We start from the raw sequence: 57,671 nt of genomic DNA, 5'->3' as shown, positions 1-57,671 counted from the left end.
TTCGGTATGGGGTTAATCCGGTTTCCACTCCGCTCTCTACAGCTAGTATGTACAGCTAACGGCAATCCAACTAGTAATGTGTTTAAAAATTAGTTACAATGTATTATATAAATCATATCAATATACGGGAAGGTGAATTGGTTGTCCCAGGAAACTCCCAGTTACGGCGGCCAAGCCGTAATCGAAGGCGTCATGTTCGGCGGCAAGCATGTCAACGTAACAGCCGTAAGACGAAAGAATCAGGAGATTACATTTTTGGAGGTGCCGAAGAGCGATAAGAGCTGGGTCCTTAAACTGCGCAAGATTCCGCTGCTTCGCGGCATTGTCAGTATTATAGATTCCAGCGCCAAAGGCTCGAAGCACTTGAACTATTCGGCAGAATCCTATGCCGAGGATGAGACAGAGCCGGAAGAGCTTGCCAAGCAGCAAGCGAAGAACAAGAAGAAGGACGAAGGCTGGAGCCTCGGAATGATCTTCGGCGTAGCTATAATGGGGATTCTTTCTTTCCTGTTCGGCAAGCTGATTTTCACGCTGGTCCCGGTATTCGTAGAAGATTTTTTGTTCAAAAATGTATTTGACAACTATATTCTGCACAACCTTGTGGAAGGCGGCATCAAGCTGATTCTCCTGCTCGTCTATCTCTGGGCGATCTCGCAGACGCCAGTGATCAAGCGGCTCTTCCAATATCACGGAGCTGAGCACAAGGTCATCAGCGCCTTTGAAGCTGGTGAAGAGCTGACCGTAGCGAACGTACAGAAATACAGCCGTCTGCATTACCGCTGCGGAAGCAGCTTCATGATGCTGACGATTATCCTCGGTGTAATTATCTACTCGGTCGTCCCGTGGAATTCCCTGATGGAACGGGTACTGCAGCGTATCGTTCTTTTGCCGGTGGTCATCGGAATCTCGTTCGAGGTACTGAAGGGCACGAATGCGGTAAGAGATATTCCCGGCCTTAAGTATCTGGGGTACCCGGGCCTGTGGCTGCAGCTGCTGACTACCAAGGAACCGAAGGACGATATGGTAGAGGTGTCGATCGCTTCCTTCAACCGTATGCGGGAGCTGGACGCTGCAATTGAAGCAAAAGGATATTCGGAGGCAAGTGTGTCAGGCGGCATTTTGGATCCTGCGAAAGGATGATTAGCCAATGATCAGACATGCTTTGATATTTTGGATTACGACAGCTCTTGCCGTATGGGGCCTGATGGTAGATATTATGGCACGCGGCCTGATGGCCTTGTCCATCTTCATCTTACCCCTGATTCTGCTGGGACTGTTGTATTACGCCTACAAAGTGGCCCCCGGCAGAATGGGAGGCGGACCCGGTCGTCCGCGCACCAAGGTTAAGCCTTCAGCCAAAACGATGTCCAAGGTTGCCGGCATCCGCAAGACCACTGGCTCACCCGGTAAGCGCAAAAGCTATCCCTTCCAGGTCATCGAAGGCAGCAAGGGGAAGAATGATGATCAGCTGCCCAAATATCACTGAATACTGAATGTAACGAAGCAGAGCTGCAAAAGGCATCCCCACTTGAGGAAATCACGTGGGGAAGCCTTTTTTCTGGAAAGATAAGAATTTATATGTTTTGGTTTAGTTACCGCCTTGGAGCAGCGGGATGAAGGGTTGCCCTCCAGGTATAGGAAGGCGGTGCCGGACGATAGTTAGCAAAGAACTCTTCTCCGGCTGCGATGCCCGCCGTATACAAGGCGTCAGTCTGTGCCTGCGTGATATGAAACTCGGTGGTGGAGATGCCCAGCGTAGGGATTTTGACCGTACGAACGAATTTATCCGTCTCAATATACCGTTCATCATGCGCGGAGAGCATCGTCTCCACCATCGCCTCCAGCATGCTGAACGGCCCCGTAATATGATGCGGCTGCGGAGCCGTCTTCCCGATCAGCTGGTAGCCTATGGTTGGTGTTCTGCGCCCGGGGGACTGGAAGCCGTCCTTCTTCTCATCGAACAGCCAGAGCGGGAAATTACTCAGCACCCCGCCGTCCACCATATAGACCAGCTGCCCGCTGAACGGCTTCCCCCTTGCCGCCTCTCCGGCCAGCCGCAGGATCACCGGATCGAAGAAATACGGAATGCTGCAGCTCATCCGCACCGCCTTGGCGACTTCGAAGCTGTCAGGCTCTATCCCGTACAGCACCAGATCGTCGGGCAGCACCACAATCCGCCCGTTGGTGATGTCTGATGTAATTACCCGCAGCTTGCCGCGCGGCAGATCCTGGAATCTTACTACACCCTTATCCAGCAGCAGGCCGCGAATCCACGCTTCCAGCGCCTGGCCCGAGTACAGCCCCTTCTTGAGGAGCACGCGCAAGGCCGGTCCAATGTAGGCAGTATTGTATAACGCTCCCCGTTTCAGGAACGCGGTGAACGGCGTATGCCGGATAATCCGGCTCATCGCCTCCCCGCTGTACCCCGCTGCCAGCAGTGAGGCAATGATCGAACCGGAAGACGTCCCTGCCACCCTACCGAAGGTGCGGCCTGCGCGTTCCGTCGCCTCCACCGCACCTGCCAGGGCAATCCCTTTGACTCCCCCGCCTTCAAATACTGCGTTAATCTCCATACATGGCAAACCCCCGTTCCATAGAATGTATTGTTATCTATGAGCACGGGGGACTATTCATGACTTAACTCTTGAAATAGAAGCTGAGCAGGCTGGCCAGCCCATACGGGTCACGGACGACAATATCATTCGCCCGGAACAGGATGCTGCCTCCCACCTCATCGTACTTCTCATTATATTTGAGCTGGTTGATAATCTGATCCCCGCTCTGCCATTCCGCTGTCTGCTTGGTATCCCCTACCTTGTAGGAGGCCAGGCCGATGTACAGCTTAACCTTCGTTCCCTTAACCTCGTTCACCCACCAGTCCACCAGCTTGTCATAACGGGCGGCGCTGAAGGAGAGGCTCCAATAGACCTGCGGGGCAACATAATCGATCCAGCCGCTCTGAATCCAGGTGCGCACATCTGCATACATGTCATCATAGGCTGACACCCCTGCTGTAGTATCTGAGCCGGTGCTATCCGCTTTTTTGTTGCGCCATACCCCGAACGGGCTGACCCCGTAAGAAACGGACGGCTTCGCGGCATGAATCTCCTGCCCCAGCTGACGGATGAACTGGTTGATATTATCCCGCCGCCAGTTGCCTTTGCTGCTAATTCCTTGTGTATTGAAGGTCTTGAAGGCCGTATCATCGGCAAAAGCTACATTTGAAGGATAAAAGTAATCATCCAGATGTACTCCGTCGATATCATACCCTCTGACCACCTCCATCACCGTGTCAATGATATGCTGCCGCGCATCCGGAATCCCCGGATTTATGTACAGCTTGTTCTCGGCCTTGACGATCCAGTCCGGATGAAGCTTGGCGACATGGTTAGGGGCTAGACTGCTGGTAGATGCGTCTGTCGTAGCCCGGAACGGATTGAACCAGGCGTGCAGCTGCATTCCCCGGCTGTGGGCACTGCTAACCATATAGGCCAGCGGGTCGTAGCCGGGCTCCTTCCCCTGAGTTCCGCTAAGCACCTTGGACCAGGGCACGATCTGTGAAGGATAAAGTGCATCCCCAGACGGTCTGACCTGGACGAATACACTATTGAATCCGGCCGCCTTCAGCTTGTCCAGCAGGCTGTCGAACTCTTTCTTCTGCTTGTCGGGATTGCCTGCCGAAGACGTCGAGGGCCAATCCAGATTATACACAGTGGATACCCAGGCGCCCTTCATCGCCTTACTGGTCTTGGCACCAGGAATAGAAGGTACGGTTGGTGACGGTACCGTTGGTATTGGCACAGACGGCGTAGGTGGTACAGTTGGTGTAGGCACTGACGGAACTGACGGCACCGCAGGCGTTGAAGGCGCGCCGATCTCCTTGCCGGAATATAAGGAAATATGCTTCGTCGCCTGATCCCAGAGTACCTGAAGCCCAAGCTGCTCGCTTACAAACCGCAGCGGAACCATGACCCGGCCCTGCGTGATCTGCACAGAAGTATCCAGACGGACAGACGCCCCGTTAACGATGGCGCTTGTTTTGCCGCTGGTCAGCTGCAGTATATTATTATCCTTGCTGATGGTTGCTGTCTTACTGGCCTGATCCCATTTCACACCGGCCCCCAGTCCCTGGCTAATCACACCGGCAGGCACCATCGTAACGTTGGTACGTGTAATATACGGCGGCACATCCGGATTCAGCGTCTCCCCATCCAGTTCAATGGTAATTTGCACAGAAGCTGCGCGCAGACCCGGCGTCCACACGGGCAGACATAACATTACGACGAGCAGTCCTACGATCCATTTACGGTAATTCATAATTCCTCCCAGGTCTTGAAGTTGTATATATAAAAAATGACCCTCTCATCCTTAAGTAAGGGAGAAGGCCGCTCTTTGGTGTAAACGGAATCCTTCCTGAAGTGAAAAAGGAACGGTACCCGTTTTGACGTAAAAAAACTGGAAAGGTTGCGCTAATCAAACAAAAAAAGCCACGTTTATGAATCGCTGGCCATCTCATGGTGAATATCATACAAGGTCTGCACACGCGCTTCATCCCGGCGGAAATACTCCACCAGCGTTTCGATCCGGGTGATGGAATCCCAGCTCAAGTGATGCTCAATGCCTTCAACATCCTTATAAATATGCTCTTGCTGCACCCCAATAATCCCGAGGAACTCCTCCAGCAGCTGATGGCGGTCCACAAGACGTTTCCCCACTTTTTTTCCTTTGCTTGTTAGGACAAGCCCACGATATTTCTCATAGATGAGATATTCGTCCTTATCCAGTTTTTGGATCATCTTGGTCACAGAGGAGGGATGGACTTCCAGCCCCTCGGCAATATCCGAGACCCGCGCATAACCCTTCTCGTCGATGAGCTTATATATGCGCTCCAAATAATCCTCCATGCTGGGTGTTGGCATTCTAGCTTACCTCTTTTCTATAATGAGCGTAACGGTGGGACCGGGCCTTGCTCTAACAATGATACATGCTTCTGCCGCTCCTTGGCAAGTCCTGCCGGTCATCCGCTTCCCCGGTTAGTGATGTTTACCATGATTCCATTCGCCTGCGGATTGGCACAATAACGGTATCCTCATCCCGAAGGAGCGTGAAATAATGACCTTAATCACACCCGAACGCCCTCCTGCCAAAAGACAGCGCAAGCCCACCGGACTGTTCATCCCGGAGCTGGTTTTCTTCGAGCCCGATGCGCTCAATTATCCCAAAGGGGAGCGGATTATGGAATGGGTCAAGTCCCGGAATATTCCCTACCGTATGACCACCTCGCATAACCGGATTACCAACCTGCCCGGCGAGACTGAAATCGAGCAATACAAAATCGCCAAACGGACGCTTGTGGTCGGCTTGCGCAAAACGCTAACTTTTGACCAGTCGAAGCCGTCTGCCGATTATGCGATTCCGATTGCCACCGGGTGCATGGGCCACTGCCATTATTGTTACCTGCAGACTACGCTGGGAGCGAAGCCCTACATCCGCGTCTATGTTAATACCGGGGACATCATCGATGCAGCCAAAAAATATATCACCGAGCGTTCCCCGGAAATTACGACGTTCGAAGCGGCCTGTACCTCAGACCCGCTCGGCCTTGAGCATATTACCGGCTCGCTGACGGAACTGATCGAATTCATGGCGGGGGAGCCGCTCGGGCGGCTGCGCTTCGTAACCAAATACCAGCATGTCGAGCCGCTGCTTAAGCTGAAGCATAACGGCCATACCCGTGTACGCTTCAGCGTGAACGCCGACTATGTAATTAAAAACTTCGAGCCGGCCACCTCACGCTTCGAGGAACGCATTGAGGCCGCCGGACAGATCGCCCGTGCCGGGTATCCGCTGGGCTTCATCATTGCCCCTATTATCTGGCATGACGGCTGGGAAGACGGCTACAGCGAGCTATTGGAGAAGCTGGCGCATGCCCTGCCGCCGGGGATTGGCCAAGGGCTGACCTTCGAGATGATCCAGCACCGCTTCACCAAGACGGCCAAGACCGTCATCGAGAAGCGTTATCCCAAGTCGAAGCTGGAGATGGACATCGAGAAGCGCAAGAAGAAATGGGGCAAATGGGGACAGAATAAATATGTCTACCCGGACGAACAGCAAACCGCCCTGCGCGAATTCATCACAGAGCGGATTTTTGAGCATTTTCCGGAAGCGGGCATTGATTACTTCACTTAAAGCTTCATTTAGAAAATCAGCCAGCGCGGCGTAATGCCCTGCAGCCAGATCGTAATGCGGAACATCTGATCGGTGAACAGCAGGATGCCCATGAATACCATCAGCCCGCCGCCCAGCTTCATCAGCAGGTTGGAGTATTTCAGGATCTTGCGCGCCCCGCCCAGGAAAAAGGCCAGTCCGAAGAACGGCAGTGCAAAGCCGATACTGTATGCCGTAATCATCGTAAACCACGTTCCCGGATCACTGGCCGATAGCGCGATAATGGCTGTTAGAATCGGTCCGATACACGGTGACCAGCCTGCCGAGAACCCGATGCCAAAGATGAAGGAGCCCAGGTACCCGGCAGGCTTCCATCTCAGCTCCAGCTTGCGTTCACGCAGCAGGAACTGCGGCTGGAACACGCCCAGCAGGAAGAGCCCCATGACAATAATAAGGATCGCCGATAATTGACGGATCAGATCCCGCTGGCCGTTGAAGAATTCACCGAACAAGCCGGCTCCGAAGCCGAGGGTATAGAACACTGCCGAGAAGCCCAGAATGAACGCCAGCGTATGCGAGAGGGTCCGGAGACGGACCTCTTTGCTGTTGCTGCCGCTCTTCAGCTCCTGCACCGATAAGCCGGTAATATAAGATAGATAAGAAGGATAGAGCGGCAGGCAGCAAGGCGATATGAATGACGCCACTCCGGCGGCAAAAGCGATTCCTGCATTCAGGTTGGACACGGGCGCATCTCCTTCCATAGTCGGGGTCACTCGGGTCACTTCATGTAGCAGCAGTACAGATACAATTATGTAGGTGGTGCTGAGGGCGGCCGGTTATATGCTTATTTGTTAAGTAGGCAGCCCTTTTTTCCCGATCAGGGTTAGGGTCAAAAGTGCAATTAACAGCAGAACAATCGTTGCTCCAGGAGCCAGATTCCATACTCCAGCAATGACCAGTCCGCCAATAACGGCAATCTCGGCAATCGCCACGGACAGAATAACCGAAGACTTGAAGCTCCGTGACAGCAGCAGACTAATGGCTACAGGAATGGTCAGCAGTGCAGAGACCAGCAACGAGCCGACAATCTTGATCGCCGTACTGATTACCAGAGCCGTTAACACCGTAATCAGCATATTGAGCAGCTTTACCGGAAGTCCGCTGACACTGGCCGCGTCCTCTTCGAAGCTGAGCAGGAAGAATTCCTTGAAGAATAAGGTTACGACGACCACAACGGCAATCGTTACGATTCCCACCACGATAAGATCCGTAGTATTGAGCGTATAGATGCTGCCGAACAAATAGCTCATTACATCTGCATTATACCCTTTGCCCAGGGTGAAAAAAAGGGAGGCCAGCGCTACACCGCCCGACATGATGATGGCAATGGACAGCTCGGCGTAGCTTTTGTAGGCTTTGCGCAGCTTCTCAATCGCAAATGAGGCCACAACCGCGAAGATTAGCCCCGCACCCAGCGGATAAAAGCCTGTCAGAAAGCCCAGCGCGACCCCGGCAATCGTAACATGCGCCAGCGTATCTCCGATCATGGACAGACGCCGCAGCACCAGAAAAACGCCGATCAGCGGCGCGGTAATACCAATCATCAGCCCGCCGGCCAGCGCCCGCTGGAAAAAATCACTAAACAGGATTTCCAAGATGATGTTCTCCTACCTTTCAAATATAAACCTTTCATTGCAAAAGCTTTTAGCCATCCCTCCCAAACCCTCCCTTCCCGAAGGGAGGGCCCCAAGGGCTCTGCCCTCTGGACACCCGTGAAGTGCAATTGGCGTGGGAGGAGGGGTTGTCGCAGCTTAGGGACGTTGGTGAAAAGAGCGCTTTGCCTCCCTGCGGGATACGCTTCACTGGAGACGGGATCTACATACGTCACAAGATTAAGATCGAAAGACTAAGATCAAAAAATTAAGATCAAAAGATTAAGGGATCGTCCTATGTTGTACAATGGACGATCCGAAAACTGACTTGAGCGTTCTATGTTGCACAATGGACGATCCAACTGATGAGATCCTGACAACATCTCATCCTCTTATTGCAGAACGTACAACAGAATCTTAACTTTTGAGCGGTTAATCGGGTTCTGTTGTATTTCGTACAATGGATATTGGCAGAAGGGCTGGAAAACGGCCGATATCAAAAAATCTAATGTACAAACTGCAACAGAACAGCAAAAAGGGCAGAAATTCGGGCAATCTACTGTACAAAATACAAAAGGCTGCATTTCGAGCAATTGGACCGTTTAATAATCAGGGTAACTATTCTCTTGTCAGCCAATGTCAACGATCAGGACAACGTATGCTGCAAATTATCAACAGCACAGTCCTGCACATCATGCGAGTGGCGGCAGTAGAAGTTGATTTTACCGTTCTTCTGGACGGGCTCGCTGCCCAGGTAATTCTTCATCATGTCGATATCATGCGAGACCATCAGGAAGGTCATATGGTGATGGGCATGCATGTGCATGATCAGCTCGAAGAATCCGGCCTGGGTCTCGGCGTCAATGCCGACGGTAGGCTCATCCAGAATCAGCAGATCCGGGTGGTTGATCAGCGCCCGGGCCAGGAAGACACGCTGCTGCTGGCCGCCGGACAGCTGGCCGACTCGTTTCTCGGCAATATCCTGAATCCGCATGACTTCAAGCGCATCCTCACACTGCCGGTGCTGGGCCTTGGATACGCGGCGGATCAGATTCTTGTTGTTGTACAGGCCGGACAATACGACCTCACGGACGGTTGCCGGAAACAGCGGGTTGAACGCATTCTTCTGCGGCACATAGCCGATCCGCTCCCAGTCCTTGAACCTCCGCACCGGCTGGCCGAATAATTTGATTTCCCCGCTGGTGGCAGGCAGCAGGCCGACGATCATTTTAAGCAGTGTCGTCTTGCCTGCGCCGTTAGAACCGAGGATACCGAGGAAATCACGTTCTTTTACCGTATAATTCAGATTCGAGATCACCTTCTGTTCCCCGTAGGAGAAGGACAAATCCTGTATTTCGATCATATGCTGATGGCAGTCCAGGGATACCGGTTGCATGTGAAGTACCGCCTTTCACTTATACTTTCCTTATTATTGTAAGGCCAGAATGAGATTTTGCAAATTTTTCTCCATTAAGGTGAAATAGTTGTCCCCGTTCTTCTGCTGGGCCTCAGTCAGCCCTTCTACCGGATTCAGCACCATCGTGGATACCCCGGTCTCACTTGCCAGGGTCTTAGCCAGCTTATCGGATACAAGCTCCTCGAAGAAAATATAACGGATGCCCTCTGCCTTAACCAGCGCCGCCAGCTTCACCAGATCCTGCCCGCGCGGCTCAGCATCCGGCGATAGCCCCATGATAGCATGCTGGGACAGGCCGTAGTCACGCGCCAGATACGAGAAGGCCTGATGAGATACGACTATCTCCTTATTAGGCAGCTTGCCCAGCTCTTCGGTGAACTTCAGATCCAGCGCGCTCAGGCGGTCGGCCAGCTTCTGGTAGCGCTCCTCATAGCCTTCAGTATGCGCAGGATCAACGGATTGGAGACTATCCTTGATATTCTTGGCCATCACAAGCGCCGACTTCGGGCTTACCCAGGTATGCGGGTCGGTGTGCAGGCTGTCGCCATGCCCGTCTGCTTCCGCTTCTTCACCTTCATGCTCATGGCCGTGATCATGCCCGTCTTCTTCATCCGTAGTAATCAGCTTCACCCCTTGGCTAACCTCTACAGCCTTGGTCTTACTGTCACTATCGAGGCTCTTGAGGAAATTGGGTACCCAGCCCTCCAGCCCGGCTCCGTTATACAGGAACAGCTGCGCCTTGGAGGTAGCGATGATATCCTGGCTGCGCGGGGTCCAGTCATGCGGCTCTACCCCTACAGGAAGCAGGTTGATAACATTGGCATCTCCGCCGCCGATTTCGGCAGTGAATTCATATATTGGATAAAAAGTAGTTATAACGTTCACTTTTCCTTGGGCAATGCTTCCGTTGCTCTTCGGTCCGCATGCGGCCAGTGACAGCGTAAGCAGCAAGACAGCGGCGAGCAGCAGCCCTTTTTGCAAGCTTTTTGTAACCATTTCTCTATCGACCCCTTAAATCGTAAAATTTACTATCAGAATTATAATAGTAATCGTTACGATAAGTCAACTCCGATCTGCATTTCGTAGTCTGCAAGCTGTCTTCTACCCGGTTATCTTGGAGCAAAAAGAAGCAATCCCCGCTGCCTGTGGCCTGCGGAGATTGCTGTACGGTCATTATGCGGATGCTCTTGGCAGCCTTATTTCACAATCGCTCCGTTCGGCATGCTGTCCGGCACGGTAGCAATGGTTAGCTGATCGCCCTTGGAGGCGGCCAGGATCATGCCCTGCGACAGCTCACCGCGCAGCTTCACCGGCTTCAGGTTCACAATGCAGATCACCTTGCGCCCCACCAGCTCCTCCGGTGTGTAGAACTTCGCAATGCCGGATACCACCTGGCGCTGCTCATAACCAAGATCCAGCTGCAGCTTCAGCAGCTTATCCGCCTTCTTCACCGGCTCGCAGGCGATGACCTGGGCTACGCGCAGCTCTGCCTTGGCGAAATCGTCGATGCCGATTTCTTCCTTATGTTCCTCTTCCTCCGGATCAGCAGCCGCCGCCTCCGGAGTCACAGCAGCCCCTGCAGGCGCAGCTTCAGCAGCTGCTTCTGCAGGCTTCCCGGCTCCCATCGCTTCGGCGATGTACGCGACCTCCTGCGCCACATCCAGGCGCGGGAAGATCGGGTCGCCCTTCACCAGCCGGGTACCCGCTGGAATCAGGCCGAAGGATCTGCCGCTCTCCCAGGTGGTCAGCTCGCCCGGCTGAATGCCCAGCTGCTCCCAGATCTTCGCCGGAGCGCCGGTCAGGAACGGCTGGAGCAGAATGGACGCGGTGCGCAGTCCCTCGACCAGATGTCTCATCACCGAAGCCAGCTCCCCGCTGCGGCTCTCGTCCTTGGCGAGCACCCAAGGCTGGGTCTCGTCGATATACTTGTTCGTCCGGCTGATCAGCGCGCCGATGGCAGTCAGGGCTACGGAGAATTCCATCTTCTCCATCGCCTCTTCTACCTTAGCGTAAGTGCTCTGCACCATCGCCTCAAGCTCACCATCAAATGCGGTAACCTGCCCGGCATAAGCCGGAAGCTCGCCGCCGAAATATTTCTCCACCATCGCGCCGGTCCGGTTCAGCAGGTTGCCAAGGTCATTGGCCAAATCATAGTTAATCCGGTCCACGAAGCTCTCCGGCGTGAAGGTTCCATCCGAGCCGAAGGGAACCTCGCGCAGCAGATAATAGCGCAGGGCATCCAGGCCGTAGCGGTCAATCAGTGTCACCGGGTCAACCACATTGCCCTTGGATTTGGACATCTTTCCGTCCTTCATCAACAGCCAGCCATGTGCGAAGACCTTCTTCGGCAGCGGTTCGCCGAGCGCCATCAGAATGATCGGCCAGTAGATGGTATGGAAGCGGACAATTTCCTTCCCGACGATGTGCACATCCGCAGGCCAGTACTTGTCATACAGGCTGCGGTCCTCCGAGCCATAGCCGAGAGCCGTAATGTAGTTGGTAAGCGCATCGATCCACACATACACTACATGCTTCTCGTCGCCTTTTACCTTAACGCCCCAGTCAAAAGTCGTACGGGATACAGCCAGATCCTCCAGACCCGGCTTGATGAAGTTGTTAATCATCTCATTCTTGCGGGATTCCGGCAGGATAAACTCCGGGTTCTCCTCGTAGAACTTCAGCAGGCGGTCAGCATACTTGCTCATGCGGAAGAAGTAGCTCTCCTCTTTGACCAGCTCCACCGGATGTCCGCTGTCCGGACTTTTTCCTCCGGTAATCTTGCCGTCAGCATCACGTTCAATATCCACCAGCTGGGTCTCGGTGTAGAAGGTCTCATCCGAAATACAGTACCAGCCTTCGTACTCCCCTTTGTAGATATCCCCCTGCTTCAGCAGGCGGTCAAAAATATCCGCAACCACCTTCTTATGGCGCTCCTCCGTGGTACGGATGAAATCATCATTCGAGATGTCCAGCTTCTTCCACAGATCCTTAATGCCGACTACAATCCCGTCCACGAACTCCTGAGGGGTCTTCCCGGCCTTCCCGGCCTTCTCTTCAATCTTCTGCCCATGCTCGTCCGTTCCGGTCAGATAGCGCACCTCATAGCCGCGCAGCCGCTTGTAGCGGGCCATCGCATCACCGGCTACCGTAGAATACGCATGCCCGATATGCAGCTTGTCACTCGGATAATAGATCGGCGTTGTCAGATAAAAGGTTTTGTTCTCACTCATTACTTCATCATCCCTTCGTTATCCCTAATCGTCCATTTCACACAAAAAACTCCCGCCCCTCTATGGGGCGAGAGTAAACTCACGCGATACCACCCAACATTCCCCGGCTCCTCACAGAGCGCAGGCTTCGTCAGTTCCTTAACGGAACTGTCCATTAACGCTGGAACACGCCGTGTGCTTACGCAGACCCCGGCTTCAGGCCTTCCGCTCGAACACAGTTCCTCCCGGACCATATTCAATCTGGCATCCCATACCGGCTCCCAGCAGTCCCGGCTCTCTGTAATGGTGTCCACATCTACTTATCCGTTCCTCGGAATATCACTTATTATTCAAAATATACCCATCCCGGCGGCCCGTGTCAAGTCGTATGCAGCGGCTTGTCCCCGGATGGCTGCTCTTTGCGCGGCGGCACCGGGTCAAGTCCTCCCGGATGGAAGGGATGGCAGCGGGCAATCCGCCGGGCAGCCAGCCATGAGCCCTTGAGCGGTCCATGGACCTCAATGGCCTCCAGTGCATAAGCCGAACAAGTCGGGTAGAACCGGCAGGTAGCGGGCTTGAGCGGCGAAATGAACTTGCGGTAGACCCGGATAGGGGCCTGTACCGTTCTTCGTAAGCTAGCCATACTCAGCGTCCCTCTTTGCTGCGCACGGCCCCGGACGGCTCTTCTTCTCTTCCCTGCTCACAATCCTTGCAGTAGCCGAACACCTCGAATTTATGCTTGACCACCCGGAACTGATCCGGCGGATCGGTTAGATTCATCGGGCAGAATTGAATCGGGTACGTCTTCATGCACTGCAGGCAAATCATATGGTGATGATGGTGATCCTGACTGCAGCTTGCCTTGAATTTGACGCCTTCTTCAAATACAATCTGCTCCAGTACCCCCAGCTCCTCCATAACGCGCAGGTTACGGTAGACGGTATCGAAGCTCAGTCCGCTATACTTGCGGCCCATATGCTCATATACATCCTTCGCAGACAAATATCCCGTATTCTCGCCGAATAATTTGGCAAGCGTCTTGCGCTGATCGGTGATTCGCAGCCCCTGCCCCGACATGGCTTCCAGGATTTGATCTGTCGACAGCATTCGCTCATCTCCCATAACATTAGATCGTTTGTGTTGCACTCTCTTTATAATGCCCCAAAAGCACTGCCCCGTCAATAAAAGTGCCCGTTGCCTCCCCGCATCCAGATACTTGCGGCAGATTACAAAACGGCAGCCGCCCCATCAGGAGCGCTGCCGTTTTGTATTGTAGAAGAAATTATTTTTTCGCCGGAAGCGGCGTGAAGACAAAGTTCACAGGCAGGTTACTGCCTGAGGCGACGGAGAACACAATCTCCACACGCCCTTCATATTCTCCGGTGCGGTAGATGACAGCATTCGTGTCTGAGGATAAGCCTAATACGCCCTTATTGGGCAGGTTCACCATTGAACCGTTTACGATCAACGGCCCCAGATAAGGACCCCCGCGCGGATTGAAGGTGATCAGCGTGTTTGCTGCAACACGATCCAATACGATTTTGTACAGTACCCCGAAGTTACCGGCGTTAGAAACATATGTTCCATTCATTGGATCAAGGCCGTCCAGGTTTTTGTCCATTTTATTGTCGCCCAGAAGCAGCTTGCTTTGCGTGGTACCTACCAGCTCGGTCACGTTCATGACGCGGGTAGAATCGGGGAATGTTCCCCGGGTATGCACGCCGTCAATGTCAAGAACCGGCAGATAAGGCAGCTCGGCGACAGGATCTTTGCTCTGCTCCACCATAACTACGTTATACTGAATCGGCAGATCACTGAACAGGTCTGCGCTCAGCGACATTACGTCTTTGGGCTTCATAGCGATTTTGTTCAGGTCTGTCATAATCGGAAGACTTTGCCCAGGCTGCAGGGTAATTTGCGATTGCGCCAAGCCGGTAACCATCGAATTGAAGTATTTCTCCATCGATACTTTTCCAGTATATTCCGGTGAGGTCACCGGTCCGGCAATTCCTAGATATTGGATGTTAATGGTTGTCGGATACAGGTTGTTATTGGTTGCAATCACATAGAGCTTCTGTCTGGTAGCCATATTGTTCATATGATGCACCAGGAAGCGCGTATTGCCCACTGAACTCTCCCGGTACAGTACACCTTCCGTCTGAACGGTCTCCGGGCTGTTACTGCGGATCAGGGTGTAGCCTTCGGACGACAGCGTATACGGCAGGTTAGGGAGCGCCGGGATCATCCCGCCGTCCATACTGATGATATCCCCCGGAATGGTGAACAGCTTCGTTACTTCATCCTGTGTATACAGTTGTTCATTGGTGATTGTAATCATCTTCTCAAAAGTACTGCTAAGACCGTGCTTGTCCGTAACCGTCAGCTGAATGGACAGCGGTCCCGGGGTGAAGTACGCCAGGGAACGATTGTTCCAGGTTGCGGTCAGCTCTTCATTCTCAGGATCATAGCTGGTATCGGTCAGGACTACCGGCTCACCCATTTTGTATTCTTCTTTATCTGTTGTGAATTGGGCTACTGGCGGCTGATTAGGCTGCAGTACCTGAATGGTTACCGGATAAGGGTCACTCCACATGTTATTGGCATCGCGTACCGAATACATAACTGTATAGAAGCCCGGCTGATCATAGATATCCAGCTTGTTGTCGCTCCAGCGTTCTTCAACAATCGGCGTACCGTTCGGGGAAGAGCTGTAGGTTACATAATTCACAGTAGTCTCACCAGCATAGATTTCTTTGGGCTGAACTGTGAAGGAGGCAGTCGGCTTTGTATTCAGCGTAAGAATAACCCGCTTCTGCACATTGTCTACGGTATAAGGAATATTAAGTGCATAGGTAATGGACGTTAACGGAATCATGAAGGTGCCTTTGAACTGGTAAGCCGGTCCCTTCATAGTGAACTTGGTGCCATTGACGGTATAGATTTTGCTGTCGGTCTTGAACCGCATAATGCTGGTACCCTTGGTCACAATGACCTCTTTGGTTTTGGCGTCATAGGTGAAAGCAACGCCGACCATTTCCACCATTGCGCGGATCGATACGTAGGAGACACCGTTCTTGACTGCCATCGGCTGATTGGCGGTGTAAGGCGTTCCGTTTCTGAACATCTTGTTGCTGTTCATCATCAGAATAAGCTGGCCTGCCCCTGCAGCAGAGGTGGTAGTCATGCTTGGGGTTACAGGCGTATCCGTTAACGGAGTAGGCGTTGGCATAACGGCATCCGCCGGCACAGGAGCAGCTGTTGCGCCTGGAACCTCAGTAGCGGCCGGAGCGGGAGTCTCTGTTACTGCCGGAATACCTTGAACCGGTGATGCTGTAGGTACCGGTGTTGGTGTGGGTACCACTGTACCTGCAGGCGGTTCAGTCATTAACGGAGGCAACGGGTCTGTTGACTCAGGCTGAAGCTGTGTTTCAGAAGTATCCACCGCTGCGGCAACATGGCCTGTCACGGTCTGTGTGCTGACTGGAGCTGCAAAAGCCGGAACGGCTGCTGCTAATTGCGATACAGCTAATACTGTTACCAAGAACATTTTCCTAAAATTCATTGTACGACTCCTTCTGCTCCCATTGTAGTGTATAAGGCAGTATATTCAATGCTTTCTGTCCACCTTATAATCCCCGCAAAAACGCAACCGCCCTCTTCAGGACGTCAGCATATTTTGCCACGTTCATTTTACAAAACATAGTATTAGACGCAAGCAACGGAGAAAAGTTTCATTCTGTGTAAAGAAAGATCTATATAAATCCAATTAGCTCCATTATTGATCGGGTGCCCCCACCTGTCACCAGGAGAGTATAATAGTAGCAGACTTCATGTGAAAGGAGTATTTAAGCTGAAATGAATCCATCTGAAGGGTTATACAAACTTATCGACGCCCGCTGTGTTAAACCGGCTGGATCTGAATCTGAAATACATAAGTCAGACAGGCATACCCTCCTCATAGGAATTAAAGGCTGCGGCGAAGTTGAAGCTAAAGGCTATTGCTCTGAATTTGGTTCTTGCGATGTACTGCTGCTGCTCCCTGATACACCGTGGTGCTTGTTAGTGAAGGAGAAGAACTCTCTGGAATACTGCTGTTTTACCTTTGATGTGTATACTATGGACGGACAGCATACGCTTCAGCGCGGAGAACTGGAGGCCGATATTTTCCCGCCTGCCCATTGGTCTGAAGCGTTAGCTAAGACTGACCTGATCTGCTCTTGCTGGCAGGGCAGCAGCTGGGAAAGAATGGAGTCATCTATCCTTTTTCAAGAATTGCTGCTCCAGTTATGGAGACCAGACAGTTCGGAGACTAAGCATCGCACTCCCTCAACTGCAATGATTGACCAGTCCAAAGCCTATATAGACAGTCATTTCGGGCAGCCCATGACCAGAGAAAAGCTTGCCGAAATGACAGGAATGAGCGTCGCCCATTATTCCCGGCTGTTCAAAAAACAGGTCGGCCGGAGCCCGATGGAATATCTGAATTCTGTCCGCATTCGTCATGCGGGTGATTTGTTGCTCCGCTCTGAAATGACGCTCCGTGACACAGCGCACCGTGTAGGCTATCAGGATGAGTTCTATTTCAGCCGTAAATTCAAATCAGCCATTGGCATTTCACCATCTGTATATGTTAAAAAACACCGTATGTCCACTCGTATTGCCTCCATGGCCCATCCCTACACCTCTCATTTACTGGCATTAGGTTTAACACCTTATGCGGCATTAATTAATAATTCACGGGGATCTGCCTATAGCTTGAATAACGTTATCAGCTTGGGGCATGATCAGCCCGACCTCGGCAGACTGGCAAGTGCCCGGCCGGAGCTGATTATCAGCTTCGAACATTCAGATTATGCGGAACCGGACAAAGCAGGCTTGTTCCCCCATTTTGCCCCAACGTGTACCGTGCCATTTGAAGGGGATTGGCGTGAGCATCTCCGGATAATTGCGAGAGCGGTGAACCGTCTGGAGATCGCCCGGCAGTGGCTTGAGGCGTACGAAGAGCTGGCTGAGAGTCTTCGGCTCAGTGTCAGAGAAAAGCTGGAGGACGAAAAAGTTGCTGTGGCGCAATATGAGAACGGGTGCTTCCGCCTGTTCGGCAACCGTAACTTGGGTACCGTGCTGTATAAAGATCTGCAGCTTGAGAGACCCCGGCAATTACTGAATGTTGAGCATTCCATTCTTCTTACTCCAGATCAGCTTTCGGAATGCAGCATTGACCATCTGATTCTGTTTACATCGGGTAACTCCGCACAGCGTGATTTAATCCATCGTACGCTAGCTTCACAAGAAGCATGGAGGGAGTTAAATGCCGTACGAAAAGGAAACGTCTACGAGGCCGCTGATTCAAGTCTCTATTCCTGTTACACCTCAATGGCCCACGATTTATTTCTGCGCCGTTCAAGCAATTTGCTCCTGAGCCGTATGTCCAGGCGATGAGCATTTTTGTCCATGGCACCCACCTATGCCACTCCTTATAATTAAGTTGTGATAATGATTATCAAAATCAACTACGAAAGGTGTGTGGCTTGTGTTTCCTTATACTCGAAAGTTCAAACACAAATTTAGCCGTGGAGTCATCGGCCTGCTTGGAGTAATAATGCTGGGGCTAGTCGTTGGATGCAGCAACAGCGGGAATAATGGAGGTTCGTCGGCTGCCGGTTCCACTTCTCCAGTACCTGCCAAGACGGCTGAAAATACGGATACCCGTATCATCTCAACCATTAAGGGAGATATAGAAATTCCGGCACATCCGAAAAAGGTTGCGGGCATGCTTTATGTTTTTGCTGACCATCTGCTGGCACTTGGTATTGAACCTCATGCAATGGTTACATACAACGATCTGGGATTCCCCCAATACCTGTCAGACCAAATGAAGGATACTATCGTTATTGGCTCAGGGGAAGCACCTAACTTGGAAGCACTGCTCGAAGCGGAGCCGGATCTCATTCTTGCTTCTAAGACACTGAATGAAGCGAACTATGAGCAGCTATCAAGGATTGCGCCAACGATACTTTTCGACAATGAAAATGAAGATGATTGGACCCGCTTCCGGCAAACGGCAGAAATTTTCGGAAAAGAAAATGTGGCTGATCAGGTCCACGCCGATTATGAATCAAAGATAGCTGCGGTCAGGAACGAATTGGCTGCCACTGCTGCCACTGAGACTGTCGCCTATATGCGGATACAGGACAAGCAATTGCAGCTGATTCAACCGGGAGATAATTTTACGCTCTTCGGCCCTCTGGGACTAACCCCCGCTTCCACAGAAGGTATAGATTTCAAGGACTCATGGAATGTAGCCATCTCCGAAGAAGTACTTCCCGAGCTGAATCCTGACCGTATGTTCATCATTCTTCGCCCAGGTGACAGTAATCAGACGGCTCTGGATAATATTATGAGCACTTCAATCTGGGCCAACCTTACAGCTGTCAAGAACAAACATGTGTATATCGGTGATGCAAATCTGTGGTTTGCCGGCTATGGCCCAATCGGACTAAGCAAGGTGATCGATGAAATCTCGAATGCCTACCTGCCGGAATCGTGAGGGACGAGCCATGACTCCCACTCCTGACAGCCTGCTCATACGAACGATACGCGACAGAAGAACCATACAGGAATTTAATGGAATGCCCATTGCCCGGAGCACACTGCTCAACTTACTGGACAATGCGGTATGGGCACCTTTTCATTCCAAAAAAGAGCCTTGGCGATTCATCCTGTACACAGGGGAGGGCCGGACAATATTTGCCGTCGCTATTCTGAAGACACGCCCGGAAGCATTCGTTCAACAATTCGGTGCACAGATACATGATACGTATTGCAGAAGACAAGCCTGCTCCAAAACCGCGTACTGCTGCTGTAGACTTGCTGACAGTTATAGAAGGCAATCATTCGGATAATTGTTGACAAGAGATCGTGGTCGGTTCCTGCTTTAAAAAAACAGAGGGCTGTCCCGCAAAGCCATTTCACGGCTTTGCGGGACAGCCCTAATTACTGGAAAGGCAGACTTACTGTGCTTCAGCCGTCCCGAACCTGCTGCGGTATTCCTTGGGTGTCATTCCCGTCTGCTTCTGGAACACCTTGGTGAAATAACGGCGTTCCTGATAGCCGACGCCCAAGCTGATGGCCGTGATGCTCTTATCGCTGCTGGCGAGCATGAATTTGGCAGCATCAATCCGCTGCTGCGTGACATATTCCACGAAGGTCACCCCGAAGCGGTTCTTGAACAGCAGGCAGAAATAACTGCTGCTGATGCCAATCGTATTCGCCACCTCATCAATGCCCAGATCCGCATGGAGGCGCTCCGTAATGAACTGAGCGGCCTGATTCATCAGCTGCTCCGGTGTTTTTTTGACAGGATCGTCAGCCATAGGCACTTCCTGAAACAACGGGATGCTGTTGTACAACTTATCCTTATACTGCCTGCTGCGTATCCGGGACCCGATCTCCCGCACCTTGTCGCCAAGCTCCCCATAATGAATCGGCTTGCAGATATATTCCTTCACACCCAGCCGGATCGCTTCACGCGCATAATCGAATTCCTGGTAGCCGCTGAGCAGCAGCACTTCGCTCTCCAGCCCCATCTCGCGCAGCTTGCCGATGAACGTCAGTCCGTCCATTACCGGCATACGGATGTCACATAGCACCAGATCGGGCGGCTGCTCCTCAGCAAGGCGCAGTGCCTCCATCCCGCTGCGGGCCATCCCCGCAACCTCCATCCCCATGTCCTGCCAGGGCAGCACAGTATTGAGATTGCTCAGAATAGGCGCTTCATCGTCAACCAATAATACTTTTAGCATAATGGCCTTCCCCCTGCCCGTATTTCGGAATGACGCACTGGATGATCGTTCCTTCCCCAGGACTTGCACATATGAAAATCCCATATCTGTCACCGTATTCGATCCGTATCCGGTCTGCGACACTGCGTACACCCAGCCCCCGCCGCTCCAGATGAATGCCCTGCCCGGGCTTGCCTGCCGGCTGCTGCTCTGCCGGATCATTCACCATGTATTGAAACATCGATAGCTGAGACGGGGTCATCCCGATTCCGTTATCCGTTATCCGCAGTATCAGATTGCCTTGGTTCTCCCACACCTTGACACTCACCAGACCCTTATACCCGATCCCCTCAAAACCATGCTGAATGCTGTTCTCCACCAGCGGCTGGAGCGTAAGCTTCAGAATTCCGCAGCCCAGCAGCTCTGGCGGAATCTCAAGCTCATAATCGAACAGGTCCTCGAACCGGAACTTCTGGATATCCAGATAATTGCGCAGATGCTTAACCTCTTCCTCCAGCGTAATCTCATCCCTGTCCTGAATGCTGATCCGCAGAATACTCGCCAGCCGGTAGACCATCTCACTGACCTTGCGTCCTTCATTCTGCACCGCCAGCACATTGATCGATTCCAGCGTATTGAACAGAAAATGCGGCTTGATCTGGGCTTGCAGCACACGCATTTCCGCCTGATTCTTGCGCTGCTGCTCCACATGAACCCGGCTGAACAGCGTGTTGATTTTGTCCATAAGATCATTGAAGCCTCTAGCCAGCAGCGTCATCTCATCGTTGCCCTTCTCCTCGACGCGGGTAGTGAGGTCTCCGTCCTCCACCCGGCGCATGAAGCGCACAATCACAGCAATCCCGCCTGTAATCCGGTTCATGAAGAACAGATTGAAGATGACAGCACCTAGAAGGCATAGGAACATCACTACGACGAACCAGCGGGCGAACACCGTCACCTCATGAGACAAAGTATCCCAGGAAGTGATGGAGACCAGACTCCAGGGATACTCCTTGAGATGGTAGACCGACAGAATGCTTTTCTCGCCGCCGAACTGTGTCTTGAAGCTCTGAAAGCCGGGCTTAAACATAATCTCCTTCGTGGTGAAGCCGCGGAAATCCTGCCCGTCCAGCTGCCTGTCCGGGTCGAGCAGAATTATCCCGTCATCGTTAACCAGCATGAAAGACACCTTCTGGTCGGTGCCGCCAATCTTAAGATTGCGGAAAATCGACTCGAACTCCCAGTTCTTGATCTGCACCACCAGAATGCCGATATTCTGAAAGAAGCTAAGCTCCTTAACCAGCCGGATTTGCGTAAATACAGCCTCCGTCCCGGTCAGCTCAGGGTACTCATGCGGGGCCAGCCATTTCGGAACCCCGTTCAGCTTCATGACCTCCTGGTACAGCTCGCTGCCTTTGAACTTATCATAGGGCAGGGTGCGGAAGTTCTCCTTGTTGAAGACCGAGACGATCTCCGAGCTGCCTTTCCCGTTGAAATTATACAGGAAGGCATAGCTGATCGACGGATGATTATAGAGCAGACTGCGGAAATTACGCTGGCTGGCATTCAGGCTGAGCTGCTCGGCATCGGTTAAATCCTGCTTGGAGGGATCATCCGCGCTGAGCGCCATATGAAAGACCGAGGTGGCAATTCCGTTGTCAGTCACATTGTCCATATCCTTGAACACATTAGAAATGCTGTAGCTGATCGCTTTGAGCGAATATTCGGATTGCTGGCTGTACTTCTTCTCAATGGAATTATAAGTCACGAAGAACATAATCATGCCAAGAATGAACAGCGGAATGATAATCAGGCCTAAGAATGCCGTAAACAATTTGTAGCGCAGATTCATCGGCTGTTGCTCCTGACATGATTGATATTATCCTTTTACACTGCCTGCGGTGACGCCTTCAATAATCTTCTCTTGCAGAACCGCATAAATCACGATGACCGGAACCACACTGTAGACAATTCCCGCAGACATCTGTGCGTAATTCATCTGATACTGATCGCGGAACTGGACCATCCCCACCGGGAGCGTACGCAGCTCGTCATTGGAGAGAAAATAGTTGGCCAGCAGGAACTCATTCCAATTTCCCAGGAAATTAACAATGAATACAGTAACCATCGCCGGAACTGTCAAAGGTACAATAATTCTAGCAAATATACCCGGGGCGTTCAAGCCATCCATGACCGCCGCTTCTTCGATTTCACTGGGCAGCGAACGCATGAAGGCCGCCAGAATAATGATCGTGAACGGGATCGCATTGGCAATGTAAGGAATAATCAGCGCCCAGTGGGTATTGAGGATTTGCAGCTTGCGGACAATCGTATAGATGGGCAGCATCAGCGCATTGTTCGGAATCAGCATCCCGATCAGAACCAGCGAGAAGAGAATGGTGTTCCACTTCCCCTGGCGCATCCGCGTGACTGCGAAGGCGAACATAGACGCGAGCAGAATAGACACTACAGAGGCCAGAACCGAAATATATAAGCTGTTGAAAAAATAAGTGCTGATCTTGGCATTCACCCAGGCTTCCACGTAGTTGGACCATTCGAAGCTCTTTGGAATGCCGAAGGGGTTGAGGGCAATCGCATTATTATCCTTCTTCACCGAAGAGAAAAGGACGAAGAGAAACGGAAACAGCACAATCACCAGATACCCCAGCAGAGCGATGTGCGGCAGACTTTTCTTCAGCGGGCGCGGCATCAGTATTCAATCCTTTCCGTACGGCGGGCAAACACCAGCTGGTAGAGGGCGGTTACCACGAGCGTGAACAAGAAGATCAGAACGGCGATCGTATTGCCGTACCCGTATTTGAAGTTGGTAATCGCATACTTAATCATATAGGTGGCCATCACCTCGGTTGAACCCGCCGGTCCCCCCTTAGTCATTACAATGACGATATCGGCAGCCTTCATCGCTCCGGCAATGGAGAGCATAATCACCACCGAGATGATCGGTACGATCAGCGGCAGTGTAATGCGTGTAGCCCGCTGGAACCCCGTAGCGCCGTCGATAGCCGCTGCTTCATCTAATTCACCGGGAATGGAGAGAATGGCCGCCAGCACCATGACAATATAGAATCCGGTCCACTGCCAGGCATTCGTGATCAGAATCGACAGCATGGCGAACCGTTCGTCCGACAGCCAGTAGACCGGCTCAATGCCGACCAGACCCAGTACTTTATTGAACAATCCAATGTTCGGCTCGTAGATGAAGCCCCAGAGAATCCCGATAACCGCTGTAGACATAATGGATGGCATGAATACCGCCGTCTTGTACAGTCCCTTCAGCTTCTTCACATTCGCAATCAGTAAGGAGAAGAACACAATCAGCGGCACCTGTATGCCTACGGAGAACAGAATGAACCAGCCGTTATTTTTCACGGAAATCCAGAAGCGTTCATCTCCCAGAGCTTTCTTGAAGTTATCCACTCCGGCGTATTTGACCGTCTCGGATACACCGTTCCAGCTGGTGAAGCTATAGTAGATCGAACTGAAGATCGGATAGATGAAGAACATAATGAACAGCACCAGTGCCGGAATAACGAACAGAATGAACACCAGAGGATTTCTCAGTGCCTTATTCATAGCTACCTCCATATTGCTTTTCTTTTGAAAAATGCACCCTGGAGCAAGCACCAGGGCACATGTAGTTTACCGCTTCTTCTTATTCCACTGCCGCGTTGGCCTCTTCCTGAATCTTCTGGAGTGCTTCGCCCATCTTCTCAGGAGTCGTCTGCCCGCCGATCAGGCTCTGAATCTGGATATTACTGATTTCAGTGGTGACATCCGCCTGAACCAGCGAGTCAAAGGCCGGGAAGGACGACTTGGAGCTGTTCAATACGGCAACAATCTCACTCATTAGATCATCCGTAATGTTCTTGTTCAGCACAGCCTGATCAATCTTCATGGCAGGCAGGACTCCGTCCTCTACCAGACCGCGCAGCTGCATCTCTTCATTGAACATATTCTTAATGAAGGATTTCACTGCTGCAAGCTGCCGCTCATCTTCACCCGCCGAAGCCGAGAAGCCATAACCATTGTTCACATCGCGCATCAGCGCCGTCTGATCCCCCACTCCGCCTTCAACCGCCGGAATATTGAAGAAGCCTACCTTGCCGATTAGACCTTCGCCGGATTGGCCGGCTTTGAACACGGAAGACTTCCAGGTCCCGTCATACATCAGGATGGCTTCACCGCTGGTGAACTGGGTAGTATATTCAGCATATTCGAAGCCCAGCTCTCCCTTCTTGAAGTAGCCTTTATCCACCCATTCCTTATATTTCGCCAAGCCCTTGATAACATTCGGATCATTCCACTTCGCTTCACCGGTAGCGAACTTCGCGGTCACATCCGGTCCGGCATAACGGGACCAGAGATGGTTAGCCAGCATCAGCGGTACCCACCCTGCTTTGGAGGCACCGGCCATCGGCACTTTACCATCCGCTTTAATATCGGCCAGCTGCTTCTCCAGTTCGGCGAAGGTCGTTGGAGCCTTCCAGCCCTTACCGGTATAGTATTCTTTATTATAGAAGAAGCCTTCTCCAGATCCGCCGATCGGCAGGCCGTAGATTTTGCCTTCATAGGTGAACGGGTCCAGATTGGAGAACTTGTCTTTGATCCCTAATTCATCAAGGATCGGGGTCAGGTCCAGCAGCTTGCCTTCTTTGGCATAGATCTTGGAGTCCGGGCTGCCGAACAGGTCGAAGATCTCCGGAGGGTTACCGGCCGCCATTTCACCGCGCAGCTTCTCCTTACGGTTCACATCCGAATCTACTCCATCAAGCTTGAAGGTCAGTCCAGGCACATCCGCCTGCACCTTGCCCACCACATCCTCCAGAATAGCCAGTCGTTTCTGTTTGTCCGCTCCAACCTGGGTATGACGGATCGTCATTTCAAAAGGCTCAGCATTAGCCGGTTCTTCCGTTGCGGCAGCATTGGTAGCAGCAGCCTCTTCCGTCGCAGCAGGCTCTGTCGTCGGAGACGCATTATTCTTGTTACCTCCACAGCCAGCCAGCAGCGCCGAGCTGACGAACATCAGGGACAACAGCAGTGTTAGACTTTTTCTCATTACGGGTGACCCTCCCTATTTAATGATTTCCCTTACAACTCTTATTATAGAAAACCAGATTTGTTACCGTAAGGTTAAGATTCATCTTCAATAGGGATAAAATCCTCTACTGGAAGCGGATTCAGTCAGATTTCCTGACATACAAAAAAGCGAAACTCCTCAAAATAGAAGCTCCGCTTTCGAAATTATTATATGCAATTAGACCAATGCAGACTCTTTACGGCCCTCTTCGATCAGCCGGTACGCACGCTGCACTTCTTCATCCGAAGGGGACTCCACCCCTTCAAGCTCATAGGGACGGCCGAGTTCTTTCCATTTGTAGATCCCCATTACGTGATAAGGCAAGATTTCGAACTTCTCCACACCATTTAAGGTGCCAATGAACCGTCCGAGATTCTGTAAATCCTCTTCCTTGTTGTGAATGCCGGGAACATAGACATGGCGAATCCACATTTTACGGTTATTATCAGATAACCAGCGGGCCAGCTTCAAGGTACGGTCATTGGATTTGCCGGTCAGCTTGATATGCGCTTCATCATCAATATGCTTCAGATCCAAGAGCACCAAGTCAGTAACATCCAGCAGATCGCTGATTTTCGATCCATCATTATAGCCGTTGGTATCAAGCGTGGTATGCAGATTCCAGCGTTTCTTCACCTCGGTGAACAGCTGCTTCACGAAATGCGCCTGGAGGGTTGGTTCACCGCCGGATACGGTCAGACCGCCACCGGACGTTTTATAATAATTCAGGTAAGGCTCAATTTCCGCCAGCACTTGCTCGACGGTCATTTCCTTGCCTTCATTCAATTCCCATGTATCCGGGTTGTGGCAATACTGACACTTGAGCAGGCAGCCCTGCATAAAAAGCACGAAGCGGATACCCGGGCCATCCACCGTTCCAAACGTCTCCAAAGAGTGGATATGTCCTTTAAGCATGAGATGTCATCCTTTCGAAAAAAAACTTAAAATTTTAACCACTTTCAGACAAGAGTGTACCGCCCTCTTGCAAGGGCGGCAGCTCTTTGATTGATTTCAGTTCTTGTAGAACAAGAATGCTTCTTACATGGAATCGTGGAATGTACGGTTGATAACATCCATCTGTTGTTCACGGGTCAGCTTGATGAAGTTAACAGCATAGCCGGATACACGAATGGTCAACTGTGGATAGTTCTCAGGGTGATCCATAGCGTCGAGCAGCTGTTCACGGTTAAATACGTTAACGTTCAAGTGCTGAGCGTTATTGTGGAAATATCCGTCCATCATGAAGACCAGGTTGGACTTACGGGAATCTTCGTCTTTACCCAGCGCCTTAGGAACGATGGAGAAGGTATTCGAGATACCATCCTGTGCATCGGAGTAAGGAAGTTTGGCAACAGAGTTCAGGGATGCCAGGGCGCCCTTCTTGTCGCGTCCGTGCATTGGGTTAGCACCTGGAGCGAATGGTTCGCCTTTTTTACGTCCGTCAGGAGTAGTACCAGTCTTTTTACCATATACAACGTTTGAAGTGATAGTCAGTACCGATTGAGTCGGCACAGCATCACGATACGTTTTGTTTTTGCGGATCATCGACATGAAGGTTTCAACCAGTTCAACAGCAATGCCGTCAACAGCGTCGTCGTTGTTACCGTAGCAAGGGAATTCACCCTCAGTTTCAAAGTCGATAGCAATGCCTTCTTCGTTGCGGATTGGCTTAACCTTAGCGTATTTGATTGCGCTCAGGGAGTCAGCAGCAACGGACAGTCCGGCAATACCGCAAGCCATTGTACGCAGAATGTCGCGGTCATGTAGCGCCATTTCGATACGTTCGTAGGAATATTTGTCATGCATATAGTGAATGATGTTCAGCGTATTGACATAAGTCTTAGCCAGCCATTCCATCATTGGTTTGAAGCGTTTCATTACTTCATCGTAATCCAGGTATTCAGAAGTGATCGCAGGATATTCAGGACCTACCTGAGCACCGGATTTCTCATCTTTACCGCCATTGATCGCATACAGCAGAGCCTTAGCCAGGTTGGCACGGGCACCGAAGAACTGCATTTGCTTACCGATACGCATTGGGGATACGCAGCAGGCAATTGCATAATCTTCACCCCAGTATGGACGCATTACATCATCGTTCTCATATTGGATAGCGCTGGTCTCAATAGATACCTTGGCACAATATTTCTTGAAGCCTTCAGGCAGCTTCTCGGACCACAGTACAGTCAGGTTCGGTTCTGGAGCCGGTCCCAGATTGTACAGGGTATGCAGGAAGCGGAAGCTGTTCTTGGTTACGCGGGTTGTGCCGTCTTCAGCCATACCACCGATGGATTCTGTTACCCAAGTAGGGTCACCGGAGAACAGGTCGTTATAGTCAGGCGTACGCAGGAACTTCACGATACGCAGCTTCATTACGAAATGGTCAACGATTTCTTGAGCTTGCTCTTCAGTCAGAGTACCTTCTTCAACGTCACGTTGAACATAGATATCAAGGAAGGAAGATACGCGTCCCAGAGACATTGCCGCACCATTCTGTTCTTTAACAGCTGCCAGATATCCGAAGTATACCCATTGTGTAGCTTCTTTGAAGTTCATTGCCGGCTTGGAAATATCCATGCCATGAGCTGCGGCCATTTGTTTCAGTTCGCCCAGAGCACGCATTTGCTCGGACAGCTCTTCACGCAGACGGATAACATCTTCTGTCATGGAGTCTACTTCAAGCTCAGCCAGTTGCTGCTTCTTGTCTTTAATCAGGAAATCAATACCATACAGAGCAATACGGCGATAGTCGCCGATGATACGTCCGCGGCCATAAGCATCAGGAAGGCCTGTGATTACGCCGGATTTACGCACAGCTCTCATATCTGGTGTATATGCATCAAATACGCCCTGGTTATGCGTTTTGCGGATGTTCGTGAACATGTCAACGATATTCTGCGGAAGCTCGAAGCCGTAAGCCTTAGTAGCATCGATCATCATCTTGATACCGCCGAACGGTTGGATGGAACGTCTGAAAGGCGCATCAGTCTGAACGCCGACAATCTGTTCCTTGTCCTTGTCAATGTAACCAGGAGCATGGGAAGTGATAGTGGAGACAGTATCGAGGGAAACGTCCCATACGCCGCCTCTTTCTCTTTCTTCCTTACTCAGCTGGGAGATAATCTTCCACAGTTCAGTTGTGTTGCTGGTAGGACCTACAAGGAAATCTTCAGTTCCTTCATAAGGCTTGATGTTCTTGGCAATAAAGTTATTAACGTCAACTTTCTTGGACCATGTACCCTTTGTGAAATTTCTCCAGCCAGACTTAACCTCTTGTACTTCTTTTTCAATCACCGACATGCTAAATCCCTCCATTTATATTTAGTATATTTGTAGAGATCGCGGGCTTGAAGGTTAATCCCGTGTCTCGTGATCCCGTAGCTGACAGTTGTTATAAAATTCACAATCACATCTTTATATCAGGGATCGTTGTCTATATAAACATTTTAGTTTATTTTCTGAAAAAGGACTGTGACAAATATCACTCTTTCGGTGATATTTGTCACTTCCATCCAGTCCCATATTAACCTTTAACCTTATTCTTTGCCAGGCAACCGTTAATTAGTTATCGAATTTGCCGTAGAATGCGTTGCGGTATACATCAGCAAGCTCGGATACCAGCGGCATTTTAGGGTTGGCAGTTGTACATTGGTCTTCAAATGCACGGTCAGCCAGATAGTCTACACGGGATTCGAAGTCCTTAGGATCGAAACCAAGCGCCGAGAAGGATTCTTCGATGCCGAGTTTTTTGTTCATGTCGCGGATCGCATTGATCAGGCTCGTTACGCCTTCTTCGGTAGTGCGTGCTGGCAATCCCAGAATACGGGCGATTTCAGCATACCGTTCGTCTGCTACAAAGTGCGAATATTTAGGGAACGAAGCGAACTTCGTAGGCTTCTTGGCATTGTAGCGAATAACATGCGGCATCAGGATCGCATTAGTGCGGCCATGTGCGGTGTGATACTGTCCGCCCCATTTGTGCGCCAAGCTATGGTTAATTCCCAGGAATGCATTAGCAAAGGCCATACCGGCAAGTGTCGAAGCGTTGTGCATTTTCTCACGGGCCAGCTTGTCGCCTTGCAGTGCGGATTTCTCCAGCCACTGGAATACCAGCTGAATGGCTTTGATTGCCAGACCATCGGTATAGTCACTGGCCATTACGGATACATAAGCTTCGATTGCATGTGTCAATACGTCCATCCCTGTATCGGCAACTGCAGTTCTTGGCAAGCTGTATACAAACTCAGGATCGATAATAGCTACGTCTGGAGTCAGCTCATAGTCGGCCAGCGGATATTTAGTATTATTACCCGTAGTCTTATCTGTGATAACTGCGAACGAGGTTACTTCGGAACCTGTACCGGAAGTTGTAGGAATCGCAACGAATTTCGCTTTGTTGCCGAGCTTAGGGAATTTGTATACCCGCTTGCGGATATCCATGAACTTCTGCTTCAGACCGTTGAAGTCAGCATCCGGATGTTCGTAGAACAGCCACATGCCCTTGGCAGCATCCATTGGGGAACCGCCGCCGAGTGCGATAATGCAGTCCGGCTGGAATCTGTTCATCATTGCCGCGCCTTTTTCTACAGTAGTTGTCGATGGATCCGGTTCAACTTCCGAGAACACTTCAATGGCTACAGGAGTCTGACGTTGACGCAGATAGTGCTCCACTCTTTCAACATATCCCAGTTTCACCATCATAGGGTCAGTGATAATGGCTACACGTGTAATGTCAGGCATTTTGGCCAGATACTGAGTGGCTCCCTTTTCGAAGTAAATCTTGTCAGGTACTTTAAACCATTGCATATTCACGGTACGGCGGTTCACCCTTTTCACGTTGATCAGATTGATGGCAGTCACGTTCTGCGATACCGAGTTGCGTCCGTAAGATCCGCAGCCCAGTGTCAATGAAGGGATATTAGTGTTGTAAATATCGCCGATTGCGCCGTGTGTGGATGGCGAGTTGACGAGAATACGTCCGGTCTGCAGACGGTTGGAGAACTTCATGATTACTTCTTCGTTGTTGGAATGGATAGCCGAGCTGTGGCCCATGCCGCCAAATTCAACGATTTGAGCTGCGCGTTCGATACCCTGGTCAGCATTCTTCACTTTGTAGCAAGCCAGAACCGGGCTCAGCTTCTCAGCGGACAATGGATATTTAGTACCTACACCTTCAAGCTCAGCTACCAGGATCTTCGTTCCGGCAGGAACCTGAATGCCGCACATTTCAGCGATCTTCACAGCGGATTGGCCAACGATAGCCGGGTTAACTGCACATTTCTCTACGTTCATTGCGCCGCTGGTCAGCTTAGCTGCTTCTTCTTTGTTCACAAAGTAACAGCCGTTCGCAATCATTTTCTTTTTCACTTGATCGAAGATGGCTTCTTCAATGATAACTGCCTGCTCGGAAGCACAGATCATACCATTATCAAAAGTCTTCGACAGGATAAGGTCAGTTACAGCCTGATCAATATCAGCACTCTTCTCAATGAAGGCAGGCACGTTACCAGGACCTACGCCGAGTGCTGGTTTGCCGCAGCTGTAAGCTGCCTTGACCATTGCCGATCCGCCGGTTGCCAGAATCAGTGCAACGTCCGGATTGTTCATCAGTGCGTTTGTTTTGTCCATCGTAGGAAGCTCAATCCATTGGATGAAGTTCTCAGGTGCGCCTGCTGCTACGCCTGCATCATGCAGAATTTTGGCTGCTGCCGCACTGCACTCTTGCGCTGACGGGTGGAAACCGAATATAATAGGGTTACGTGTCTTAGCGGAAATCAAAGCCTTAAACATCGTGGTGGATGTTGGATTGGTTACCGGTGTGATACCCATAATGATTCCGACTGGTTCAGCAATCTTCTGGAAGCTGTCATAAGCGTTATCCTCAATAACGCCTACAGTCTTGTCGTACTTAATACCGTGCCAGATATATTCAGTGGAGAAGATGTTCTTTGTAATTTTGTCTTCGTATACTCCGCGTCCTGTTTCTTCAACAGCCAGTTTTGCCAGGTACATATGCTTGTCGAGTCCGGCCAGCGCCATTGCATGAACGATTGTGTTTGTCTGCTCTTGATCCAGGCCCATGAACGCTTCGTGGGCTTTCTTTGCTTTATCCACCAAAACCTGAATGTACTCTTCAGCGGTGGTTTGTTTCACTTGGGCGGCGACTTCGTTTTTAACTGCCATCTCCCTCGTCCTCCTGTCAATTTTTAGGTTGTTTCTTTCTATACATTTATCTTAGCACATCCTTTTCACCTTGTATAGTGAAATCTTTCACAAAGTTTAAAGTTTTTTTTGAGTTGTTTTCAAAGCGCTTTCATTCGATCATATACTAGCGTTTCTTCCATATTATATGTAATATTTAATTGATATTTGTCTATTCTGCGAACGCAATACGGCAGGTTACAGTGTTGATGGCCCACTTTGCCTTGCGATGCCGGGCGGGACTCAGGAATTCTGCTCATGAATGCCAAGCCGTCACCTCGGTTCATCCATGGCTCTTCTATAGACTCACTCTGACGGTGAATATAAATATAAATCTCTGCTTACAAGTGGAAACGGCTTTGTCGCCCTTTTAAAGGACGGTACCGTTTCAGCGAGAATGATCAGGATGCTGTATAGCGCGAAGCACATAAATTCTTATCTTTGAACAAAATTACCCTGCGGGTGAACAATGCTAATGCCTCTCTCACCGGCCGCTTTTAAGGAGCAGTAATGTTGCAGTTTTTGCAGGATTTCTCTATACCTTTTACGGGTTGCAAGTACAATGTTGCATTATTTGCACAAATTTCGGTGTTTAGAGCACGTTAGCGCTGAATTTGTTGCAGTTCGTGCAGGATTTCAGCATTGACCGCTTCTTTGGGGCAGTAATGTTGCCCTTTTGGCAGGATTCCTCTTAAAATGTTACTGGCATAATTTCCTGAAAGGAAAAAAAGGAGACAGCTTCTCCGCTGTCCCCCCTTATTCATCTCTTCCCCCAAGTCTAGAAAGAGACATCCCAGGCTACTCTACCTTAATCGTATCGAAGAATTTCTTCTGTACGGTTGCGGCTGCTGCATCGAGTTGGGCCTTGGAGTCCGTGCCTTCCTTGGCAAACAGCTCCTGGATGACATTGGACATGGTTGCATAGTAGTCCTGGGTATTGTACTGCGCCTCAGGTTTGCCGTCGAGCAGAGCCATAATATCTGTATTGTATTGATATACGATATCAGAGTATTTGTCATACACTGCTTTGGTTTTCTTGCCGAACTCGGAATCAGCGGCATAGTAATCAAGAAGCGGCGGAATGAAGTATTTGCCGTCCGCCTTGCGCTGCTGCAAAATGGCATCGAGCGCTTCCAGGCCTTTATCCGAGAAATAGTCGAAGGTAATATAACGGAAGGCCATCTCCTGCTCATCCTTGCTGGCATTCGGGTTAATGACCAGATAGTCGCCGCCGAGCACGCCGGTATGCTTGCCGCCCTTCTCAGCCGCAGGCATTGGATAGGTCAGCACATCCTCAGGCTTGAACCCGCCCTGGTTAAGCGCCTGTTCTATGACTCCGTCTGATCCGGCCATTACCATCGCGGTACGGCCCTGCTGGAAGGCACCTACCGCATCGCCCCAGCCGAGCGCCCAATCCTGGGGAACGGCCCCAGCTTCCCATCTCAGCTTCTTATAGAAGTCCAGTGCTTTGATCCCGGCTTCGGAATTGAAGGTTGCCACCACCTTGCCGCCTTCAATCTTCTGAATCTCTCCGCCTGCTTCAAACAGGAAGTTGGTCCAGTTCCAGCCTGCTTCGTTGCCCTTGCCCATTGGCGCAATCCCGGAGATGCCTTTCTTGGGATCGGCGACTCCTTTGGCTGTGTTCAGCATGTCGTCCCAGGTCCAATCCATTGGAGGTACGGCTACACCTTTGTCATCCAGCATCTTCTTGTTGATCATTGTTGTAGTGACGTAACCCTTCTGGGTAACCCCATACACCTTGCCGTCGATGATGAACTGGCTCTGCAGCACAGGGTTGATCTGATCCTTGAACTCATAGTTGTTCCACAGATCGGTGATGTCGGCTACCCAGCCCTTCTCAATCAGGAATTTGGCTTCGGTGGCATACGTGTTGAAGAAGGTCGGCGCTTCATTCGCTGCCATCTTCACCCCGATCTCGCTTACATTATACTGCCAGTCGTCCTTGACGATCTCCACGTTCGGATAGACTTCCTGGAACCGCTTGATTTTGTCATCCTCCTGCGCTCTCACCTCGGTCAGGTCCGGCGTTGGATAGTGGATTTTGATTGTTACCTTTCTCTGGGTGATATCGTCAGCCGGTGCTGCAGACGGAGTGGCTGACTCTTCGGCCGCCTGGGTTGCTGCTGGTGCAGGTGTCGCTTCTCCCCCGTCAGCCGCCGGCTTGTTGCCGTTATTATTGCCGCCGCAAGCAGACAATAACGTCCCCGTGACCAGGAGGCAGGCGAATACGCTGGAAACTTTACGCATGGTAACTCCCCTTTTCCATATCATAATGAGCTTACAAGTTCATCTTAAAAGAGAAACCGTTTACAAACGAGGTGTATTTATATCCCCTTCATGTGCAGGTTTACGATCTCAACCGGACCTCTTCCTTCCTGCTTAGCCTTTGACCGCAGACAATGAAACTCCGCGCATAATGAACTTCTGGAAGACCAGGAACACGAGGATCGGCGGCAGAGAGACGATGAACAGAATTGCGAATTTGATGTTCGTGTTCAGTGCTTTTACATTAATAACGTACTTATAGATGGCGGTAGCGAGCGTATACTTCTCCTCACTGTGCATGACCAGCGACGGCCAGAACCAGTCATTCCAGGCTGTGGAGAAGATGAAGATCGCCAGTGTTGCAAAAATCGGAACCGACAGCGGCACCGCGATGGTGAAGAAGCTTCTCGGCTCCGAAGCCCCGTCCATCCGTGCGGCTTCCAGAATCTCGGGATGAATCCCGTCGAAAAAATTCTTAAGCAGCAGGAAGAAGAACGTGTTCGCGCCTGCCGGCAGCCAGAAGGCCGCATATTGATTGAGCAGGCCCAGCTCCTTCAGATTGACAAAGTTCGGAATCATATAGCTCGTGGCCGGAATGAACAGCGTCATCAGGAAGAAGAAATAGAAGGCCTTGCGGTAAGGCACATTCATCCGTGAGATACTGAAGGACGCGAGTCCCAGTACAATTAAGGTTGCAACCATATTCCCTGCAAAAATATAAAGGGTGTTCCGCAGAAACATGGCCAGATCGATATAATCCAGCGCATCCTTCAGATTGCCGAAATGCCATTCCTGCGGAAAAAAATGCGGCGGAAAGGAATTGACCTCGATATTCGACTTTAGCCCGTTGAACATCGTCATGAGGATGGGGTACAGCATGCTGAATATCATCAGGACAATGAACAGCACCATAATTCCGTAGACCACCCTGTTGCTGGTCTTTTTCAGGTCATGCTCCGAGAGAATACCTCTGTCTGCGCTCTTCATCCTAGTTGTCCTCCTTGTTAAGCTTGAACTGAAGAATGCCCAAACCGCCCAGAACAACAAACATCAGCATCCCCAGCGCAGTCGCCGTACCATAATCCAGTCTAGTAAAAGCATACTTCACAATAAGCAGCGCATACGTCAGGGTAGCATTGTTCGGCCCCCCGTCCAGCAAGGCCATCTGTGACTGGTAGCCCTGAGAGGTGGCGATGACCTGAAGAATCAGCATCAGCAGAATCAGATTGCGCAGCGAAGGCAGTGTGATGTGGCAGATACGCGCCCAGACTCCGGCTCCGTCAATCTCGGCGGCTTCATACCAGTCCCTGGGAATACTAAGCACCGCAGCAAGATAGATCAGCATCCCCGAGCCGAACTGCTGCCAGGTCTCCATGAAGACCAGCGAGATCATCGACCACCGGGTATCGGTCAGGAAGGCGATCTGCTCCACTCCGGTGCTGCCGATTACCGCATTTATCGGTCCAACGGGATCATACAGCCAACGCCACAGCCCGTATAGGACTACAGCAGGCATGACGTATGGCAAATACGCAGCAACGCGCACGAATCCGCCGAATTTCCGCAACTCGGAGATGGCAATGGCAAAGGCAATCGGAACCCAGAAGCCGATCACCAGGCAGAGCAGCATATAGTACAAGGTGTTTTTGACAGCAATCAGCACATCGGGGTCAGTAAGTGCCCTGGCATAATTGTCCAGGCCGACGAAGGTATTCCCTTTGACGAAATCAACGGTGTAGAAGCTGTACAGGAACCCTTTGAAGATAGGCACCCACATAAACATAATGAAGATAATCAATGCGGGGACAAGAAACATCACGCCCCAATAATTCTTTTTCCAGCGGTTCTGCTTGTACGGCTTGCTCTCCAGCTCCGCTGGAAGGTGATCATGTAACGCAGCAGACTGATTCATTCCGGCTCCCTCATTCCTGTCGTCTTTCAGCACTTTTCGGGAAAGCGCCTCCTGTCTTCATTGTAGGAAATGAGGGAGAGACTTAACATGTCTATATCTATGGCAATCGTAAGCGTTCTTACTTCTTCAGTTCGCTGGGGCTGAGCCCGTAGTATTTTTTGAAAATTTTGCTGAAATGCTCCGGCGACTCGTATCCTACCCGCTCCGCAATCTCATACCGCCGCAGATCGGTGTTCAGAATCATCTCCCGGCTGTCCTCCATCCGCAGCTTAATGACATATTCCCACAGGTTATAGCCTGTATTCTTCTTGAACAGATAGCTCAGATAATTAGGGCTGACATGATTCTTCTTGGCTACTTCATGGATCGTCAGACCCTTCTGGGCGTAATTCCCGTCAATGTATTCCTTTGCCTTCTGCACGATCAGATTGCTGTGCGTGTGCAGTTCCTCGGGTGACGGATCAGCAGCATAGTTGTTCCAGTTGAAATCCCCATAATAGAACACATAATGATCGGCATGCTCGTTGTTCCAGAGGATCGCCTTCGAGGCTTGCCGGTTCAGCACATCCATGAAGCTCAGCCCCTTCAGAATCTGGCTGATGCCGATGACAGCCCGGAGCTGCAAATAGCGGTTAATATTGTAGTGGAGGCTGCGACCCAGCACCTCCAGCCGGTTCAGCTGGCCGGTGGATGGCTCCTCGTAGCTCTGCTCATCCCACTGAATCAACACGGTAATCTCACCGTCCGGCGAATAGAACGCGGTAGAATTCCACTCCTGGTCCAGCAGCTCCTTGGCAATATTCAAGGCGGCGTAACGCAGCAGGCTATGATCGCGGGTAGTGTACCTCTGCTCAGGCCGGTCTTGCGGCAGGGGAAGCTTGATTTTGATCACCGCAAAATACGGCCCCTGCAGCCTCAGCTCATCCAGCTTGCGCCGCTTCTCCTCTGCCCCCAGTACCGCCGCAGTCTCCGTAAGCAGACTGTTCAGCAGCTCACTGTACTCGGGAAGCGGCTCCTCCAGGCGGAAGCGGTCTCCATTCCCATCCATGTAAGTGGCCAGCTCCGGCGACGGTCTATTCATCTTCAGGACGACACTGCGCACCGAATCCAGGAACTGCTCACTGTTCAGCGGCTTGATCAGATAGTCTCTCGCCCCCAGCCGGACGGCCATCTGGGCATACTGAAAGGTCTCATGCGCAGAGATGACGATCGTCTGCATCCAGGGCCTGGTCATTTTGGCATGCTGCATCAGTTCGATCCCGCTCATCGCCCCCATCTGGATATCGGTCACAAGCAGATCGATCTCCTCCATACGGATACAATCCAGTGCCTCATACCCGCTGCCGGCCGTATAGATATGGTCAATATCCAGCCCGGAAGCAGCCAGCAGACTGGTCAGTCCTTTGCAAATGAGCGGCTCATCATCAACAACCAGTATATTGAACACCGTATTCTCTCCTCTACTCTATAGTCTCTGACTTCGGAAGGATCACACTTACTATCGTGCCTCCGCGCTCGCGCGCTCTATAGCTGATCCCGTAATCCCCGCCGAAGTGCAGCTGCACACGCTGATGGATATTGCGGATACCGTAGCCGTTAACCGGGTTCGGGCTGTCATCATTGAGTATCTGTTCGATAGCCTTATAATCGACCTGCTTATAGCCGTTATCCTCAATGGTAATCCGAATCCGGCCATCCTCCAGCACAGAGGTAATAATGATTTCGCCGTCCTCCTCCATATGCTTAACCCCGTGGATAATGGCATTCTCGATCAGGGGCTGTAGAGTGATCTTGGGAATCAGATTCCTGGTCGTCCCGGGAGCGATATTCCAGATAACGGCGAACACATAATCATGCCGGTGCTGCTGGAGCTTGATGTAGGCACCGGCATGTTCCAGCTCCTCTTCGAGCGTGATCAGCTCCCGGCCCCGGCTTAAGCTGATCTTCATCAGCTTGGATAATTCCTTGATCATTTCCGCGGATTCCACGTTGCCTTCGAGCGAGCTTTTCCAATAAATACTCTCCAGAGTGTTGTACAGCAGATGCGGGTTGATCTGCTGATAGAGCAGCTGCAGCTGCGATTCCTTCTGCTTCAGCTCCATCTGGTATTTGTACATGATCAGGCTGTTGAGCCTGCGGGCCATATCATATGTGGCGTTAATCAGCACACTGACCTCATCGTTGCTTCCTCTGCGGGGAGTCTCGGGCACACGGTTGCCCGGCTCATACTTGCGCACAAAAAAAGCCAGCTTCTGCAAAGGGGTCATCAGCGAACGCCAGAAGTAGGTAATGATGATCAGTCCGAAGAGCGCGTAAGCCACCGTTATGTATTGAATGACGCGTTTCATTTCGTTCTGCTGCTGGAGCAGGGATTTGACGGGTACCTTGTAGACCAGCTTTTGCTCAAAGGCATGATTGTTGTTCACCACATAGATGAAGTCATCAGTGATAATATCCTCGGTTCCCTCAGGATCTCCCCCCTCCGAGCCGTCCGGCAGGACGATCACTTCTCCGGTTGAATTCGTGGTAGAGGCCAGTACACGGTTGCTCATATCCGTCAGATAGATTTCTCCGTCCGGCAGAGAGATGGATCTCAGCGATTCACCGATCTTCGATTCCATCTTGGTCACCACCAGCACGCCGAGCGTCCCTTCTCCACGGTAGATATTATTGACAGCCCTGACATAAGTAAGTGTCTTCAGATCTTCGGCTTGCGGACTCAGCTTCTCTACGAACATCAGGTAGCCGCGCCCCCGCTGCTGCACCACTTGATCGAACCAGAACGGCCTCTCCTCCTTGGAGAAAAAATAAACCCCCGCCTTCTTCACCTGCGGAAAATTGGGAGCGAAAAAGTAGTAGTTATCGGGATCATATACATACAGCGAGTAGTAAATCCCGTCACCCCGCTCCGCTCCCTGCGAATAGCTGCCGAGCAGCTTCTCTATCGTCTCATAGCGCTTCACGCGCTCCATCACCGTGTCGTCCCCGCGCATATTGAGCTGCTGGAGGACCGGATTCTGGATGACGGTGGTCGTGATTTTGTTCACCGTATCGATGTCCCTGTTAATAATGGCGAAATTCTGCTTGTTCAGCTCCACGTAGGCATTGGTCACATGACGCTTCAGAATCTCCTCTGCCTTGTAGTTGCCGTAGCTGTTCAGAATCAGAATAGGCGTAATCATGATCAGGAACAGCAGAATCAACTGCTGCTTCACACTGAGCCGGACAATGGGTTTTACAAGCGTGGACAACATCTGGATTCACCTCCAGTTCCAATAATACAAGTGGAAACGGCGTTGCCGTCCTTTTAAAGGACGGTACCGTTTCAGCGAGAAATAAAAGGATAAGTTATCATGTGAAACAAATGAGTTCTTATATTTTAACAAACCTACAAGCGCTTACACAGGTTTATTTCAAAGTTGTTTATGTCTATTTGTATGGAGTTTTTCAGCCAAGTGAAAACCAGCCCACACACGAACACCCCGTGTTGGACTGGTTTTATAGTGTTTCATCCTGAGCACATTGAGCCGGACGGCTTATGCTAGCTGTAATTCTTCCTTTACTGTTCTCAAAAAAGCAAGCACAGCAGCAATCATCTGCTCCAGCCCCGGTTGTTCAATCGGAAAATGACCTGCACCCTCTAGAATCACAGATTCTTTCCTGCCTTTAAGATGGTCATAAAATGGTCTGCTGAAACGGTAAGGCGTCATAGGATCTAATTGAGGATGAACGAGTAATACCGGACAAAGGTCAAACTGCTGAGGTTTCAGGACCGGTTTCATATTTAGAAAGGTTCTTAATAAGCGTAAAGGGATTTTTGTTCCTGCCGCATGAGGATCATTCATAATGAGTCTGGTCAGTTCAGCGTTGTTCGTGATCCATTTCATCCGGGATACTTTATTCACAGAGATATGCAAGGAATCTAACACCAAAGGGAATTTGCTCATTAAAAATCCCCCTAACCGGCTAATGAGTTTGTTGGGAGCTAGCTGATCACGAACCTTCACCTCACTCGTATCCACAAATGTCGTTGCAATCAACCCTTTGACCTGCTTACTTTGTACTGCGGTGTGATAAGCCAACATGCCGCCAATACTGGAGCCCAGCAGAATAACAGGCTTGCCGTCCCGTTTCAGCTCCTGTTCGATTAGTTCATTCAGGATGTCAATCCAGAGTTGATAATCCAATGATCCCCCTGAATCGGTATAGCTTAGACCATAGGGAGGCAGATCCGGAGAGACGACTTCATAACCATAGGTTTGCAGCATGCGCGCATAAGGCGCGAGCAATCTTCCATTGCCTCCAGCGCCATGAATGAAAATAATTTTTAATGGTGCATCTGGAGCAGGCATACGGTCCAGATGAATATGGGCATTATTCCAGATCATCCATTCCTCTGTCGGCAGATATCCTGCATGGACCTGCATTTCTTCAGGGAAAAATCTTTGGTATTGTTTCCAATAAGTCACCGATTGGTTATAGGATGAATCCTTGTTCATGAATAAGCTGTTCCTCTCTCAGGGGACCGGGATTTCTTTTTCCATAATGTAATCATCCATGACGAATCCGTTCCCGATATCTGCCACTTGTTCCCTAAGGGTCCGAAAGCCCTTTCTTGTATAGACCGCAATACTTGATTCATTATCACGATTGACCGTTAGCCAAATATGAGTCAGGTTCCGCTCCTGACACAGCTTCTCCAGGAAGACCAACGCCTGGCTGGCATAGCTGCGCCCCCTGTACTCCTTGCCTATATAGAACTTGCTCAGGAAGAGCTTCCCTTCCACTTGTCTGGCCGACATATACCCCACCGTGGAGCCATCCCCGCTATGGATTAAGTAATATTCGTAACCCTGCTCATGGATCTGCTGCGTAATCGCTGGAACCGACTGGTACTTGCCAAGCATATACTCGATCTGCTCGGAAGTAATAAGGGTGATATAATATTCGCGCCATATCTCTGCTGCCAACCGGGCAACCTCAGCAGTTTCTTCCGCTGTATTCACTTGTGAAAATCTAAGCTCCATAATATGTACCTGCCTTCCCTGAGTCTCTCGTATCACCCTATCCTTGGACACGGACATTGAAGCAGAAGTTCACGCTCTCGTATATCCGTTTAATTGCAGCCACGAGGCACAGGCATCCGTCCATGTCTTGGTGTGCGGCTCTTCAGGGGCTAAGCCCAGACCGTGTACACCGTGCGCATAGATATGCAGATCGAACGGAACCTTATGACGGCTAAGACCTGCGGCGAACAGCAGGCTGTTCTCCACCGGAACATAATCATCATCAGAGGTATGCCAGAGGAACGTTGGCGGCGTGTCCGGGGTCACCTGGAACTCGCTGCTGAGCTTAAGTGACAGCTCTGCATCGGGAACGGCTCCCAGCAGATTCTCCTTCGAGCCCTGATGTGTCACCCCTTCGGTCATCGAGATAACCGGGTAGCATAGAATGAGGCGGTCAGGACGGCTGGACAGCCGCTCCAATGGCTCCGGGTGATCAGGATTGCCCGGAGCATAAGATACCCCGGCGGTAGAAGCGAGATGTCCGCCCGCCGAGAAGCCCAGAATACCGAGACGGTCCGGGTCGATGCCGAATTCGTCCGCCCGGAAGCGAATTGTGCGCAGCGCTCTCTGAGCATCCAGCAGCGCACTCGGGTATTGGTAAGGCGCAACACGGTAGCGCAGCACGAAGGCGGAGATGCCCAGCGTATTCAGCCACTCCGCAACCGGACCGCCTTCATGGTCGGCACGCATCGCATACCCGCCTCCCGGACAGACCAGAACAGCGGCATTCCCCTTGCCTTCAACTAAATAAGGTGTAATCGCAGGCTGATCCTCTTCACTGGCTCCCAGCGCTCCAGGCGCACTTTCAGGCCATAGCAACAACGTTTCCATCATCATCCCTCAAGCTTTCCTTCTATAATAGAATAGATAATAGAGGAAAAAGTTCCTCAAGGGCCATTCTATCAAGGTCTTACAATTCATGCAATCCGGATATCACCAGATCCGCTGCCTTCAGCACTTCAGGCTTCCCGATGCCGACCACCTGCATTCCTGCAGCCTTGCCGGCGGCTACTCCGGCCTCGGCATCCTCGAACACCACGCAGTCCTGCGCCTGCAGCCCCAGCTCCCGGCAGGCGGTCAGGAACACCTCAGGGTCCGGCTTCGCCCGAGAGACCTTATTGCCGTCTACCACCACATCGAACAGCCCCGTGATATTCAGCTTATCCAGTATGAATTCAGCATTCTTACTCGCAGAGCCAAGGGCAATAGCCACGCCGCGTGCTCTGAGCGCACTTAGATAGGCTCTGACACCGGGCAGCAGCTCTGATTCATCCAGGCCTGAGATATATTCTACATAGAGGCGGTTCTTCTTCTCCGCCATCGCCAGCTTCTCTGCTTCGCCGAAGCTCAGACCGCCGATCTGAAGCAGAATATCCAGCGACCGCATCCGGCTGACGCCCTTCAGCCGCTCATTGTCCTCTTCGGTGAACGGGAAGCCCAGCTCCCCGGCGAGCGAACGCCAGGCCAGATAGTGATATTTAGCCGTGTCTACAATCACGCCATCCAGATCGAAAATAGCACCCTTCATATGCTCCAGCATCATGTCATAATCCTCTCTGATTGGACTCAGACGCTAACTCCAGGATTGCACCGGGCGGGCACGGCACAGACTCACCGCCGAATCCGGCGAAGCTTACCGCTTCGCGGTTGCCGGGCGCTGCCGTAACCGTGATCTCTTCGCGGCCGATCCGCAGCCGGAAGCTGCCTCCGCGCAGAATCACCGGCAGCTCAATGGAACTCCAGGTCTCCGGCAGAGACGGCTTAAGGGTAACGGTCTGTCCATCAAAGCGCACACCCGCGAAGCCAAGAACCACAGCCATCCATGCGCCTCCATTCGCCGCCGGATGCGTCCCGCCAATATAGAGATCGCCGACATACTGCTTCGACTCCCCGGTAAGATCTACGGTGGCAGTGCGCATGAAATAAGGATATCCCCAGTCCGGCAAGCCGATATCCGCTGCAGCCAGTGCGTAGATACATGCACTGAGGCTGGAACCATGCTCGGTTCGCGGCTCATAGAATTCCCAGTTGGCCTGCTTCACTTTCCTGCTGTATCTGTCCCGGAACAGGTGCAACATCAGCACCACATCGGCCTGCTTCAGGATTCTTGTGGTAGCAGCCAGCCCATTGCCTCCGCCCCAGTACTCATTCGGGTGAATGACCCGTGCCCTCAGCTCAGCCAGAGACACATCCTCCAGTTGCAGATAACGGTCGAATTGTTCAATCACCAGCGTATCCGGGTCCGGCTGCGGAACATAGAGCTGTGCCAGCATGGCTCTGAATTCATCCAGGAACGGCCCGTCTGCGTAAGATTCAGCAAGACCGTTATACACGGCCGGATATTTGTCCTGCAATCTTTCTGCTGTCTGCAAGGCAATCTTCAGTGTCTCCTGAACCATAGCGCTCGTAAATGCGTTATTATTCACGCGCTCGTGATATTCATCCGGGCCGGTAACATCCAGCAGCTCATACCGCTGCTTCACGGGATTATAATAAGCATAGGAATAGAAGAAACGCGCACATTCCCAGATGACCTCCGCCCCGCCGTCCGCCAGGATGCTGTCATCTCCTGTGAAGGTCACGTATTGCCAGAGGCCGTGCACGACATCTGCACTGATATGAATCTGCTTATCGCGGAAATAGGTCCTCATGGGTCGCCCGGTAAATACATCGTTCACATTGAACAGGGTACAGGCATCATCCCCTGTATCCTGACTCTCCCAAGCATAAAAAGCCCCCAAATATCCATACTCCGCCGCCTTCCGCCGCGCACCGTCCAGCGTGTGGATGCGGTACATCATCAGGTTACGGGCGGTGCCCGGGTCGCTGTGCAGGAAAAAGGGCAGCATGAACATTTCTGTATCCCAGAATACCGCGCCCTTATAGACCTGGCCCGACAGCCCGCGTGCCGGAATGGATACTCTCGCAGACAGCGTAGGTGCAATGATCAGCAGCTGATACATACTGTACCGCAGCGCGAACTGCGCCTCCTCATCGCCTTCAATGACACAATCACTGCGTGACCATCGCTGCGCCCACTTCCGGCTGTGAGCCTCCAGCAGTCCGGCATACCCTGTCTCAGCGGCGGCCTGGACGGTCTGCACCGCCCGCTCATCAGGTCCATCTTCTGCAGGATCGCCTTCGCCATCCAGACCGGTGAACACGGCTGCATATTTGCACCATGTATAAGTCTCACCTGCCTTAGCTTCTATAGAAATATGGCGCAGTGCGGTTCCTCCATCCAGCCCGATAACACCGTCAACCCGCTTCGCCTGTTCAGCCGTACCGAACGTTATAAGCTCCGCCACCGCCACCTGCTGCCCCAGCTCCCCGGTAACTGCTGTTGACAGTAGCACCCCGCCGGCAGAGCTGCTCTGCTGCTCGAACAGATGGGGACCGTTAATATCCCACACCGCGCCATCGATTCCTGTAGTAATCTCTATCCGGCAATCGGCGTTGCAGTGAAGAGTCCATTTGGCTGCCAGCAGGTGGAGCTGATCCATACTAACGAACCGCTCTGCGGTCAGGGTCAGCTTCCCGCCGCTGCGGATAGTGAACACCGTCTCCCTCGAGTGGACTGCTGAGCGGAGGTTCAGGCTCTGTGTATGAGCCAGCGGTTCCGACTCCAGTACGCTTAGCACTTCCCCTTCACAGCTTACTACCGTATACAGTCCGTTCGGGGCGTTCACCGGCTCGCGCCATTTGTCGCCCGCCCGGTCATATACTCCGGCCAATGTAACCGCCGCAAGCTGCTCCTTCCCGAACTCCTCAAGGACTCCCCGGAAGCCCATATAGCCATTGCCGGTCATATATTTGTTGCCGTTCGCCGTAATCCGCCCGGGTCCGAAGCTGCGCTCACTTACCGTCCAGTCCATTACACAGCCATCCCTTCAGCGAGAGGAAGCTCGATTCCTGCTTCATCTACGGTCACCTGCTGATCATAGATCAGCACCTCTGTGCTTCCGCCATTGACTGCTCTGAAGGAAACCGACTCTGCATTTACCGTAATGCCCAGCAGTACGCCCCTGCACATCACCTGGAAGCTGTAAGCGGTCCACTTCTGCGGCAGCACCGGCCGGAAGGACAGACAATCTCCATCCGAGCGCATTCCGCCGAAGCCGTAGACGATGTTCATCCACGCTGCGGCGATCGATGTGGTGTGCAGCCCTTCCCGGGTATTGCGGTTATAGTTGTCCAGATCTAGTCGCGTGGCGAACTCGAAGAACCGGTACGCTTCCTCCGATTTGCCCAGCTCACTGGCCAGAATCGAGTGAATGGACGGCGAGAGCGAGGACTCATGAATACATCTCGGTTCATAATAATCATAATTAGCCAGCTTGGTCTCGCGGGAGAACTGCCCGTTGTAGAGGAACAGGAACATCAGCACATCCGGCTGCTTGATCATATCGTAACGGTACAGGCGGTCATACGACCAATTCGAGTACAGCGGGAATTCCGTAACCGGAATCGAATGAATGTCGATATGCGGCATATCAAAAAATCCGTCATGCTCCTCGTAGATGCCGCTGCCGGGATCGAACGGGATTTTCATATGGGCACGCTTGTGGTCCCAGTCGGCCAATTCCTCCTCGCGGAGCGCAGTAACCACTATAACCGCCGTATATGCTTCAGGCGCCTCCGCCTTCATGAGGGCTACTGTTTCGAGCGTATATTCGAATAACTTCTGGGCCATCAGATTGATGTAGCAGTTATTGTTAACCATAAGCTGGAATTCATCCGGCCCCATCACGCCGAAATATCCGTATTCCCCGGTGCGTTGACCCCACTGGCCGCGGGATGCGTAGAAACGGCTGATCTGAATCAGCATCTCGGCGCCTTTGCTGTAGAGGAATTCCAGGTCGCCGGTGTTCTTCACATAATGCCAGATGCCGTAGGCGACCGCCGTCCCGACATGAAGCTGCAGATTGGAATGCTGCCACAGGTCACAGCTCTCTGTCCCGTCAATCGTGGCAATCGGATAGAATGCGCCAGCGCAATCTACATCCTTCCCGCGCTGGAGCGCCTGAGGCAGCGTCTTGTAGCGGAATTCCAGCAGACTGCGGGCCGCCTTCGGGTTATTGAACAGATAGAACGGCAGACAGTAGGACTCGGTATCCCAGAAGGCCAGCCCCCGGTAAGCCTCGCCGGTTAACCCTTTGGCACCGATGTTGTACCCGGGATGGTCCCCGTGATACGTCTGATACAGCTGAAAAATACAAAAACGGATGCCCTGCTGATTCTCCGGGTCGCCCTCAATCCGGATATCGCTGGTTGCCCAGATGCTGCTCCAATAGGAGGCCTGGTCAGCAACCACCTCTTCCTCCACCAGCCGGTCCGCCGCTGCTGCAAGCTCCATGCCTTTTGTCCAGAGACGTTCTGTAGCTGGGGCAGCATCCGTGCCTGTCACATTGACCACAAGCTTCGTGAAGGAAGCAGGCTCCCCTTCAGCCAGCATAAGCGGGAATTGCCGCCCGATATACCGGTCATCTTCCACAAGCTCCGTATGCAGCGACTGCGAAGATTTCAGGACAAAGCCCGAGAACAGCTGATTTCCGGTTGTCAGCGTACGGGCCATAATGGCAGTTATTGCTCCTTCCCCGCCGCGCTGCTGCTCTTTCCACATACTCTGGCCGTGTTCCTCATGAACCATGCCGAAGTCAAGGCCAGTACAAATATCCACCTTCCCCATGAAATTAAGCGCGGTGAAGCTAATCTGCTGCAGTCCCAGATGGGACAGAGTCATGCTGATCAGGCGTGTGAAGCAGAGCTTCAGCTTTTTCCCGTCTGCCAGCAGCCAGATGAACTCCCGTGTATAGGTTCCCGCCTGGAAATCCAGTCTGCGCGTATAAGCCTCAATGCGGGAGTGCGCCAGATCCAGAGTTTCACCGTCCACCGAGATCCGGGTATGCAGCCAGTCCACGGCATTGACCATGTAGCGCAGCGACCGGATAATCCCCTTATAATGATTGCCAACCTCCATCTGCTCATTCAGCCCGTTGAAATAGCTGCCCGGCAAGGAATCGCCGCTGTAGCCCTCGTCCGCATACCCCCGTACCCCCATATACTCATTGCCCAGTGAAAAAATCGATTCCGAAGTCCGGTTGCGTTCCGGATCAAAGCCTTCCTCAATAATTGCCCAGGGATTGACCTTCAGATAGGGATCTGCTACTTTTGCCATAATCGAAACTCTCCTTCGCTAAGTGAGGCTTGGTCCGCGCCTCCGCTCACAGCGGAAACAACGGACACTTTAGTTCCAGAGTATCGCTAAGCCCGCCCGTGACCAAGGTCCGCCTGTAAGCGAGTTATGTGCATTTGTACGGATCATATGGAATGCGGACGACAAACGCAAAAAAGCCGCTCCCCCTCTGCATCTATCCAGAACAGGTGGCAACTGATATAATATCGTGTGAAACATATAAGTTCTTATATTTTAAAAAAGCCTATCATGCGCCCAAAAACATAACCTTGCTCACACAATTGAAGTGAAATTTATCACAATGTTAAAAATTCGACACTTTTATACGAAAATACTTACCCATAAAGAGGAATTTCAAGGTATAATTAATTTAAAATTTACTGAAAAACTGAGGGAATAAAGGGGATGTCGATTATGATAAAGGAACATTATAATGTTATCGAAGCCCGCGGCAATACAAACTGTTTCTCCGAACAGAATTTTAACCGCCTGTTGGTCACCATGAAGGAACGTGTAGTCCCTGAAGGATCACACCTGTTCTGGGAAGGCGATTTCTCGGATAAACTGTTTTATATCAAGCGTGGACGTGTGAAATTGACCAAATCTACAGACGAAGGCAAGGAACTGATTCTGTATATGTATCAGGCCGGCGATATGGTAGGTCAGGCTGATCCGTTCTTCAGCACGAAGCACAGCTTCACGGCCGAAGTGATTGAAGAGAGTGAAGTAGGCGTGATCGAGCAGAAGGATCTGGAGATTCTGATCTGCCAGCACTGCGACTTCGCCATCGACTTCATGAAATGGATGGGCATTCATCACCGTCTCACCCAGACGAAATTCCGCGATCTGATGATGTACGGCAAACCGGGCGCACTCTGCTCCACACTAATCCGTCTTGGCAATACCTATGGTGAGAAGACTGGCGACAGCATTCTGATCAACAAAAAAATCACGCATACAGATCTGTCCAACATGATCGGCGCTACCCGTGAGAGCGTTAACCGCATGCTAAGTGATCTGCGCAAAAAAGATGCAGTGGAGTATGAGAATGGCATGATTGTCATCAAGGATCTGGCGATGCTTCAGGAAATCTGCCACTGCGAATTATGTCCCAATGAAATTTGCCGAATTTAATTTCCTATCAATAATACCCTCTATTCACCTCATTGAAACATATCTGACCCAAAAAATTTAATAGAGTGGTCATGACGCCCTGACCGGCGTCTTTTTTTCTGCTCACTTCCCCTTATCAGTAAGCTATACCCACACGGGCTCTTATGAAATCGCTAGCATCAATTTGACTATAAGTGAATTCCGCTGTATCTGCTACAGATATTTCAGTACCGCCTTGGGGCAGAATGTCTTGTCTCACACGATAGGTTCCCAAGCGTTCGCCGTTCTGCAGAGCGGTTGGGCACACAATGGTCCATTTAAGGTTCGACCGCTCCAGCAAGCGATAGGCTTGCTCATGTTCTTCTGCGGCACGGGTGGACCTGCGTTTAGATTCGCTGGATTGGTAACGCAGGAGTTCAGGTGAAAGCTCACTTTTGAGAATACCCGCAGTTCCTACGGTAATAATGCGCTCTATCCCTTCCTGATACATGGCTTCAATGATAAAAGGCGTACTGTCTGTAAGCGTGGTTGTCCCATCAGTGTTCAATGCACTAATAACTACATCATTTCCCTGCACTGCCCGGGCAACATCTTCTTGATTAAGAACATTACCTTCGATGATCGTCAGGTTGGTATGGATCGGCTGAACCTTCTCCGGCTTACGGACCAACACTGTCACGTAATGTCCATCCTGAAGAGCATAGGTAACAATGTGGCTCCCCACCCGGCCGGTGGCACCAAGAATCAATATATTCATATGAAAATAACCTCCTGGTAAGAATTATCCCTATTATAGCAGGGATAGAGCGACAAAAAAGCCCCGCAGCCATGTAGCAGCTGCAGGGCTTTATATGGAAGTTAGCTTGCTTTCTTAGTCTGAGGAGGAGCAGATAGTTTACGCGGAGTTCGCACAGGCGAGATCAGCCAGTAAGCCATGCCGACGAATACACCGCCGCCGATGATATTGCCGAGCGTGACAGGAATCATATTATGCAGCCAACCGGCGATGCTGACGGTCTCCGGGTGATTCGGCAGCAGCACGGCTACGCTGAGCAGCGTCATGTTCGCTACACTATGTTCATAGCCGCTCGCGATGAAGGCGAACAGACACCACCAGATCAGGACCAGCTTCGCTGCTTCACTCTTGGCGCGGGAGGACATCCACAGTGCCAGGCAGACCAGCCAGTTACAGAGAATACCGCGGAAGAACAGCTCTGAGAACGGCAGGCTCATCTTTTTGGCGGCAGCTGCGAAGATCAGATGCTCGGCAGGGGCTGCCTTGAAGAGGCCCGACCCCTGAATCAGCAGCGCCAGCACCACAGCACCGGCCACATTGCCGAGGAAGACCAGGACCCAGTTCTTCACCGTATCCCAGACTGTTGTTCTCCCGGCAAGCGTGCTTACTGTGAAGAACATATTATTACCTGTAAACAGCTCTGAGCCTGCGAATACAACCAAGGTCAAGGCAATCCCGAAGGATGCCCCCATAATCAGCGGCTGGAACGGTGACTTGATCGCCGCCAGCGGTGCCCCCAGGGAGAAGATCAGAATAATACCAATACCCACATATGCTCCTGCCAGGAGGGCCGCCAAAAAATATTTGGGCAGACTCTCATTCATTTTGTCGCGCTTCCCTACGGCTGTCTCAACGATATTCTCTACGCTCTGCGTAAACATATCCGCACCTGCTCTTCCTTTAATTTAGGTTTGTTACTGCCGCAGGCAGAGTGACCTTAACCACTCCGCCCTCTACTGTAACCGGATAGACTTCTGCCTGCCCCCGGTCCGGTGCCTGAACCTCTCCGGTGCGAAGGTCGATCTTCCAGTCATGCAGCGGATCATATAAATAATAGCCTGATACAATGCCTTCCGCGAGCGGGCCGCCCTTCGGGTGGGGACTGTGGTTGCGGACCGCATAGACTGCGCCGTCCGATGTGCGGAATATCGCTAATTCGACGTCTCCTGCATGAATTACCCGGCCGATCTGCAGCATGAAATCTTCCACTCTGCCTATCGTATATTCCCGATTACTCCGTTCCATTATGCTCTCTCCCTCTCCCTTTGAACTATACCTGTGTCTCTTCAAACAGCGCGGTGCGGGTGCTTTTGTCGTCCAGCATTTTCCGCCAAGGATCTCTCACCTGGGCCAGGGCAAAGTCAATACGTGCCGCCAGCTCTTTACGGTTGTCGTCATTGCCCATAACCACTGTCTGGATATGCTCAAGACCCATACGCTCAACCCATTCGGAGGTTCTCTCCAGGTAGTTGCCGGTCTCACGGTAGTACTGGATGACTGCGGAGCAGACCTCAACCAGCTCCTCGTCGGTCTTCACCTTGCAGAAGGCATCTGCGATCCGTGGCTTAATCCCGCCATTGCCGCCGATGAATACTTCCCAGCCGCCGTCATTGCCGACAATCCCGATATCCTTCGTGCAGGACTCTGCACAGTTACGCGGACAGCCGTTAACCGCCATCTTGAATTTGGCCGGCATATCCAGCCGCTCATATTTACGCTCAAGCATAGCGCCCATGCCCATCGAATCCTGTGTGCCAAAGCGGCAGAACTGCGAACCCACACATGTTTTTACCGTACGCAGCGATTTCGCATAACCATAGCCGGATGGCATATCCAGCTCCTCCCACACCTTAGGCACATCTTCTTTTTTGACACCGATCAGGTCCAGACGTTGTCCGCCCGTCACCTTCACAACCTTCACATCATATTTCAGAGACACATCGGCAATCCGCTTCAAATCCTCGGGAGTGGTAACCCCTCCATACATGCGCGGAATAACTGTATACGTTCCGTCCTTCTGAATATTGGCACTCATCCGTTCATTGACGAACCGGGACTCCTTCTCATCCTCATGAGTGTCAGGGTAGATCATCCCCAGATAATAGTTCACTGCAGGGCGGCATTTGGAACAGCCTTCTGCCTGCTTCCAGTCCAGGACATGCATGACTTCCTTGGTGGTCCGGAGGCCTTTCGCCGTAATCTCGGCAACGATCTCATCCCGGCTAAGCGGGGTGCAGCTGCAGATTCCCTGCTTGGCGCTCTGCTGGAAGCTGTCTCCGAGAACGAATTGCAGAATCTGCTCCACCACCGGCTTACAGCCGCCGCAGGAGCGGGTTGCCCCCGTACAGGCTTTGATCTCATCCACCGTAGTGAAGCCGTTCTCCGTAACAGCATCCACAATCGCTTTTTTGGTTACGCCGTTACAGCCGCAGACGATTTCTTCGTCGGCCATCGCTTCAACAGACATGCCTTTCTTGGCTCCGCCTCCGCCGCAGCAGCTTGTGCCCATAACCTCATCATAGATTTCATTGGTCATCTCTGTGCTGTTTTTCACAAGCTTCTGCAGGTTGGCAGATTCCGTTACATCACCGAATAGAACGGCACCAACAATTACATTATCCTTAAGCAAAATCTTCTTGTAGGTTCGCTTCCATTCATCCTTGGCAGAAATGACAGTATGCTCCGGCGTTTCGGTGAATTCACCAGCCGAGAATACATCTACCCCGGAAATTTTGAGCTTGGTTGCTACAACTGAACCTTCATAGCCTGGAGTCTGACTACCTGACAGATGCTTGGCGAGAACCATGCCCTGCTCGAATAACGGTGCGACGAGTCCGTAGCAGGTTCCCCGGTGCTCTGTACATTCGCCGACAGAATACACATCAGCCATAGAAGTCTGCATATAATCGTCAACTACAATCCCGCGGTTAACGGTGATTCCGCTGTCCTTCGCAAGCTGGACATTCGGCTTGATTCCAACAGCCATCACTACAAACTCTGCGGGCAGCTCACTGCCGTCACTGAAGCGCAGACCGGTCACCCGTTCTTCGCCGGTCAGTTCGACCGTCTGCTTGCCCATGGCGAACTTCACACCTTGACGCATAAGCTCTGCCTGTAGCATGGAAGAAGCGGTACGGTCCAGCTGACGCTCCATCAGATCCTCCAGCAGATGCACAACGGTAACATCCATGCCCAGATTGACCAGGCCCTTCGCAGCTTCAAGACCTAGCAATCCTCCGCCGATTACAGCCGCCGTGCGGTACTGCTTCGCTGCTGCCAGCATCGCATCACAGTCCGCGATATCGCGGAAGCCGACTACCCCATCCTTGTTGCTGCCGGGTACGGGTAGAATGAAAGAATTCGAGCCTGTGGCAATAATTGCTTTATCGTAAGGAACCGCCAGTCCGTTATCGGTCAATATTAGTTTGTTCTGTTCATCGATCCGGGTAACCGTCGTACCGGTATGCAGTGTAATATGATTATCCTCATACCACCCGAGATCATTGAGAATGATGTCTTCAATCGTTTTGCTGCCTTCAAGTACATAGGACAACATAATCCGGTTATAGTTGGGATGCGGCTCACTGCCGAAGACAGTAATATCATATGCGCCGCCCAGCTTTAGAATCTGCTCAATAGTGCCTACTCCCGCCATGCCATTCCCAATCAGCGCTAACTTTTCTCTTTCCGCTGCCACTGGTAGACCCTCCTTCAGAAACTCTGATTTCTTCAATAACTTTACCTGATAGAGAAATTATACTGTCCCCAATTCCCTGGCAAGTGTGACCACAGTCACACCTTATGTGAATTTTTTCACACAAGTGGAGATGACTTCTCCCGTTCTTACATAGGACAACTTATGGCGTGAAGCACAGAGATATATTATTCAAAAAAAATGGATACCCGTGCAGTTTCGCACAGATATCCATTCATTCACTTATTTCAGTACCAGAGAGATCTCCAGCTTGTCCTGCGGACTGAGCTTCATGTCCACTCCATTACCGAGCAGACCTTTATCGTTGACCTTCAGTCTCCATTCCTCGCTGCTGAGCGGGGTATATTCCATCACGGTGAGCACCGTCCGGTTATCTTCGGCAAGCCGGACCATACCGCTGTTCTTGAGCAGTCCCTTGACCGACATATCCTGCATAAAAGAAAGCACATGCGAATGGGTCAGCTCCGGCTGCTCGCTCCCCCCGTTCACAGTGATGATAACAGGCTGAAACATCTTTCCGGTTCCGGCAGGACCTGCTGTCATTGTAATGGCCGAACCCGGCTCCAGGGTCGTATTCAGCTCTTGAACCTTCTTGCCGTTCACCTGAACCTCCCAGCTCATATCCGGACCCAGGGAGACCTTATTCACCTCAAGAATATTAGCTCCATCTGCTGAAAATGTAACAACGCCGCTCTTCTTGAACAGCTCTATCATTGAATTTCCGGGCACGTAAGCTTCGTTAAGCAATCTGGCCGAGCTCCCGGCCATTTCGCTGTCACCTACCTTGACCGAAAAGGTTAATCCCTGTCCCCCGTTACTGCTGCCGCCATTCCCTGATCCCAAGCCACAACCGCTTGCCGCGGCCAGCAAGAGAAGGCACAGCATGAAGCGCATCCATTTCGTGGACATCCCGCGGCACCGCCTTCATATGTATTTTCCCGGACTCTTTAAGGATAACGCATAGAGGAAGGGTTCTCAAATCATTTCTGCCGGAAGAAAAAGTAAAAAGTCCCCGAAGGGACTTATTCAATGCAGCAGGTCCTATTGATACCGCAGGAACAGAATATTGTTCTCCAGATGCACATGCTCGAAGGTCATGCCTTCCAGTTCTTCAAGACGGGCATAGGTTAAGCGATAGGTTGTGCAGGCATGTGCGGGCGGCGTGTAATCATTAGTTACTCTGCGAAGCTCACGCAGAATCTCTCCGGCCCCGTCATGCTCGGCTTCCAGATTATGCAGCAATCCGCGCAGTTCAGCAAGTCCTTCTTCGCTTGGGTTCTGAGTGTAGGCCAGCATCTTTGGGAATTCACTCTCTTCTTCCTTTGCCGTATGTTGTAGCAGCTCTTCACGCAGCATATTGAATAGGCGGTGCATCTCTCCGAGGTGCGGCGAATCCTCACCGTGAACGCGGAATACCTTAGTTACATTTTGACTGATTAGCGGAAGCTCTTCACGCAAATAACGGTGATGCTTGTTCACAATATAATCCACCAGTTCCTCTGAAGAAGCCTCGTTCCAGGCGGTGTCTTCTTCCAGAACGGGGTGCTGCTCTTGCAGCTTGTTCAGCTCCTGCACCATTGCTGCCGGGTCAAGACCCTTCTCGGCAGCGGCTTCAGCCAGCGGCTTTGCGCCTCCGCAGCAGAAATCGATCCGTTGTGCCTTGAAATAATCAGCTGCTTTGGGGAACTGCAGAACAATATCTCTGACCATTGCTTCCGGGGTGAACCCGGGATGAATTGTTGTATCGTTTAATTGATTGGACGCCATGTTGGCCCCTCCTCAGGTTAAAATGTAGGTTTGTGTTTCTTTTCACTTCTACACCTTATCACTGGCCTTATGCGGAACTTGTGATTGTACGCACTGAATATAACAAATTTTAATGAACGTGAAATTTAAGTATCTCAATGTAAAATATACTAGACATTTTGTTTTATATATTTTACAATATGCGTGAGGTGAGGGAATGGGGAAAAACTTAAGGCTCAAAGCCTCCAGAGCGTCAAAAGACATGTCGCAAAAACAGCTCGCAGATGCCGTGGGGGTCACAAGGCAGACGATTATCGCGATTGAGAACGGTGATTACAACCCCACCCTGAGGCTGTGCATTGACATTTGTGTAACACTCGGGAAGACGCTGGATCAACTATTTTGGGAGGGAACGAAGGATGAGCAGAACGAACCTGGATGAGAGACAACTGCAGAAGCGGCACAAGGCGGGGAATCAGGCATTTCTTTTGATGGCATTCTTATTGCTGGCAGACATGGGGCTGCACAACTACGGAATGAAGTGGCTGGAATATCCGCTTAGTAATTACGCAATTTTCATGCTGGGTGTAGGTTCCTATCTCGTACGGCTGATCTGGAGCGGTGCATATGTGGGACCAGTTGGCGGGCAAAGCGGAGTGAACGGGAGAAGCATAGCGGGTGCAGTTCTGGCGATTGTGGTGGCGGCCTGCATCCTTATCATTACCTTCGTGAATCCAGCCGCCCAATCAGCAGCTACCAGCGGCGCGAACGGGAAGGTAGTTCTGATCATTTCCCTTACAGCAGGACTGGTCATCTTAAGCACAGTGTACTTGATCCGGCGGAGGAATAACCGGGCGGACTAGAGCCGCTTTTGCTGTTGTGAGTCACTAGAAGTAGAAATAAAGAATTTAAACAGAAAAGCAAAAGAAGCGGAGGGGAAATTTGGAACTGGAGGAGCGGAGCGATGCCTTTGTGTTTGGATTTCTACCGCAAAGAGCGGTTTGTATCGGGGAATCCAAACACAACAGCGGCCGGAAGTCCAAATGTTCACCGCAGCGACGACCTGGCTTCAAGTTCAAATCTTTTTTCGAGTTTACCTTTTTTATTGAACCGTCGCCTGCATATAAGTCCGCTTGCCCTGCGCATCCTTCAGGTAGGGGCCAAGTCCGGCGAACCGTGAATGATCCACATAGACACCCGTCATCCATCTGCCTTCGGTCAGGCCGCCGTTCCACTGCAGCACCAGATCGGGGGCAGAGATCCATTCCTGATACACTCTGATGTTCTTATCCTTATATTCTTTGGCCGGTTTGTTCAATTCGCTCAGCGGTGCCGGGGTAAGGTAGGTGGGCACGAAATATACAGAGATCAGCTCCATATCCTCCTCACTCAGAAAAGCCTCCTCCCCCAGGTAAGGCTGGAGCAGACGGGTATTCTCATACATGGACCATATCACAGCTTGAAGTACCATGCTCTGGCTAATTCCATTATGAAAAGTAAAGCGGCGCTGAACATTTGGGCCACTCCCTTCGTTAGCCGCTACCGGCTCCAGACAATGCCGTTCACAGCCGATGCATTTCCAGCCGGACGGGCCTTGAATCCATTTCTGAAACACGCTCCCGCTGTCATTGTCCCCTTTATATAGAGAAGAAATGATCTCATAGGGCACACCGATCCACGCATCCCACAGAGAATCCGGGAGATGGTTATGAAGCATGAACAGCACCTTGTCATAGATCAGCTGTACTTTAATCGAAGCAGTCTCCAGTTCGGCGACATCCTTTTTTCCATAGGTTATTTCCCGGGAAAACAAGGTGATGGTCATGGTCCTCGCCTCCTAAAAGTTGTGTGAGCCCTCCGCTTCCTTCCCTCAGCATCGTCCAAAACACATCTCGTAAGCATCCGCCTGCCGCATAACCCTGGGCTTTTCCACCTTTTGTTAACGCTTCCACACATCCGTAATATTTAGTATGTTCTATTATATTACACAGGTAGGGCCTAAGTGCAAGGTTTATTTGGGCAAAATCTGCATAAACAAGCGGAAACGGCATTGCCGTCCTTATAAAGGACGGTACCGTTTCAGCGAGAAATAGAAGAATAAGTTATCGTGTGAAACCTATAAATTCTTATATTTCAAGCAGAACAGCATATGAAAAGCCCCTTACCCGCATACCCGGCAAGAGGCTGTCATCAAAAATATATTACGTACTGCTACTCCACCCAGCTCTCGGCCCAGGACTGGATTTGCTGCATGACCGGCTCAAGCGCACGGCCCTTCACTGTCAATTCATACTCAATGCGCACCGGTGTCTCCGGGTACACATGACGTACCAGAATGCCCTCGCATTCCAGATCCTTCATGCGCTCGGACAGCATCTTATCGCTCATTGACGGAATCAGTCCGGAAATATCCTTGAACCGCTTGGGGCCGCTCATCAAGGTCTGAATAATGAGTCCGTTCCAACGCTTGCCCAGAAACGAAAACGCCGTCTCAAATCTCGGGCACATCGTCAATTGATGTTCTTCCATGGTTATCACCTCTCACTTATGAAGCTTACAATTAGTTAGTATATATAATTTTACCACATTTATTCTGGAATGAACATCGTTTGCCAAAAAAAAGTTCATTAACCCCAATTATTATATTTACGCTCTCAATCCTTGGTGTCTCCTGCCTTGCGTCTTAGCTGGATAGCCTCTGTAACCACATAGGCAAGATCATCGTTGCTATAGAGGGAGAGTACGCCCAGCACCGTATCATCGGAGATGAAGCCGGCCTCCTCCTCGGATACCGTCAGAGCCAGCGCATTGGCCAGCGCCTGATTGCCCTCCTGCTGCGGATAAGCCTGCAGATACAGGGCATGCGGGTCCAGCTTATTATTCACACACCACTGGGCAAATACGAGAATCATCATTTCCTCGTCCCGCTTATAGCTCTCGATAATCCTCTCTTCCATCGACTTGTTGTCATAATCCTCCATGTTGTTCTCCTCTCTGCTGCGAATCTGACCGCTCAGCGGCTTAGTCTTGCTGCTAATTCATGGCTCGGCAATACGGCCGAAGCGGAAATACCACATTGCTCCGGTGTCGCTATATTGCTGAGATAATGGCTGACCACGCCGCTGAAGCCTCTGCGCTCCAGTACTGTATCCCAGCTGCCGAAGTTCTGAGTGCGCGGCAACGAGCCCTGCTCATATAATATAACCCGTTCCATGTCGGTCACCTCAACCGATCTGCCATGTCCGTGCAGCTCCAGCTTCTCCAGATCGGCCCCGGCATCCCGGACCATGCTGTAATGGCCGGTGGTCCCGTTCT

General features: G+C 51.4%; 49 protein-coding genes (1 of these 49 running past the window's edge). 9 read left to right on the top strand and 40 right to left on the bottom strand.

All coding sequences use genetic code 11. The features are described from left to right. The first annotated feature begins 192 nt into the window (after positions 1-192). Both MKY96_RS07205 and MKY96_RS07200 read left to right on the top strand, forming a co-directional pair. Positions 193-1,140 (top strand): DUF1385 domain-containing protein, encoded by a 948-nt coding sequence (locus MKY96_RS07205; protein ID WP_445253495.1) that lies wholly within the window; start codon positions 193-195, stop codon positions 1,138-1,140. Between the two features lie 7 nt (positions 1,141-1,147). After that, the gene (locus tag MKY96_RS07200; protein ID WP_036731908.1) at positions 1,148-1,486 is read left to right on the top strand and encodes a hypothetical protein; all 339 of its coding nucleotides are present in this window, start codon (positions 1,148-1,150) and stop codon (positions 1,484-1,486) included. Positions 1,487-1,592: 106 nt separating this feature from the next. Here the strand turns inward: MKY96_RS07200 and MKY96_RS07195 are convergent, their stop codons facing one another. The 3 genes from MKY96_RS07195 to mntR all read right to left on the bottom strand — a co-directional run bounded on the left by MKY96_RS07195 (position 1,593) and on the right by mntR (position 4,919). Next, on the bottom strand, positions 1,593-2,573 hold the full coding sequence (locus MKY96_RS07195) for a patatin-like phospholipase family protein (RefSeq protein WP_340939477.1): 981 nt from the start codon (positions 2,571-2,573) through the stop codon (positions 1,593-1,595). 64 nt (positions 2,574-2,637) lie between these two features. Continuing rightward, a complete protein-coding gene (locus MKY96_RS07190) occupies positions 2,638-4,317 on the bottom strand; it encodes a family 10 glycosylhydrolase (protein WP_340939476.1) in 1,680 nt (559 codons plus the stop codon). A 176-nt stretch (positions 4,318-4,493) separates the two neighbouring features. Next, entirely contained in the window at positions 4,494-4,919 is a 426-nt protein-coding gene (gene mntR / locus MKY96_RS07185; protein WP_340939475.1) for a transcriptional regulator MntR, read from the bottom strand. Between the two features lie 193 nt (positions 4,920-5,112). Here mntR and splB point away from each other — a divergent pair, with 193 nt between their 5' ends. Continuing rightward, on the top strand, positions 5,113-6,189 hold the full coding sequence (gene splB, locus MKY96_RS07180) for a spore photoproduct lyase (protein WP_340939474.1): 1,077 nt from the start codon (positions 5,113-5,115) through the stop codon (positions 6,187-6,189). Between the two features lie 8 nt (positions 6,190-6,197). Here the strand turns inward: splB and MKY96_RS07175 are convergent, their stop codons facing one another. From MKY96_RS07175 to MKY96_RS07140, 8 genes are all read right to left on the bottom strand, one after another. Continuing rightward, positions 6,198-6,929, bottom strand: coding sequence for a cytochrome c biogenesis CcdA family protein (locus MKY96_RS07175; protein WP_445667833.1), 732 nt, complete (start codon positions 6,927-6,929; stop codon positions 6,198-6,200). A 90-nt stretch (positions 6,930-7,019) separates the two neighbouring features. Next, the gene (locus tag MKY96_RS07170) at positions 7,020-7,823 is read right to left on the bottom strand and encodes a metal ABC transporter permease (RefSeq protein ID WP_340939473.1); all 804 of its coding nucleotides are present in this window, start codon (positions 7,821-7,823) and stop codon (positions 7,020-7,022) included. A gap of 643 nt (positions 7,824-8,466) precedes the next feature. Continuing rightward, a complete protein-coding gene (locus tag MKY96_RS07165; RefSeq protein WP_036731897.1) occupies positions 8,467-9,216 on the bottom strand; it encodes a metal ABC transporter ATP-binding protein in 750 nt (249 codons plus the stop codon). Between the two features lie 33 nt (positions 9,217-9,249). Then, positions 9,250-10,233 (bottom strand): metal ABC transporter solute-binding protein, Zn/Mn family, encoded by a 984-nt coding sequence (locus MKY96_RS07160; RefSeq protein WP_340939472.1) that lies wholly within the window; start codon positions 10,231-10,233, stop codon positions 9,250-9,252. Between the two features lie 200 nt (positions 10,234-10,433). Then, a complete protein-coding gene (gene metG, locus MKY96_RS07155; RefSeq protein ID WP_340939470.1) occupies positions 10,434-12,467 on the bottom strand; it encodes a methionine--tRNA ligase in 2,034 nt (677 codons plus the stop codon). A gap of 358 nt (positions 12,468-12,825) precedes the next feature. Continuing rightward, entirely contained in the window at positions 12,826-13,089 is a 264-nt protein-coding gene (gene yidD / locus MKY96_RS07150) for a membrane protein insertion efficiency factor YidD (protein WP_339249555.1), read from the bottom strand. A gap of 2 nt (positions 13,090-13,091) precedes the next feature. After that, the gene (locus MKY96_RS07145) at positions 13,092-13,553 is read right to left on the bottom strand and encodes a Fur family transcriptional regulator (RefSeq protein WP_340939469.1); all 462 of its coding nucleotides are present in this window, start codon (positions 13,551-13,553) and stop codon (positions 13,092-13,094) included. Positions 13,554-13,728: 175 nt separating this feature from the next. Beyond that, positions 13,729-16,008, bottom strand: coding sequence for a copper amine oxidase N-terminal domain-containing protein (locus MKY96_RS07140; RefSeq protein ID WP_340939467.1), 2,280 nt, complete (start codon positions 16,006-16,008; stop codon positions 13,729-13,731). A 293-nt stretch (positions 16,009-16,301) separates the two neighbouring features. On the opposite strand from MKY96_RS07140, the gene MKY96_RS07135 reads away from it, so the two are divergent. The 3 genes from MKY96_RS07135 (at position 16,302) to MKY96_RS07125 (ending at position 19,348) form a co-directional block, all read left to right on the top strand. Beyond that, entirely contained in the window at positions 16,302-17,885 is a 1,584-nt protein-coding gene (locus MKY96_RS07135) for a helix-turn-helix domain-containing protein (protein WP_340939465.1), read from the top strand. 91 nt (positions 17,886-17,976) lie between these two features. Continuing rightward, a complete protein-coding gene (locus tag MKY96_RS07130) occupies positions 17,977-18,993 on the top strand; it encodes an iron-siderophore ABC transporter substrate-binding protein (protein WP_340939464.1) in 1,017 nt (338 codons plus the stop codon). After that, the gene (locus MKY96_RS07125) at positions 18,959-19,348 is read left to right on the top strand and encodes a nitroreductase family protein (protein WP_340939462.1); all 390 of its coding nucleotides are present in this window, start codon (positions 18,959-18,961) and stop codon (positions 19,346-19,348) included. Before MKY96_RS07130 ends, MKY96_RS07125 begins: the two co-directional genes overlap by 35 nt. 108 nt (positions 19,349-19,456) lie before the next feature. On the opposite strand, the gene MKY96_RS07120 is transcribed toward MKY96_RS07125, so the two are convergent. The 19 genes from MKY96_RS07120 to MKY96_RS07030 all read right to left on the bottom strand — a co-directional run bounded on the left by MKY96_RS07120 (position 19,457) and on the right by MKY96_RS07030 (position 46,968). Further along, positions 19,457-20,248, bottom strand: coding sequence for a response regulator transcription factor (locus MKY96_RS07120; protein ID WP_340939458.1), 792 nt, complete (start codon positions 20,246-20,248; stop codon positions 19,457-19,459). Further along, positions 20,226-22,079: a cache domain-containing sensor histidine kinase gene (locus tag MKY96_RS07115; protein ID WP_340939456.1), complete on the bottom strand. Its 1,854-nt coding sequence runs from the start codon at positions 22,077-22,079 to the stop codon at positions 20,226-20,228. The genes MKY96_RS07120 and MKY96_RS07115 overlap by 23 nt, the downstream gene beginning before the upstream one ends. 27 nt (positions 22,080-22,106) lie before the next feature. Next, a complete protein-coding gene (locus MKY96_RS07110; protein WP_340939455.1) occupies positions 22,107-22,937 on the bottom strand; it encodes a carbohydrate ABC transporter permease in 831 nt (276 codons plus the stop codon). Further along, positions 22,937-23,821 carry a carbohydrate ABC transporter permease gene (locus tag MKY96_RS07105; protein ID WP_076079921.1) on the bottom strand — a complete coding sequence of 295 codons (885 nt, stop codon included), beginning with the start codon at positions 23,819-23,821 and terminating at the stop codon, positions 22,937-22,939. Before MKY96_RS07105 ends, MKY96_RS07110 begins: the two co-directional genes overlap by 1 nt. 79 nt (positions 23,822-23,900) lie before the next feature. After that, positions 23,901-25,304 (bottom strand): ABC transporter substrate-binding protein, encoded by a 1,404-nt coding sequence (locus MKY96_RS07100; RefSeq protein WP_340939454.1) that lies wholly within the window; start codon positions 25,302-25,304, stop codon positions 23,901-23,903. A gap of 198 nt (positions 25,305-25,502) precedes the next feature. Next, positions 25,503-26,240 (bottom strand): pyruvate formate-lyase-activating protein, encoded by a 738-nt coding sequence (pflA, locus tag MKY96_RS07095; protein ID WP_340939452.1) that lies wholly within the window; start codon positions 26,238-26,240, stop codon positions 25,503-25,505. A gap of 123 nt (positions 26,241-26,363) precedes the next feature. Further along, positions 26,364-28,625, bottom strand: a complete 2,262-nt coding sequence (gene pflB / locus MKY96_RS07090) for a formate C-acetyltransferase (protein ID WP_340939450.1) — start codon at positions 28,623-28,625, stop codon at positions 26,364-26,366. A 261-nt stretch (positions 28,626-28,886) separates the two neighbouring features. Continuing rightward, positions 28,887-31,508 carry a bifunctional acetaldehyde-CoA/alcohol dehydrogenase gene (gene adhE, locus MKY96_RS07085; protein WP_340939449.1) on the bottom strand — a complete coding sequence of 874 codons (2,622 nt, stop codon included), beginning with the start codon at positions 31,506-31,508 and terminating at the stop codon, positions 28,887-28,889. Positions 31,509-32,324: 816 nt separating this feature from the next. Further along, entirely contained in the window at positions 32,325-33,794 is a 1,470-nt protein-coding gene (locus MKY96_RS07080; protein ID WP_340939447.1) for an ABC transporter substrate-binding protein, read from the bottom strand. Between the two features lie 132 nt (positions 33,795-33,926). Beyond that, positions 33,927-34,799, bottom strand: coding sequence for a carbohydrate ABC transporter permease (locus tag MKY96_RS07075; protein ID WP_340939445.1), 873 nt, complete (start codon positions 34,797-34,799; stop codon positions 33,927-33,929). Between the two features lies 1 nt (position 34,800). Beyond that, positions 34,801-35,628: a carbohydrate ABC transporter permease gene (locus MKY96_RS07070; RefSeq protein WP_340944487.1), complete on the bottom strand. Its 828-nt coding sequence runs from the start codon at positions 35,626-35,628 to the stop codon at positions 34,801-34,803. A gap of 214 nt (positions 35,629-35,842) precedes the next feature. After that, positions 35,843-37,171: a response regulator gene (locus MKY96_RS07065; RefSeq protein WP_340939442.1), complete on the bottom strand. Its 1,329-nt coding sequence runs from the start codon at positions 37,169-37,171 to the stop codon at positions 35,843-35,845. A gap of 13 nt (positions 37,172-37,184) precedes the next feature. Continuing rightward, on the bottom strand, positions 37,185-38,978 hold the full coding sequence (locus MKY96_RS07060; RefSeq protein WP_340939439.1) for a cache domain-containing sensor histidine kinase: 1,794 nt from the start codon (positions 38,976-38,978) through the stop codon (positions 37,185-37,187). Between the two features lie 282 nt (positions 38,979-39,260). Beyond that, positions 39,261-40,223 (bottom strand): alpha/beta hydrolase, encoded by a 963-nt coding sequence (locus tag MKY96_RS07055; protein WP_340939437.1) that lies wholly within the window; start codon positions 40,221-40,223, stop codon positions 39,261-39,263. A gap of 18 nt (positions 40,224-40,241) precedes the next feature. After that, entirely contained in the window at positions 40,242-40,751 is a 510-nt protein-coding gene (locus tag MKY96_RS07050; RefSeq protein WP_340939436.1) for a GNAT family N-acetyltransferase, read from the bottom strand. Positions 40,752-40,820: 69 nt separating this feature from the next. Then, a complete protein-coding gene (locus tag MKY96_RS07045; protein WP_340944486.1) occupies positions 40,821-41,621 on the bottom strand; it encodes an alpha/beta hydrolase in 801 nt (266 codons plus the stop codon). A gap of 79 nt (positions 41,622-41,700) precedes the next feature. Further along, a complete protein-coding gene (gene pgmB, locus MKY96_RS07040) occupies positions 41,701-42,330 on the bottom strand; it encodes a beta-phosphoglucomutase (protein WP_340944484.1) in 630 nt (209 codons plus the stop codon). 4 nt (positions 42,331-42,334) lie between these two features. Then, positions 42,335-44,665 carry a glycosyl hydrolase family 65 protein gene (locus MKY96_RS07035; RefSeq protein WP_340939434.1) on the bottom strand — a complete coding sequence of 777 codons (2,331 nt, stop codon included), beginning with the start codon at positions 44,663-44,665 and terminating at the stop codon, positions 42,335-42,337. Continuing rightward, entirely contained in the window at positions 44,665-46,968 is a 2,304-nt protein-coding gene (locus MKY96_RS07030) for a glycoside hydrolase family 65 protein (RefSeq protein ID WP_340939433.1), read from the bottom strand. The genes MKY96_RS07035 and MKY96_RS07030 overlap by 1 nt, the downstream gene beginning before the upstream one ends. Before the next feature lie 432 nt (positions 46,969-47,400). Here MKY96_RS07030 and MKY96_RS07025 point away from each other — a divergent pair, with 432 nt between their 5' ends. Continuing rightward, complete coding sequence (locus MKY96_RS07025; RefSeq protein WP_405115098.1) at positions 47,401-48,120, top strand: Crp/Fnr family transcriptional regulator; 720 nt, start codon at positions 47,401-47,403, stop codon at positions 48,118-48,120. 115 nt (positions 48,121-48,235) lie between these two features. Here the strand turns inward: MKY96_RS07025 and MKY96_RS07020 are convergent, their stop codons facing one another. From MKY96_RS07020 to ric, 6 genes are all read right to left on the bottom strand, one after another. Further along, positions 48,236-48,856, bottom strand: coding sequence for an NAD(P)-dependent oxidoreductase (locus MKY96_RS07020; RefSeq protein WP_340939432.1), 621 nt, complete (start codon positions 48,854-48,856; stop codon positions 48,236-48,238). A 101-nt stretch (positions 48,857-48,957) separates the two neighbouring features. Beyond that, positions 48,958-49,776 (bottom strand): formate/nitrite transporter family protein, encoded by an 819-nt coding sequence (locus tag MKY96_RS07015; RefSeq protein ID WP_340939431.1) that lies wholly within the window; start codon positions 49,774-49,776, stop codon positions 48,958-48,960. A 19-nt stretch (positions 49,777-49,795) separates the two neighbouring features. After that, positions 49,796-50,140, bottom strand: a complete 345-nt coding sequence (nirD, locus tag MKY96_RS07010) for a nitrite reductase small subunit NirD (RefSeq protein WP_340939430.1) — start codon at positions 50,138-50,140, stop codon at positions 49,796-49,798. A 25-nt stretch (positions 50,141-50,165) separates the two neighbouring features. Continuing rightward, the gene (gene nirB / locus MKY96_RS07005) at positions 50,166-52,592 is read right to left on the bottom strand and encodes a nitrite reductase large subunit NirB (RefSeq protein WP_340939429.1); all 2,427 of its coding nucleotides are present in this window, start codon (positions 52,590-52,592) and stop codon (positions 50,166-50,168) included. 240 nt (positions 52,593-52,832) lie between these two features. After that, complete coding sequence (locus MKY96_RS07000) at positions 52,833-53,519, bottom strand: hypothetical protein (protein WP_340939428.1); 687 nt, start codon at positions 53,517-53,519, stop codon at positions 52,833-52,835. Positions 53,520-53,651: 132 nt separating this feature from the next. Continuing rightward, positions 53,652-54,347, bottom strand: coding sequence for an iron-sulfur cluster repair di-iron protein (ric, locus tag MKY96_RS06995; RefSeq protein WP_340944482.1), 696 nt, complete (start codon positions 54,345-54,347; stop codon positions 53,652-53,654). A 226-nt stretch (positions 54,348-54,573) separates the two neighbouring features. Here ric and MKY96_RS06990 point away from each other — a divergent pair, with 226 nt between their 5' ends. Both MKY96_RS06990 and MKY96_RS06985 read left to right on the top strand, forming a co-directional pair. After that, entirely contained in the window at positions 54,574-54,798 is a 225-nt protein-coding gene (locus tag MKY96_RS06990; RefSeq protein ID WP_340939427.1) for a helix-turn-helix transcriptional regulator, read from the top strand. Beyond that, positions 54,776-55,219 (top strand): DUF6773 family protein, encoded by a 444-nt coding sequence (locus MKY96_RS06985; RefSeq protein ID WP_340939426.1) that lies wholly within the window; start codon positions 54,776-54,778, stop codon positions 55,217-55,219. The genes MKY96_RS06990 and MKY96_RS06985 overlap by 23 nt, the downstream gene beginning before the upstream one ends. Before the next feature lie 239 nt (positions 55,220-55,458). On the opposite strand, the gene MKY96_RS06980 is transcribed toward MKY96_RS06985, so the two are convergent. The 4 genes from MKY96_RS06980 to MKY96_RS06965 all read right to left on the bottom strand — a co-directional run. Continuing rightward, positions 55,459-56,181: a hypothetical protein gene (locus MKY96_RS06980; protein WP_340939424.1), complete on the bottom strand. Its 723-nt coding sequence runs from the start codon at positions 56,179-56,181 to the stop codon at positions 55,459-55,461. A 386-nt stretch (positions 56,182-56,567) separates the two neighbouring features. Beyond that, complete coding sequence (locus MKY96_RS06975) at positions 56,568-56,885, bottom strand: winged helix-turn-helix transcriptional regulator (protein ID WP_036698497.1); 318 nt, start codon at positions 56,883-56,885, stop codon at positions 56,568-56,570. Between the two features lie 125 nt (positions 56,886-57,010). Then, on the bottom strand, positions 57,011-57,337 hold the full coding sequence (locus tag MKY96_RS06970) for a hypothetical protein (protein ID WP_340939422.1): 327 nt from the start codon (positions 57,335-57,337) through the stop codon (positions 57,011-57,013). 32 nt (positions 57,338-57,369) lie between these two features. Further along, positions 57,370-57,671, bottom strand: partial view of a Gfo/Idh/MocA family protein gene (locus MKY96_RS06965; RefSeq protein WP_340939421.1) — the 3' portion only. Its footprint extends 634 nt past the window's final position; the window shows 302 of its 936 coding nt (coding positions 635-936); its start codon lies off the right edge, out of view — the gene reads right to left on this strand; it ends in the stop codon at positions 57,370-57,372.

The sequence above is a fragment of the Paenibacillus sp. FSL R7-0302 genome (assembly GCF_038006885.1).
In the GTDB taxonomy this organism is placed as follows: Bacteria; Bacillota; Bacilli; order Paenibacillales; family Paenibacillaceae; genus Paenibacillus_AQ.
This window is presented reverse-complemented; position numbering and strand designations above follow the sequence as displayed.

What these genes read in the sequence shown, in the direction of transcription:
- MKY96_RS07205 (WP_445253495.1), top strand. Translation starts at nt 193, where the DNA reads ATGTTCGGCGGCAAGCATGTCAACGTAACAGCCGTAAGACGAAAGAAT.
- MKY96_RS07200 (WP_036731908.1), top strand. Translation starts at nt 1,148, where the DNA reads ATGATCAGACATGCTTTGATATTTTGGATTACGACAGCTCTTGCCGTA.
- MKY96_RS07195 (WP_340939477.1), bottom strand. Translation starts at nt 2,573, where the DNA reads ATGGAGATTAACGCAGTATTTGAAGGCGGGGGAGTCAAAGGGATTGCC.
- MKY96_RS07190 (WP_340939476.1), bottom strand. Translation starts at nt 4,317, where the DNA reads ATGAATTACCGTAAATGGATCGTAGGACTGCTCGTCGTAATGTTATGT.
- mntR (WP_340939475.1), bottom strand. Translation starts at nt 4,919, where the DNA reads ATGCCAACACCCAGCATGGAGGATTATTTGGAGCGCATATATAAGCTC.
- splB (WP_340939474.1), top strand. Translation starts at nt 5,113, where the DNA reads ATGACCTTAATCACACCCGAACGCCCTCCTGCCAAAAGACAGCGCAAG.
- MKY96_RS07175 (WP_445667833.1), bottom strand. Translation starts at nt 6,929, where the DNA reads ATGGAAGGAGATGCGCCCGTGTCCAACCTGAATGCAGGAATCGCTTTT.
- MKY96_RS07165 (WP_036731897.1), bottom strand. Translation starts at nt 9,216, where the DNA reads ATGCAACCGGTATCCCTGGACTGCCATCAGCATATGATCGAAATACAG.
- MKY96_RS07160 (WP_340939472.1), bottom strand. Translation starts at nt 10,233, where the DNA reads ATGGTTACAAAAAGCTTGCAAAAAGGGCTGCTGCTCGCCGCTGTCTTG.
- metG (WP_340939470.1), bottom strand. Translation starts at nt 12,467, where the DNA reads ATGAGTGAGAACAAAACCTTTTATCTGACAACGCCGATCTATTATCCG.
- yidD (WP_339249555.1), bottom strand. Translation starts at nt 13,089, where the DNA reads ATGGCTAGCTTACGAAGAACGGTACAGGCCCCTATCCGGGTCTACCGC.
- MKY96_RS07145 (WP_340939469.1), bottom strand. Translation starts at nt 13,553, where the DNA reads ATGCTGTCGACAGATCAAATCCTGGAAGCCATGTCGGGGCAGGGGCTG.
- MKY96_RS07140 (WP_340939467.1), bottom strand. Translation starts at nt 16,008, where the DNA reads ATGAATTTTAGGAAAATGTTCTTGGTAACAGTATTAGCTGTATCGCAA.
- MKY96_RS07135 (WP_340939465.1), top strand. Translation starts at nt 16,302, where the DNA reads ATGAATCCATCTGAAGGGTTATACAAACTTATCGACGCCCGCTGTGTT.
- MKY96_RS07125 (WP_340939462.1), top strand. Translation starts at nt 18,959, where the DNA reads ATGAAATCTCGAATGCCTACCTGCCGGAATCGTGAGGGACGAGCCATG.
- MKY96_RS07120 (WP_340939458.1), bottom strand. Translation starts at nt 20,248, where the DNA reads ATGCTAAAAGTATTATTGGTTGACGATGAAGCGCCTATTCTGAGCAAT.
- MKY96_RS07115 (WP_340939456.1), bottom strand. Translation starts at nt 22,079, where the DNA reads ATGAATCTGCGCTACAAATTGTTTACGGCATTCTTAGGCCTGATTATC.
- MKY96_RS07110 (WP_340939455.1), bottom strand. Translation starts at nt 22,937, where the DNA reads ATGCCGCGCCCGCTGAAGAAAAGTCTGCCGCACATCGCTCTGCTGGGG.
- MKY96_RS07105 (WP_076079921.1), bottom strand. Translation starts at nt 23,821, where the DNA reads ATGAATAAGGCACTGAGAAATCCTCTGGTGTTCATTCTGTTCGTTATT.
- MKY96_RS07100 (WP_340939454.1), bottom strand. Translation starts at nt 25,304, where the DNA reads ATGAGAAAAAGTCTAACACTGCTGTTGTCCCTGATGTTCGTCAGCTCG.
- pflA (WP_340939452.1), bottom strand. Translation starts at nt 26,240, where the DNA reads ATGCTTAAAGGACATATCCACTCTTTGGAGACGTTTGGAACGGTGGAT.
- pflB (WP_340939450.1), bottom strand. Translation starts at nt 28,625, where the DNA reads ATGTCGGTGATTGAAAAAGAAGTACAAGAGGTTAAGTCTGGCTGGAGA.
- adhE (WP_340939449.1), bottom strand. Translation starts at nt 31,508, where the DNA reads ATGGCAGTTAAAAACGAAGTCGCCGCCCAAGTGAAACAAACCACCGCT.
- MKY96_RS07080 (WP_340939447.1), bottom strand. Translation starts at nt 33,794, where the DNA reads ATGCGTAAAGTTTCCAGCGTATTCGCCTGCCTCCTGGTCACGGGGACG.
- MKY96_RS07075 (WP_340939445.1), bottom strand. Translation starts at nt 34,799, where the DNA reads ATGAAGAGCGCAGACAGAGGTATTCTCTCGGAGCATGACCTGAAAAAG.
- MKY96_RS07070 (WP_340944487.1), bottom strand. Translation starts at nt 35,628, where the DNA reads ATGTTTCTTGTCCCCGCATTGATTATCTTCATTATGTTTATGTGGGTG.
- MKY96_RS07060 (WP_340939439.1), bottom strand. Translation starts at nt 38,978, where the DNA reads ATGTTGTCCACGCTTGTAAAACCCATTGTCCGGCTCAGTGTGAAGCAG.
- MKY96_RS07055 (WP_340939437.1), bottom strand. Translation starts at nt 40,223, where the DNA reads ATGAACAAGGATTCATCCTATAACCAATCGGTGACTTATTGGAAACAA.
- MKY96_RS07050 (WP_340939436.1), bottom strand. Translation starts at nt 40,751, where the DNA reads ATGGAGCTTAGATTTTCACAAGTGAATACAGCGGAAGAAACTGCTGAG.
- MKY96_RS07045 (WP_340944486.1), bottom strand. Translation starts at nt 41,621, where the DNA reads ATGGAAACGTTGTTGCTATGGCCTGAAAGTGCGCCTGGAGCGCTGGGA.
- pgmB (WP_340944484.1), bottom strand. Translation starts at nt 42,330, where the DNA reads ATGCTGGAGCATATGAAGGGTGCTATTTTCGATCTGGATGGCGTGATT.
- MKY96_RS07035 (WP_340939434.1), bottom strand. Translation starts at nt 44,665, where the DNA reads ATGGACTGGACGGTAAGTGAGCGCAGCTTCGGACCCGGGCGGATTACG.
- MKY96_RS07030 (WP_340939433.1), bottom strand. Translation starts at nt 46,968, where the DNA reads ATGGCAAAAGTAGCAGATCCCTATCTGAAGGTCAATCCCTGGGCAATT.
- MKY96_RS07025 (WP_405115098.1), top strand. Translation starts at nt 47,401, where the DNA reads ATGATAAAGGAACATTATAATGTTATCGAAGCCCGCGGCAATACAAAC.
- MKY96_RS07020 (WP_340939432.1), bottom strand. Translation starts at nt 48,856, where the DNA reads ATGAATATATTGATTCTTGGTGCCACCGGCCGGGTGGGGAGCCACATT.
- MKY96_RS07015 (WP_340939431.1), bottom strand. Translation starts at nt 49,776, where the DNA reads ATGTTTACGCAGAGCGTAGAGAATATCGTTGAGACAGCCGTAGGGAAG.
- nirD (WP_340939430.1), bottom strand. Translation starts at nt 50,140, where the DNA reads ATGGAACGGAGTAATCGGGAATATACGATAGGCAGAGTGGAAGATTTC.
- MKY96_RS07000 (WP_340939428.1), bottom strand. Translation starts at nt 53,519, where the DNA reads ATGTCCACGAAATGGATGCGCTTCATGCTGTGCCTTCTCTTGCTGGCC.
- MKY96_RS06990 (WP_340939427.1), top strand. Translation starts at nt 54,574, where the DNA reads ATGGGGAAAAACTTAAGGCTCAAAGCCTCCAGAGCGTCAAAAGACATG.
- MKY96_RS06985 (WP_340939426.1), top strand. Translation starts at nt 54,776, where the DNA reads ATGAGCAGAACGAACCTGGATGAGAGACAACTGCAGAAGCGGCACAAG.
- MKY96_RS06980 (WP_340939424.1), bottom strand. Translation starts at nt 56,181, where the DNA reads ATGACCATCACCTTGTTTTCCCGGGAAATAACCTATGGAAAAAAGGAT.
- MKY96_RS06975 (WP_036698497.1), bottom strand. Translation starts at nt 56,885, where the DNA reads ATGGAAGAACATCAATTGACGATGTGCCCGAGATTTGAGACGGCGTTT.
- MKY96_RS06970 (WP_340939422.1), bottom strand. Translation starts at nt 57,337, where the DNA reads ATGGAGGATTATGACAACAAGTCGATGGAAGAGAGGATTATCGAGAGC.